At 45.5% G+C, this 52,276-nt stretch carries 52 protein-coding genes, 3 tRNA genes and 1 riboswitch; of the genes, 24 read left to right on the top strand and 31 right to left on the bottom strand.

Annotation, left to right across the window (positions count from 1 at the left end; translation table 11 throughout):
* Positions 1–364: dihydrodipicolinate synthase family protein (locus KIH43_RS00645; RefSeq protein ID WP_297716703.1), on the top strand; the 364-nt coding region annotated here is incomplete at its 5' end.
* Entirely contained in the window at positions 361–1,509 is a 1,149-nt protein-coding gene (gene bamC / locus KIH43_RS00640) for an outer membrane protein assembly factor BamC (RefSeq protein ID WP_296968991.1), read from the top strand. The genes KIH43_RS00645 and bamC, both read left to right, overlap by 4 nt.
* Positions 1,510–1,568: 59 nt before the next feature.
* On the opposite strand, the gene KIH43_RS00635 is transcribed toward bamC, so the two are convergent.
* A complete protein-coding gene (locus KIH43_RS00635) occupies positions 1,569–1,748 on the bottom strand; it encodes a hypothetical protein (protein ID WP_296968989.1) in 180 nt (59 codons plus the stop codon).
* 111 nt (positions 1,749–1,859) lie between these two features.
* The gene (locus KIH43_RS00630; protein WP_297716701.1) at positions 1,860–3,077 is read right to left on the bottom strand and encodes a cupin domain-containing protein; all 1,218 of its coding nucleotides are present in this window, start codon (positions 3,075–3,077) and stop codon (positions 1,860–1,862) included.
* 91 nt (positions 3,078–3,168) lie between these two features.
* On the opposite strand from KIH43_RS00630, the gene KIH43_RS00625 reads away from it, so the two are divergent.
* The gene (locus KIH43_RS00625) at positions 3,169–3,768 is read left to right on the top strand and encodes a peptidylprolyl isomerase (protein WP_297716699.1); all 600 of its coding nucleotides are present in this window, start codon (positions 3,169–3,171) and stop codon (positions 3,766–3,768) included.
* 8 nt (positions 3,769–3,776) lie between these two features.
* Here KIH43_RS00625 and cysE read toward each other — a convergent pair whose 3' ends face one another.
* Positions 3,777–4,532 carry a serine O-acetyltransferase gene (cysE, locus tag KIH43_RS00620; protein ID WP_297716697.1) on the bottom strand — a complete coding sequence of 252 codons (756 nt, stop codon included), beginning with the start codon at positions 4,530–4,532 and terminating at the stop codon, positions 3,777–3,779.
* A 23-nt stretch (positions 4,533–4,555) separates the two neighbouring features.
* Positions 4,556–5,302: an RNA methyltransferase gene (locus KIH43_RS00615; RefSeq protein ID WP_297716695.1), complete on the bottom strand. Its 747-nt coding sequence runs from the start codon at positions 5,300–5,302 to the stop codon at positions 4,556–4,558.
* A 135-nt stretch (positions 5,303–5,437) separates the two neighbouring features.
* Here KIH43_RS00615 and KIH43_RS00610 point away from each other — a divergent pair, with 135 nt between their 5' ends.
* Entirely contained in the window at positions 5,438–6,226 is a 789-nt protein-coding gene (locus tag KIH43_RS00610; RefSeq protein WP_296969036.1) for an inositol monophosphatase family protein, read from the top strand.
* Between the two features lie 15 nt (positions 6,227–6,241).
* Here KIH43_RS00610 and KIH43_RS00605 read toward each other — a convergent pair whose 3' ends face one another.
* The 3 genes from KIH43_RS00605 to KIH43_RS00595 are packed head-to-tail and all read right to left on the bottom strand — an operon-like array spanning position 6,242 to position 8,359.
* Complete coding sequence (locus KIH43_RS00605; protein ID WP_297716693.1) at positions 6,242–7,030, bottom strand: UDP-2,3-diacylglucosamine diphosphatase; 789 nt, start codon at positions 7,028–7,030, stop codon at positions 6,242–6,244.
* The gene (locus KIH43_RS00600; RefSeq protein WP_296968979.1) at positions 7,027–7,530 is read right to left on the bottom strand and encodes a peptidylprolyl isomerase; all 504 of its coding nucleotides are present in this window, start codon (positions 7,528–7,530) and stop codon (positions 7,027–7,029) included. Before KIH43_RS00600 ends, KIH43_RS00605 begins: the two co-directional genes overlap by 4 nt.
* A complete protein-coding gene (locus KIH43_RS00595; RefSeq protein WP_297716691.1) occupies positions 7,502–8,359 on the bottom strand; it encodes a tetratricopeptide repeat protein in 858 nt (285 codons plus the stop codon). Before KIH43_RS00595 ends, KIH43_RS00600 begins: the two co-directional genes overlap by 29 nt.
* Before the next feature lie 89 nt (positions 8,360–8,448).
* On the opposite strand from KIH43_RS00595, the gene cysS reads away from it, so the two are divergent.
* The 6 genes from cysS (at position 8,449) to KIH43_RS00565 (ending at position 14,277) form a co-directional block, all read left to right on the top strand.
* Positions 8,449–9,870: a cysteine--tRNA ligase gene (gene cysS / locus KIH43_RS00590; protein WP_297716689.1), complete on the top strand. Its 1,422-nt coding sequence runs from the start codon at positions 8,449–8,451 to the stop codon at positions 9,868–9,870.
* Entirely contained in the window at positions 9,867–10,526 is a 660-nt protein-coding gene (locus KIH43_RS00585) for a DNA-3-methyladenine glycosylase (protein ID WP_297716711.1), read from the top strand. The genes cysS and KIH43_RS00585 overlap by 4 nt, the downstream gene beginning before the upstream one ends.
* Before the next feature lie 9 nt (positions 10,527–10,535).
* Positions 10,536–11,507: an acetyl-CoA carboxylase carboxyltransferase subunit alpha gene (locus KIH43_RS00580; RefSeq protein ID WP_296968971.1), complete on the top strand. Its 972-nt coding sequence runs from the start codon at positions 10,536–10,538 to the stop codon at positions 11,505–11,507.
* Entirely contained in the window at positions 11,473–12,771 is a 1,299-nt protein-coding gene (gene tilS / locus KIH43_RS00575; RefSeq protein ID WP_297716687.1) for a tRNA lysidine(34) synthetase TilS, read from the top strand. The genes KIH43_RS00580 and tilS overlap by 35 nt, the downstream gene beginning before the upstream one ends.
* A 53-nt stretch (positions 12,772–12,824) precedes the next feature.
* Positions 12,825–14,075, top strand: a complete 1,251-nt coding sequence (locus tag KIH43_RS00570) for an aspartate kinase (RefSeq protein ID WP_296968967.1) — start codon at positions 12,825–12,827, stop codon at positions 14,073–14,075.
* Between the two features lie 107 nt (positions 14,076–14,182).
* Positions 14,183–14,277 (top strand) — tRNA-Ser (locus tag KIH43_RS00565).
* A gap of 28 nt (positions 14,278–14,305) precedes the next feature.
* Here KIH43_RS00565 and KIH43_RS00560 read toward each other — a convergent pair.
* Complete coding sequence (locus tag KIH43_RS00560; protein ID WP_297716685.1) at positions 14,306–14,497, bottom strand: hypothetical protein; 192 nt, start codon at positions 14,495–14,497, stop codon at positions 14,306–14,308.
* Here KIH43_RS00560 and KIH43_RS00555 point away from each other — a divergent pair.
* Complete coding sequence (locus KIH43_RS00555) at positions 14,489–15,061, top strand: phasin family protein (RefSeq protein ID WP_296968965.1); 573 nt, start codon at positions 14,489–14,491, stop codon at positions 15,059–15,061. The two genes, KIH43_RS00560 and KIH43_RS00555, sit on opposite strands and share 9 nt — an antisense overlap.
* Before the next feature lie 68 nt (positions 15,062–15,129).
* Here KIH43_RS00555 and KIH43_RS00550 read toward each other — a convergent pair whose 3' ends face one another.
* Positions 15,130–15,666 carry a hypothetical protein gene (locus KIH43_RS00550; RefSeq protein WP_297716683.1) on the bottom strand — a complete coding sequence of 179 codons (537 nt, stop codon included), beginning with the start codon at positions 15,664–15,666 and terminating at the stop codon, positions 15,130–15,132.
* Between the two features lie 379 nt (positions 15,667–16,045).
* On the opposite strand from KIH43_RS00550, the gene KIH43_RS00545 reads away from it, so the two are divergent.
* Genes KIH43_RS00545 through KIH43_RS00525 form a run of 5 tightly spaced genes read left to right on the top strand, consistent with a single transcriptional unit; the run spans position 16,046 to position 17,842 of the window.
* The gene (locus KIH43_RS00545) at positions 16,046–16,342 is read left to right on the top strand and encodes a hypothetical protein (protein WP_296968960.1); all 297 of its coding nucleotides are present in this window, start codon (positions 16,046–16,048) and stop codon (positions 16,340–16,342) included.
* Between the two features lie 15 nt (positions 16,343–16,357).
* Complete coding sequence (locus KIH43_RS00540) at positions 16,358–16,819, top strand: Smr/MutS family protein (protein WP_297716681.1); 462 nt, start codon at positions 16,358–16,360, stop codon at positions 16,817–16,819.
* Positions 16,820–16,843: 24 nt separating this feature from the next.
* Positions 16,844–17,185, top strand: a complete 342-nt coding sequence (locus tag KIH43_RS00535) for a DUF883 family protein (RefSeq protein ID WP_297716679.1) — start codon at positions 16,844–16,846, stop codon at positions 17,183–17,185.
* A 6-nt stretch (positions 17,186–17,191) separates the two neighbouring features.
* Positions 17,192–17,560: a phage holin family protein gene (locus KIH43_RS00530; protein WP_296968955.1), complete on the top strand. Its 369-nt coding sequence runs from the start codon at positions 17,192–17,194 to the stop codon at positions 17,558–17,560.
* Entirely contained in the window at positions 17,561–17,842 is a 282-nt protein-coding gene (locus tag KIH43_RS00525; RefSeq protein WP_297716677.1) for a YqjK-like family protein, read from the top strand.
* A 6-nt stretch (positions 17,843–17,848) separates the two neighbouring features.
* Here KIH43_RS00525 and KIH43_RS00520 read toward each other — a convergent pair whose 3' ends face one another.
* From KIH43_RS00520 to KIH43_RS00500, 5 genes are all read right to left on the bottom strand, one after another.
* A complete protein-coding gene (locus tag KIH43_RS00520; RefSeq protein WP_296968949.1) occupies positions 17,849–18,310 on the bottom strand; it encodes a DUF2147 domain-containing protein in 462 nt (153 codons plus the stop codon).
* A 32-nt stretch (positions 18,311–18,342) separates the two neighbouring features.
* The gene (locus tag KIH43_RS00515) at positions 18,343–19,539 is read right to left on the bottom strand and encodes an acetyl-CoA C-acyltransferase (RefSeq protein ID WP_297716675.1); all 1,197 of its coding nucleotides are present in this window, start codon (positions 19,537–19,539) and stop codon (positions 18,343–18,345) included.
* A 15-nt stretch (positions 19,540–19,554) separates the two neighbouring features.
* On the bottom strand, positions 19,555–21,996 hold the full coding sequence (locus KIH43_RS00510; RefSeq protein ID WP_297716673.1) for a 3-hydroxyacyl-CoA dehydrogenase/enoyl-CoA hydratase family protein: 2,442 nt from the start codon (positions 21,994–21,996) through the stop codon (positions 19,555–19,557).
* 10 nt (positions 21,997–22,006) lie between these two features.
* A complete protein-coding gene (locus KIH43_RS00505) occupies positions 22,007–23,794 on the bottom strand; it encodes an acyl-CoA dehydrogenase C-terminal domain-containing protein (protein WP_297716672.1) in 1,788 nt (595 codons plus the stop codon).
* An 87-nt stretch (positions 23,795–23,881) separates the two neighbouring features.
* Positions 23,882–24,520: a TetR/AcrR family transcriptional regulator gene (locus tag KIH43_RS00500; protein ID WP_296968943.1), complete on the bottom strand. Its 639-nt coding sequence runs from the start codon at positions 24,518–24,520 to the stop codon at positions 23,882–23,884.
* Between the two features lie 282 nt (positions 24,521–24,802).
* Between KIH43_RS00500 and KIH43_RS00495 the strand changes: the two genes are divergently transcribed.
* The 5 genes from KIH43_RS00495 to KIH43_RS00475 all read left to right on the top strand — a co-directional run bounded on the left by KIH43_RS00495 (position 24,803) and on the right by KIH43_RS00475 (position 30,756).
* On the top strand, positions 24,803–25,543 hold the full coding sequence (locus KIH43_RS00495) for an outer membrane beta-barrel protein (protein WP_296968942.1): 741 nt from the start codon (positions 24,803–24,805) through the stop codon (positions 25,541–25,543).
* A 161-nt stretch (positions 25,544–25,704) separates the two neighbouring features.
* Entirely contained in the window at positions 25,705–27,381 is a 1,677-nt protein-coding gene (locus tag KIH43_RS00490; protein WP_297716669.1) for a long-chain-fatty-acid--CoA ligase, read from the top strand.
* Positions 27,378–28,358 carry a nitronate monooxygenase family protein gene (locus KIH43_RS00485; RefSeq protein WP_297716668.1) on the top strand — a complete coding sequence of 327 codons (981 nt, stop codon included), beginning with the start codon at positions 27,378–27,380 and terminating at the stop codon, positions 28,356–28,358. The genes KIH43_RS00490 and KIH43_RS00485 overlap by 4 nt, the downstream gene beginning before the upstream one ends.
* 32 nt (positions 28,359–28,390) lie before the next feature.
* A complete protein-coding gene (locus KIH43_RS00480) occupies positions 28,391–29,128 on the top strand; it encodes a lysophospholipid acyltransferase family protein (protein ID WP_297716666.1) in 738 nt (245 codons plus the stop codon).
* A 26-nt stretch (positions 29,129–29,154) separates the two neighbouring features.
* Entirely contained in the window at positions 29,155–30,756 is a 1,602-nt protein-coding gene (locus tag KIH43_RS00475; protein ID WP_297716709.1) for a choline dehydrogenase, read from the top strand.
* 1 nt (position 30,757) lies between these two features.
* Here the strand turns inward: KIH43_RS00475 and KIH43_RS00470 are convergent, their stop codons facing one another.
* The 6 genes from KIH43_RS00470 to KIH43_RS00445 all read right to left on the bottom strand — a co-directional run bounded on the left by KIH43_RS00470 (position 30,758) and on the right by KIH43_RS00445 (position 36,039).
* On the bottom strand, positions 30,758–31,177 hold the full coding sequence (locus KIH43_RS00470; RefSeq protein WP_297716664.1) for a DUF4442 domain-containing protein: 420 nt from the start codon (positions 31,175–31,177) through the stop codon (positions 30,758–30,760).
* Between the two features lie 49 nt (positions 31,178–31,226).
* Complete coding sequence (locus KIH43_RS00465; protein WP_297716662.1) at positions 31,227–32,975, bottom strand: IlvD/Edd family dehydratase; 1,749 nt, start codon at positions 32,973–32,975, stop codon at positions 31,227–31,229.
* 55 nt (positions 32,976–33,030) lie between these two features.
* A complete protein-coding gene (locus KIH43_RS00460; RefSeq protein ID WP_297716660.1) occupies positions 33,031–33,939 on the bottom strand; it encodes a transporter in 909 nt (302 codons plus the stop codon).
* Positions 33,940–33,947: 8 nt separating this feature from the next.
* Positions 33,948–34,484, bottom strand: coding sequence for a hypothetical protein (locus KIH43_RS00455; protein WP_297716658.1), 537 nt, complete (start codon positions 34,482–34,484; stop codon positions 33,948–33,950).
* A 15-nt stretch (positions 34,485–34,499) separates the two neighbouring features.
* Positions 34,500–35,819, bottom strand: coding sequence for a U32 family peptidase (locus tag KIH43_RS00450; RefSeq protein ID WP_366069207.1), 1,320 nt, complete (start codon positions 35,817–35,819; stop codon positions 34,500–34,502).
* A gap of 144 nt (positions 35,820–35,963) precedes the next feature.
* Positions 35,964–36,039, bottom strand: a tRNA-Asn gene (locus KIH43_RS00445).
* A gap of 21 nt (positions 36,040–36,060) precedes the next feature.
* Here KIH43_RS00445 and thiD point away from each other — a divergent pair.
* Positions 36,061–36,945 (top strand): bifunctional hydroxymethylpyrimidine kinase/phosphomethylpyrimidine kinase, encoded by an 885-nt coding sequence (thiD, locus tag KIH43_RS00440; RefSeq protein WP_297716655.1) that lies wholly within the window; start codon positions 36,061–36,063, stop codon positions 36,943–36,945.
* A gap of 18 nt (positions 36,946–36,963) precedes the next feature.
* On the opposite strand, the gene thiE is transcribed toward thiD, so the two are convergent.
* From thiE to KIH43_RS00395, 9 genes are all read right to left on the bottom strand, one after another.
* Positions 36,964–37,890: a thiamine phosphate synthase gene (gene thiE, locus KIH43_RS00435; protein ID WP_297716653.1), complete on the bottom strand. Its 927-nt coding sequence runs from the start codon at positions 37,888–37,890 to the stop codon at positions 36,964–36,966.
* A gap of 10 nt (positions 37,891–37,900) precedes the next feature.
* Complete coding sequence (locus KIH43_RS00430) at positions 37,901–38,719, bottom strand: thiazole synthase (RefSeq protein WP_297716652.1); 819 nt, start codon at positions 38,717–38,719, stop codon at positions 37,901–37,903.
* Positions 38,720–38,734: 15 nt separating this feature from the next.
* The gene (thiS, locus tag KIH43_RS00425) at positions 38,735–38,932 is read right to left on the bottom strand and encodes a sulfur carrier protein ThiS (protein ID WP_297716650.1); all 198 of its coding nucleotides are present in this window, start codon (positions 38,930–38,932) and stop codon (positions 38,735–38,737) included.
* Positions 38,923–40,068, bottom strand: a complete 1,146-nt coding sequence (locus KIH43_RS00420) for an FAD-dependent oxidoreductase (protein ID WP_297716648.1) — start codon at positions 40,066–40,068, stop codon at positions 38,923–38,925. The genes thiS and KIH43_RS00420 overlap by 10 nt, the downstream gene beginning before the upstream one ends.
* A 5-nt stretch (positions 40,069–40,073) precedes the next feature.
* Positions 40,074–41,987, bottom strand: a complete 1,914-nt coding sequence (gene thiC / locus KIH43_RS00415) for a phosphomethylpyrimidine synthase ThiC (protein ID WP_297716646.1) — start codon at positions 41,985–41,987, stop codon at positions 40,074–40,076.
* Between the two features lie 37 nt (positions 41,988–42,024).
* Positions 42,025–42,130: riboswitch (TPP riboswitch) on the bottom strand.
* A 75-nt stretch (positions 42,131–42,205) separates the two neighbouring features.
* Positions 42,206–43,039 carry a DUF4743 domain-containing protein gene (locus tag KIH43_RS00410; protein WP_297716645.1) on the bottom strand — a complete coding sequence of 278 codons (834 nt, stop codon included), beginning with the start codon at positions 43,037–43,039 and terminating at the stop codon, positions 42,206–42,208.
* A 214-nt stretch (positions 43,040–43,253) separates the two neighbouring features.
* Positions 43,254–43,328, bottom strand: a tRNA-Arg gene (locus KIH43_RS00405).
* A 186-nt stretch (positions 43,329–43,514) separates the two neighbouring features.
* Entirely contained in the window at positions 43,515–44,714 is a 1,200-nt protein-coding gene (locus KIH43_RS00400; protein ID WP_297716707.1) for an MFS transporter, read from the bottom strand.
* 26 nt (positions 44,715–44,740) lie between these two features.
* Entirely contained in the window at positions 44,741–45,961 is a 1,221-nt protein-coding gene (locus KIH43_RS00395; protein ID WP_297716643.1) for a CaiB/BaiF CoA-transferase family protein, read from the bottom strand.
* Positions 45,962–46,040: 79 nt separating this feature from the next.
* Between KIH43_RS00395 and KIH43_RS00390 the strand changes: the two genes are divergently transcribed.
* Complete coding sequence (locus KIH43_RS00390; RefSeq protein ID WP_297716641.1) at positions 46,041–48,029, top strand: DNA topoisomerase IV subunit B; 1,989 nt, start codon at positions 46,041–46,043, stop codon at positions 48,027–48,029.
* A 167-nt stretch (positions 48,030–48,196) separates the two neighbouring features.
* Positions 48,197–50,491, top strand: coding sequence for a DNA topoisomerase IV subunit A (gene parC / locus KIH43_RS00385; protein WP_297716705.1), 2,295 nt, complete (start codon positions 48,197–48,199; stop codon positions 50,489–50,491).
* Between the two features lie 45 nt (positions 50,492–50,536).
* On the opposite strand, the gene KIH43_RS00380 is transcribed toward parC, so the two are convergent.
* Positions 50,537–50,992: a RidA family protein gene (locus KIH43_RS00380; protein WP_297716639.1), complete on the bottom strand. Its 456-nt coding sequence runs from the start codon at positions 50,990–50,992 to the stop codon at positions 50,537–50,539.
* Between the two features lie 52 nt (positions 50,993–51,044).
* The gene (locus KIH43_RS00375) at positions 51,045–52,220 is read right to left on the bottom strand and encodes a VWA domain-containing protein (protein WP_297716637.1); all 1,176 of its coding nucleotides are present in this window, start codon (positions 52,218–52,220) and stop codon (positions 51,045–51,047) included.
* Positions 52,221–52,276 lie beyond the last annotated feature (56 nt).

The following is a 52,276-nucleotide window of genomic DNA, read 5'->3' as shown; positions in this document are numbered from 1 at the left end:
TGATCTCAAGCGTGCAGGGCATTCTGAATTTGCTGTGTTTTCTGGTGATGATTTAACCGCGGCAATGTTAATGCTGATGGGTGGCAAGGGCAATATTTCTGTAACCGCCAATGTGGCGCCACGATTGATGCATGAACTGTGCGTTGCCGCAATGTCTGATGATGTGAAGCGCACAAGAGAAATTCAATATCAATTGATTGCTGTCCACAAAGCAATGTTCACTGAAGCCAATCCGATTCCTGTGAAGTGGGCTCTTCATGAGATGGGAAAGATTACTGCGGGTATTCGTCTACCGTTGACGCCTCTAAGCTCCGTTCTAAGAGAACCCTTGAAAGCGGCATTAAAACAGGCCAATTTATTATGATGAATGGAAATTCATTACTAGGTCGTTGCCTAGCTCTCGTTGCGCTCACGACTGCTTGTCTGGGCTTAATTTCATGTAAATCTGTGACCAGTAATGACACTGTCGATTACAAGCAATCTGGTGCAGTGCGTGGCCCGAATTTATCTTACCCACCCGATCTAATTACCGCTCAGGCCGATCGTCGCTATATCGTCCAGGATGGCACAGCAACAATGTCTGAGTACAACGCAGCCGTTAAAAAATCTGCCCAGTTGCGCAGCAATGTCATGACAGGTATTCCAGGAATGCGCATTGCAAAAGATGGCGAACGTAGATGGCTAGTTGTTGAAAAGCCTGCCTCTGAACTTTACCCTCAAGTAAAAGATTTTTGGCAAGAAAATGGCTTCCTTTTAGTGGTAGATTCACCCTCGACGGGCATCATGGAGACGGATTGGGCTGAGAATCGTGCCAAAATTGCTCAAGACTGGATTCGTAAAAACGTGCTTGGTGTTTTCTCTGACTCTATTTATGACACCGGCGAACGTGACAAATACAAAACACGTTTAGAGGTGGTTAAGCCAGGCGAGACCGAGATCTATATTACACAGCGTGGCGCCATTGAGAAGTGCGTCTCAGATAATACTGGCGCATGTATTTCGACAATTTGGACCCCTAGACCCAATGATCCAGAACTAGAAGCTGTTTTCTTGGCTCGCTTGATGGAGCGTCTAGGTATGACGCAAGAGCAGGCTAAAGCGATGGTTGCAACACCGCTTGGCCCAAAAACTCCAAAAGCTAAATTGGTTCAAGAGGGCAATAACAAGGGCTTTATCGAGCTTAGCTCTGGCTTTGATCGCTCTTGGCGTGACGTAGGTTTGGCGCTAGATCGTTCGAACTTTACAGTTGAAGATCGCAATAGATCGGAAGGCGTTTATTTCGTTCGCTATGTTAACGCGAAGGATGTAGGAGACTCTAAAGGATTCTTCTCAAATTTATTTGGCGGTAAAGATGATTCAAAAATGCAGGCCAAAAAGTATCGTGTAGTAGTCAAGACGGTTGGTGATAATTCTGTGAATGTCTTTGTTCAGGATGCAGAAGGTAAGCCAGAAAATACACCAGCAGGCATTCAGTTGTTAACGATACTGAATGATCAGCTCACTAAGTAGTGCTGCTTTGAGCCAATAAAAAAAGCCGCTTTTCAGCGGCTTTTTCTTTATAAGGAAAATTACTTCTTCGCGTCAGCAGCAGGAGCAGCAGGTGCAGCAGGAGCAGCGTCTTTAGCAGCATCTGCGGCTGGAGCAGCAGGAGCGGCAGCAGGAGCTTCAGCAGGTTTTGCTTCTTCTTTTTTGCCGCAAGCAGCTAAAGCGATTGCCAACATTGCAGCGAATACGAGTGACTTCTTCATTTGTAATTTCCTTTAAAAAAATGAAACACCAATTATTCAAAATGGTTTTAGGCAGAACCTAGGGTTAGCCCCTAAGTATTTACCTTTAATGATTATATCCATACCAAATGATCATTGCTCAAAACAAAGCCAGCCAGCCAGATAGGCATCATAGAGGCTTGATTTATCGACGCTTTTTAGTTTCTTTGGATTGAGTTGTTTTTTAGCGGCCAGCGCTTGCCATGCATCCTGAATAGCAGGATTTTGGTTTTTGCTGACATCTTCCCCATTGCAAAAAACGCGCTCTCCTAATTGCAGGATACGGGTTTGGGGATTGGGTAAGAGAATGGTTTTGGTCAACTTTTTCGCAAACGCACTTGCAGACAGTGGACATTGGGGGCCGATAAAGAATGCTTGCTGCTTTGGCTCAGAAAGATAGGCAGTAATCCCGGGTAAAAAATGATCGATCTTATTTAACTGAAGATGTTGTAGTTGGCTTTGAATTTGCTTTATCAATTCAGTCGGTATTTGCTCTGGCTGATGTGTTGCGTTTTGTTTAGGGTCCGCAAACTTTTGATCCAGCTGGGGTAAATCTTCCAGTGATTCGGCCAGACGCCATAGACCTTCTTGGAGTAATTCTTTAAAGCTGGGCGAGCGAAATCCAACAGACCATGTTTGACAGCCTGCATCTAAGGCTATGCCATCATGGGCTACGTGGGGAGGTAGATACAGCATGTCGCCAGGCTCCAAAATCCATTCCTCTTCGCAGACAAATTTTTTCAAAATTTTTAATGGCAGATCAGAACGCAAGCTTAAATCGGTTTGCCCAGAAATGCGCCATTGCCTTCTACCCGACATTTGAATAAGAAAGACATCATAAGAATCAAAGTGCGGTCCCACCCCTCCGCCAACCCCTGCAATGCTGATCATTAAATCATCTAACCTAGCATCTGGAATAAAGCGAAACCACGATAAAACGTTCGCTGCAGCAGGGTGGTGCGCCTCCATCCCTTGAAGCAATAAGGTCCAATCTGACTTTTGGATTTTTGGAATCGATTTTTTGGGAAATGGACCATGCATAAAACGCCAAGGTTTGGATTGGATGAGCCTGGATTCCACATTTTCTTGATTGGCTAAGTCAACCAATTGACTGTAAGAAATAGGGCTATCAAGCGACTCATTATTGTGGGCGCATAGAGCGAATGCTGGAATCGCGCCGCGCACTAAGAGTGGCTTCTTGTGCCAATAGCGCTTCATAAACTCAGTGGGACTCATCCCGCCAAATAGCGCCCAGGGACGCTCTAGTGGCAGTTTTTGGGGTGCCCGAGGTGGTTGATAGGGCTGGCTCAAGTAAAATTACTCCTAAATGAAATGATGAGCATCCATCAACACGAATGCTGCCTCAGTAAGCTATTTAAAACGAATGTACGACAAATTGCGCATGAAGATTGAAAAAAATACTATCGTATCTTTAAGATACAAGTTAACAGACGCTCAAAATAATATTATCGAGGAGCCTGATACGCCGATGGTATACCTGCATGGTGGTTATGAGGGCACTTTTCCAAAAATTGAGTCTTTGCTAGATGGTCAGGATGTTGGTTACGAGGCGACAATTCAGTTGGAACCAAACGAAGCCTTTGGCGAATATGATCCCGAGTTACTCAAGATTGAACCGCGTACCCGTTTTCCAGAACCATTAGAAGTTGGCATGCAGTTTGAAGGCGTGCCTGATGCCCAAGATGAATCTGAGCAACTTAGTGCTTCTGCAGATGATGAAGATGAGCCATTGATTTATACCGTCACTGATGTGGCAGACAACCAAGTTGTTCTGGACGGCAACCATCCGTTAGCCGGAATGGCATTGCGATTTTGGGTGCAGGTTGAAGACGTGAGGGCGGCGACAGACGAAGAAATCGAGAATCGTCACCCTGAGGGCGCTGAAAACTTCGCCTTTGGCATGCCTGATAGTGATGCCGACGAGGAAGACTTCCTTGAAAAGGCGCTTGGGGCAGCCCAAGCACCGCGCACTCTACATTAAGAACCTGATTACTCCTTAAGCCATTCCTTAATGGCGCCAAGATCGCGTTTGGTTTCACTCGTTACGGCATCTTGAGGGGTGTTGTTGAGTTTGGCGAGTGCTTTCTCTAATTGAGCAATTTTTGCTTCTTGCTCAATCGTTGCATCAATCAAACCTTTGAGCGCCATCGATACAGGATCATCAACGTTAGGCGTAACGCCATATGCAGAAAAATATTCTTTTGTTTTGCTGTCGGCGCTTTGCGGCAAGTCGGGATGCAAAATTCGTGCAGGTATGCCAACTGCAGTGGCACCCGGTGGAATTTCTTTTAGGACAACCGCATTAGATCCAACCCGCGCGCCATCGCCAACTGTAAATCCGCCGAGCACTTTGGCGCCAGCGCTGACAACAACACCTTTACCTAACGTTGGGTGGCGCTTAACACCCTTATAAAGAGAAGTGCCTCCCAAGGTTACACCTTGGTAGATGGTGCAATCGTCACCAATCTCCGTTGTTTCGCCAATCACAATACCAAGACCATGATCTAAAAATACTCTGCGGCCAATTTTTGCGCCAGGATGAATTTCAATTCCAGTGATAAAACGTGCAACCATCGACAGCAGGCGCGCTATCCACTTCAGTCCCAAATTCCACAAAAAATGGGAGATGCGATGCAACCATACTGCGTGCAAGCCTTGATAGCAGGTGATCACCTCGAGGCGATTTCTTGCGGCTGGGTCGCGCACAATGATGGAGTCAACTTGGTCAAATAGGGAATTAAACATAACTAGATTCTAACGGGGCTAGCTTATTTTCTCAGGATCATCTGTTTAGCAATACCCCTGAGTAGATCAATTTCCTCCTTGCGAAGGCGACTGCGAGTAAACAGCGCCTCTAGCCGTGGCATGAGTTTTTTAGGGTTGGCTGGGTCTAGGTAGCCAATGGCCTCAAGACCGTCCTTCCAGTGGGCCAGCATGGCGGCAACTGCTGCAGGGTCTGCGAGGGCAGATACATCAAGGGGATCGTCAAAATCTGGCGAAACACCCTCAAGCAGAGTTTCTCTGAGGGTAAAGGCACACACCATGATGGCTTGGGCAAGATTGATAGAGGGGTATTCTGGGTTGGCATCCAACCATACTCGATGGGTGCAAAGTGACAAATGCTGGTTCTCAAGACCGGTTCTCTCAGGCCCAAATACGAGTGCAACTTGTCCTTGATGCCCGATAGTGTTGGCAATGAGTTTGCGGGCATCTTGCCAGTCCATGGCAGGCGGACCAAACTCTCTATCGCGACTACTTAAACCCATTACAAGCGCGCAATCTTGTATCGTGGCTTGAAGAGAATCAGATTCGATAGAGGAATCCAAAACGTCAGAGGCGCCACTGGCAAGGGAGAGAGCCTCTGGCTGTTGTGCGATCCCATCAATTTTTGGACTTACCAAACGTAGGTCTTGAAAGCCCATCGTTTTTAGGGCTCGGGCTGCAGAACCCACATTACCGGGGTGGCTGGTCTCTACGAGAACCCAGCGCAATAAATGGGCATGGTCGATATTCATGAGGTTCTGATAGGCTGTTTGATGAGAATAGGCGCAAATCGTTTAGAATCAGTGTATTAGCTTGATATTGTCATGCAAATCATTGCGTTTGCACCATTTTCAGGTTTGTTCTTATTTAATTTGTCCATCAAAACTATGCATCCCATGTTAAATGTGGCCGTGAAGGCTGCCCGTCGTGCTGGAACGGTGATAAACCGCGCTTCTTTGAATTTGGAGCGTCTTCAGATAGATCGTAAACAGCACAATGATTTTGTGACAGAGGTGGACAAAGCCGCAGAAGCGGCCATTATTGAAACGCTTAGTGAAGCTTATCCTACACACGGATTTTTAGCTGAGGAAACTGGCGAACATAATTCCAATGCTGAAAATGTATGGATCATTGACCCGTTAGACGGCACCACCAACTTCATTCATGGATTTCCGCAGTATGCAGTTTCCATTGCATTATCTGTCAATGGAGTGACTCAACAGGCAGTAGTGTATGACCCAACGCGCGATGAATTATTTACAGCTACGCGTGGAGCGGGCGCATATTTAGATCGTCGGCGTTTACGCGTAGGCAATCAGGATCGTTTAGCAAATGCTTTGATAGGCACAGGTTTTCCATATCGTGAAGATCAAGATTTAGAAAAGTATCTCAAGATTTTTGCAGACATGTCGCGCCAGTGTGCTGGACTGCGTCGTCCTGGAGCGGCATCTTTAGATCTGGCCTATGTTGCAGCTGGGCGCTACGATGGATTTTTTGAAAGCGATTTAAAGCCCTGGGATATGGCTGCTGGAGCCTTACTCATCACTGAGGCGGGTGGTTTGATCGGTACCTATCGTGGCGAGGAAGGCTTCTTAAAAAGTGGTGAGGTAATGGCCGGTAATCCTCGCATCTATGCGCAGATGGTGCAGTGCCTTTCTAAGTACTCAGCAACGTAAACCTCTAAAAACTTCTCAAGTTTTCACAAGATTAAGCGCTTGTACTCCTTGATCGTTAATCAAGAGTGCATTTGCTCTTGGGTGGGATCCTGCCGGTCGATCTAAGTCCCAGTCAGATAAAACCCAACGTTGCCAAGATAGCGTATCCGATTTTTCATGGTGATGCCCAGGGAGATGGGTGTGACCATGAATGAGTCGATTGCATTCGTGTGTTCGGAGGATGGCAGCACATGCTTCTTGAGTGACATCTGTCTTGGATGGCTGCTGAGATGATAAGGTTCTTAAGTGACGCTCATATTGAGCATGGCTATTGCTGCGTAGATGATTGGCAATTAATCTGCGCCATGTCAATGGCAGGTTGAGAAAGAGTTTTTGTAACCACGATTTTCTTGTCCAGCGACGAAAAGCTTGATATCCCATATCGGCAGTACAAAGAGCATCGCCATGGGAGAGGAGATATTGCTGACCAGCGATATCCACCAAAGAAGGGTCAGATATCAGTGTTAAACCTGTCTTCTTGATAAAGCTCGGTCCAACCAAAAAATCACGATTGCCGTGCATGTAATAGGTTTTCGTCTTGGTGGATAAATTGGCAATTGCGTTTTTAACTTCCCTAAGGAATGGGGAGGATGAAGCGGCATCATCCCCAATCCAATACTCAAATAGATCCCCCAATATAAAGACCGCCTCAACTTGTGCGGCATCTTTTTCGCAGAAGTCAAAAAAACGCTGCGCCGTCAAAGGCATTGACGGCGTCAAATGTAAGTCTGAGATGAGCAGGGCGCTCTTGTGCTGAGGAATCATTCCTCTAGAACAGTGGCTTTCTCAATGACGACATCTTCCGTTGGAACATCCTGATGAAAACCAGCGTTACCAGTCTTCACTTTGCGAATTGCGTCAACCACGTCCATGCCATCAGTGACTTTGCCAAAAACAGCATAGCCCCAACCTTGCGCATTAGGTGCAGTGTGATTTAAAAAGTCATTGTCATTGACATTGATAAAAAATTGAGCGGTTGCGGAATGTGGGTCGCTAGTGCGTGCCATAGCAATCGTGCCGCGTTCATTTTTCAGTCCATTGTTCGCTTCATTTTCAATTTGCGCGCCCGTGGACTTTTGCTTCATCCCGGCAGTCATACCGCCACCTTGAATCATGAAGTTATCGATCACACGGTGAAAGATAGTGCCATCGTAATGTCCACTTTTTACATATTGCAAAAAGTTAGCCACACTCTTGGGTGCTTTTACAGCATCGAGAGTGAGGGTGATGTCGCCTTTATTGGTTTTTAATAGTACTTTGCTCATTGCTTTGTTTGCCTTCTAGTGGATTAGTTAAGTTGACAGGAGTTTCACTGTTGGTTGTGGGTTTGGATGGCGGCAACACCCTTTTTGGGGGTGGTTTAAGAACATCCAATAATGCCTTGGCTCTATTGGTATATTGGCGCTGATTTGTGAGAGCCCCTTTAGCGGCACTCTCATACGCCTGCGCTCCGAGGCGAATATAAATTTCCCCTAAATTGGCCGACGCAATGACATAGGTTGGGCGAAGTTTTAATGCGAGCTCTAAATAATCGCGAGCCTCAATCCAATTACCTTGATTTGCTGCGATAGCCGCTAAATTGTTGTACGGCTCAGGTAGCTCTGGAAATTGCTGAGTAATTTCAATCAAGGATTTTTTTGCCTCACCAAATTGGCGCATTTCGATTTCAAGGCGCGCTTTTACAAATCGAATTTGAACGTTTCTTGGGGTCGCCTTAATCTTAGTGTTAATTAAATTGACTGCATCTTGATATTGGCGCGCTTTAATTAACCTTTCTACATCCGTAGGCACTGCATTTTTAGCTATTGGATCAGGCTCGATGATCAAAAAGGAGAGAAAGGGAATGGCAACTGTGTCAGAGAGTTCAGGATTGAGTGGGTCATATCCACTATCTGCTGAGAGTCTAGGTGGCTCGCTTGGGCTGTATCCACCAAGATAGGGCTCCAATTTAGTATCTTGCTTATTTAATGCGGCCATTTCAGCCACAGTACGTTGCTGTGCGGAGCTGCTACAACCGCTCAGGAATCCCGCACCAGCTGCAATAACAAAGAGGCTGGCTAGTGAGGGCTTAAGTGCTTTTATGGACGCAAACATAAGGGTGGGGGTGAAAAACTGGCTCATTCGATATACTCATCGCTCAGTCTAACAAATTAGTGCTTCTTTCTTCGTATTTATATAGTCTCATGCTGCAAATCTATAACACTCTGAGCCGATCCAAGCAGGTTTTTAAGCCAATTGAGCCTGGCAAGGTCAAGATTTACGTCTGTGGCATGACAGTTTACGACTTTTGTCATATCGGCCACGCCCGGGTGATGATTGTATTTGACATGGTGGTGCGGTGGTTCAGGGCCATCGGCTATGAGGTTCTTTATGTGCGCAATATTACGGATATTGATGACAAAATCATTAACCGCGCACTGGAAAATGGTGAGTCTATCTCTGCTCTGACCAATCGATTTATTGATGCAATGCACGCTGACTCTGATGAGTTAGGTTTAATGCACCCTGATCAAGAACCGAGAGCGACGGATTTTATTGTGCAAATGCAAGGGATGATTGGTAACCTCATTGAGAATGGGTTGGCATATCAGGCGGATGATGGCGATGTCAATTTCGCGGTTCGTTTATTACCGCGCTATGGTCAACTTTCTGGCAAAACACTCGATGAGCTCAATGCTGGAGAACGCGTTGCGATCGGCAGTGGCAAACGTGATCCACTCGATTTTGTACTATGGAAAAGTGCCAAGCCAGAAGAGCCGGCAGACACTCGGTGGAATTCACCATGGGGTGAAGGTCGACCTGGTTGGCATATTGAGTGCTCTGCAATGTCTTGCGATCTCTTGGGTAAACACTTTGATATACATGGTGGGGGTGCGGATCTGCAATTTCCCCATCATGAGAATGAAATCGCGCAAAGTGAAGGCGCCTTATATGGTCAAGGTCGCAAAGATGATGATGCCCCGTTCGTCAACTACTGGATGCATAACGGACACATTCGCGTCAATGAAGAGAAGATGTCCAAATCCCTTGGAAATTTCTTTTTGATTCGGGATGTATTGCAACGCTTTGACCCTGAGGTTTTACGATTTTTCATGCTGAAGGCACACTATCGCAGCCCCATTAACTACAGTGATGCGCAGCTTGAAGAGGCGCGTGCTGGATTAGTAAGACTTTACACCGCACTATCACAAGCGCCTGGTGCGCCTACCGTATCTCTTGAATCAAAAAGCGAGTGGGTGAAACGCTTCACGGACGCGATGAATGATGATTTCAATACACCAGAAGCGATCGCGGTGCTTTTTGAGTTGGCTAGCGAGGTCAATCGCGCACAAGATGGGGAAAAAATCGCTTTAGCAGGCGCCCTGAAGTCATTAGCAAACTCTTTGAATTTTTTGGTGCGCGAGCCGATCGCGTTCTTACAATCCGGATCAAAAGATGAGGCCTCCTTGAGCGCTGCGGAGATTGAAGAGCAAATTGCTGCACGAAAAGCTGCAAAACAAGCAAAAGATTTTGTAAAGGCTGATGCCATTCGCCAAAATTTGCTTGATCAAGGTGTCGTCCTGGAGGACAAGTCGGGCGGCATTACAGAGTGGCGTAGAGCATAGTGCCGACGGTTCTAGAAAAAACTCTGCTTGTCGAGTCTGCGCCTATCTATTGGGAACAGGCATGCCGCGAACTGATGAAGCAAGATCGTATTTTAAAAAAACTGATACCAAAATATGGATCTGGTTTTTTAGTCACCCGTGGTGATGCATTCACAACTTTAGCCAGAGCAATTGTTGGTCAGCAAATTTCTGTTGCCGCAGCACAAGCGGTTTGGGATAGGGTTCTCATCGCCAGCAAGAAAAAGATCAATCCCAAAAACATATTGTCACTCTCAAGTGAAGAATTAAGGGGTGCTGGGTTATCGGGACGCAAAGTGGAATATATCCGTGATTTAGCGGATCACTTTCATTCAGGACGCTTACATGCCAATCAATGGCAAGACATGGATGACGAAAGCGTGATCCGGGAATTGAGCTCAATTCGAGGAATTGGGCGCTGGACGGCGGAAATGTTCCTTATATTTAACCTAGTTCGTCCGAATATCCTCCCCTTGGATGACGTAGGCCTTCTCAAGGCTATTTCCCTCAATTATTTCAGTGGAGAGCCGGTTAGCAGGCATGAAGCAAGGGAATTGGCAGCCAATTGGGCCCCATGGCGCACGGTTGCCACTTGGTATATGTGGAGAAGTATCGACCCTATCCCGGTTGAATATTAAAATCAGACTATGAAAACGACTTTCCTGGATTTTGAGCAACAGATCGCCGAATTAGAGTCAAAGATTGAAGAGTTGCGTTTTGTGCAAGACGAATCATCGGTAGATATCTCCGATGAGATCAAGACGCTTTCTGAAAAGAGTCTGCAGCTGACAAAAGATGTTTATGCTAATTTGACTCCATGGCAAGTATCTCAAGTTGCTCGTCACCCACAGCGTCCATACACATTAGATTATGTGAGTGCTTTATTTACAGACTTTCATGAGTTGCATGGCGATCGTTCGTTCGCTGATGATCAATCCATCATTGGTGGTCTAGCACGTTTTGATAATCAACCATGTATGGTCATTGGTCATCAAAAGGGTCGCGATACTAAGGAGCGAGCATTACGTAACTTTGGTATGAGTCGTCCGGAAGGGTATCGCAAAGCAATGCGTCTGATGCGCCTTGCAGAAAAGTTTGGATTACCAGTGTTTACTTTTGTGGATACTCCAGGTGCTTTTCCAGGAATTGATGCTGAAGAGAGAAACCAATCTGAAGCCATTGGTCGCAACCTTTACGTTCAAGCTGAGCTTGAAGTTCCCATCATCGCAACGATTATTGGAGAAGGTGGATCAGGCGGAGCGCTAGCTATCGCTATGGGTGACGTGGTCTTGATGCTGCAAAACTCCACCTATTCAGTGATTTCCCCTGAGGGTTGCGCATCTATTTTATGGAAAACTGCAGATAAGGCTCCAGAAGCTGCGGAACAATTGGGGCTAACAGCGCAACGTTTAAAAGCCTTGGGCTTAATTGACAAAATTGTTGCTGAGCCGATTGGTGGTGCGCACCGAGATTATGACGCCATGATGGTGAACATGCGTAAAGCGCTTGCTGAATCTCTTAAAACCTTTGATGGCATGAAAACTGAAGCTTTGCTTGAGCGTCGTCATGAACGTCTAATGAGTTATGGCAAGTTCAAGGAAATCTCAGCAAAGTCCTGATTTTAGAAAACGAATTGCAGTTGCCTTAAGTGGTGGCCTCGATTCGGTTGTTCTGCTCGATACTGTTTGTAAAGCGGTAAAACAACATTCTCAGTCCGAAGTTTTTGTTTTTCACATTCATCATGGTCTACAAAAGGCGGCAGATGAATGGCTTGTTTTTTGTGAGAAGCTTGCCAAACACTATCAAGTGCCATTTGATTTTCGTTTGCTGCATCTAGATCAAAGTCAGGGCAATATTGAAGCGAGAGCAAGAGCGGGGCGCTATGAGGCATTAGCAAATCTGTGCGAGGACTATGGCATAGAAGATTTGTTACTCGCACACCATCAAAACGATCAGGCGGAAACAGTTTTATTGCAATTGATGCGTGGCGCAGGTGTTGCTGGTCTTTCTGGGATGCCCGAACTTCGTTATATAGCTGGAAAGTCCAAGCCAATGACGATTTGGCGACCATTACTTCATCAAAGTAGGGCAGAGCTAGAGGCGTATGCCAAAGAGCATCGTCTTCAATGGATGGAAGATCCGAGTAATCGTAATCGAAAATATCGTCGCAATGCCATTCGTAAAGACATTATTCCGAAGCTGGAAAAAATTCAGCCGCAGGTAGTAGCAAATATTGCTCGCAGCGCAAGCTTATTAAGTGAGGCACAAGGATTGCTAGATCGTTTGGCGCTTGAGGATGGTAAAGATATTCTGCAGCAAGCCTCTTTAAAGGTGAAGCCATTGCTGGCTAAAGCAAAATCTGACATGCCGGCCGCAAATAATATTTTGCGATATTGGTTAAAGCAAAATCATTTAGCTATGCCATCGCAAGAGCGGCTGGAAGCTTGGTGGCGCGACCTTCATTCTGCTGGCGCGGATACTCAACTCCAGTGGGTCCATGACGAACAAGAAATTCGCATGTGGCGTGGTCAATTGCATATCATTCCAGAGGCCGCAGGTCGATGGGTTTTTAAAACCATTAAAGCAACTAGTAAGCAGCCGGGTTTGCCGACTGCCTGGGTGAAAGCGGCCGAACGTGATGGGGTCATAGAATTCAGGGCAAGATCTGGGTCAGAAAAATTGCAGATTAGGCCCAATACACCGCGTAAAACCCTTAAAAATCTCTTTCAAGAAGCGGATATCCCCCCATGGCAGAGAAATGCACCATTACTGTTTATTGAGAACCAACTCGTGGCAGTGGCTGGGATTGGCGTCAGTTACCCGCATCTCGTACAGCAGGGGGCCAGAGTCTGGCCTGAGTGGGTGCAAAACCCTGTAAAATAAGCCCTTTTTAGACCAATGGGTATAGCCCATTTAACGACTCATAGACAGTTTTCATGGCACTTATCGTTCATAAATATGGTGGCACCTCAATGGGCTCAGTTGAGCGCATTGCAAATGTTGCCAAACGCGTTGCCAAGTGGATGCGCGCCGGCCATCAGGTTGTCGTTGTTCCCTCGGCAATGTCTGGTGAAACCAATCGTTTGCTAGGATTGGCTAAAGAAATTAATCCAGATGCCCATCCACGCGAGTTGGATCAAATCGCATCTACTGGGGAGCAGGTCAGCTCAGGTTTGCTAGCATTGGCGCTCATGCGAGAAGGTATTGATGCAGTGAGTTACGCCGGTTGGCAAGTTACTGTCCATACTGATTCTTCATTTACGAAAGCTCGCATCAAGAGCATTGATGATCAAAAGATCTTGAATGATTTGAAGAATGGACGCGCTGTCGTAGTGACTGGTTTCCAGGGTGTTGATCCTGAGGGCAACATCACGACTTTAGGTCGCGGCGGTTCTGATACCTCTGCTGTAGCAATGGCTGCTGCCCTAAAAGCAGATGAGTGTTTGATCTATACCGATGTGGATGGTGTTTACACCACCGATCCGCGTGTGTGTGAAGATGCGCGTCGTTTAGACAAAATTACTTTTGAAGAGATGCTGGAAATGGCCAGCTTAGGCTCAAAAGTATTGCAGATCCGTTCTGTGGAATTTGCAGGTAAGTACAAAGTTAAAACCCGTGTTCTGTCATCACTGACAGATCCATTGATGCCCTTAGACCAAGAGATGAAGTCGGGCACCTTGATTACATTTGAAGAGGACAGCACTATGGAAGCCGCCGTTATTTCCGGTATCGCCTTTGCGCGCGATGAAGCGAAGATTACCGTACTCGGAGTTCCTGATCGCCCAGGTATTGCATATCAAATCCTAGGTCCAATCGCTGATGCGAATATTGATGTAGACATCATTATTCAGAATCAATCAGTAGAAGGTAAAACGGATTTCACATTTACTGTACCGCGCGCTGATTATCAAAAAGCTTTGGACATTCTTAAAGGCACTGTGCAAGCACATATCGAAGCGAAAGAAATCTCTGGTGATCCGAAGGTATCCAAAGTTTCTGTTGTCGGTGTTGGTATGCGTTCGCACGTTGGGATAGCTAGCAAGATGTTCCGCACACTTTCAGAAGAGGGCATTAACATCCTGATGATTTCCACTAGTGAAATTAAAATCTCAGTGGTCATTGATGAGAAATATATGGAGCTCGCAGTGAGGGCTCTTCACAAGGCTTTTGAGCTCGACCAAAAGTAAATAGAAAGCAGGGTAAAGCCCCTTAAAAACGGTTATCCGTTAAACTGATGGGCGTTATAGCGGTAAATATGCAGTTTTAGAGTAGTAAAAAGGGTAGCAAAAAGTACGGAGACGTGGCCGAGCTGGTCGAAGGCACTCCCCTGCTAAGGGAGCATCGGGGCTAAAACTCTGATCGGAGGTTCGAATCCTCTCGTCTCCGCCAGTACTTTTTTCCATTTAAACCCAGCTTTTTAATAAAAAGCTGGGTTTTTTATTGCCTCTTCATAAATATAACCCATTGAATTTAAACAATAAATTTCATTTATTTGCATATTTTGTTGCTTAGCAGCAAATAATTGTTGCAATACAGCAAAATCTTTGTAACAATGGTGCATCGCAACAAAAAACGTTAACCAATTTTTAAAGGAATCATCATGTTTCAAACTCAATTAAACGATCAAATCGCTCAAGCTCAAGCTAAAGCTGTTGAGAATGCAAAACATTTGGCACAAGTAGCAGTTGAAAGTGCTCAAGAGTTGGCAGAAATCAACCAAGCTGCTGCTAAAGATGCATTGGCTGCTGCACAAGACGCTAGCTCACAATTGTTGGCAATCAAGGATCCACAACAATTGGCTAAATTGGCACAACCAGAAGCTGCTCAAGAAGCTGCTAAGTATGCTGCTGCTTACCAAGCTAAAGTAAACAAAGTTGTTCGTAACGGCAATAAAGAAGTTGCTCAAGTAGTTGACGCTTCTATCGATGATGCACGTGACGACTTAGTTAAGTTTGTTAAAGAAGCTACTAAGACTGCTCCTGCTGGTTCTGAGGCATTTGTATCTGCATTCAAAACTGCATTCGAAGCTTCTTTGCAACAATTTGACCAAGTTCGCGCAACTGCTACTGACGCATTCGCAACTTTTGAAAAGAATGTTGACGCTGCATTGGCAAACATTCAAGGTCAATACGCTGTAGCTAAGCCAGCTGCTAAAAGCCGTAAAGCTGCTTAATTAGTTCTTTTGAATCATAAAAAAACCGCCTCCGGGCGGTTTTTTTATTGCTTTGCCATTTATAAATATTAGTAGCTCGTACCATCAACGGCCATGAGATACCCTTTGATATATTGTGGTGGCACAAAGACAATGGTGCTAATGCCAGCTTTGGAAGAGAGGGTCAATTGGAAACCTTCCTTCATACTTTTCTTTAGGAATGCATCACTTAATTTAATAGATAGCAACTCCTTAAAAACGCATCCTCTTGCTTCGCATAGTCCCGCCTCCTTTGAGAGGACTTTGAATGACGCTACAGGTCCATTGAGTAGCGATGCAGAATCGTAATTGCGTACTTGCTTAAAGTAGGTCAGGTGGATTTGCAACTCATAAGACTTTTCACCTTGAGCGGTTTGCTCGCTTCGAAGATTAAACATTTCATAGGTATTGTCTTCATCCATTGAATTAATGGAGGGCCCCAGATAAGACTTTGCGCCAGATGATGTCGCAGTAACGATGGTGGAGTGGTATACATCATTCACCTCCCACGAGCTTATTTTTTTGTCGTTATTAGCGCATCCAATTAGCGCCAAAGATACTGCAATACATAGGGTAAGACGATGCATAAGAGACTCCTTTAATTGATCAAATCATACTATCTCCGAGAAATAACGCCATCTTTATCTGGAGCTTAGACTCCAATTCGAATCCTTCCTAGCGCATTGAATCGTGATCAAACCTAGGGTTTGTCATAGTATAAATACTATACTTCACAACTTCACAAGTTGTGAAGTTGTGATATAGTGTTGCTACTGGGAGATGAAATGAAAAGACAAGTACCGAAAACACATCAAGCTTTGGAGTGGATAGGAAAGGGCATGAGTGCAGCTCAGGCCGCTAGAAAGATGGAGATTTCAGAATCCAGTGTGTATGCCGCCCTTAGAAAAACAAGGGCTCGGGATATGGGTTGCTGTCCAACATGTGGTCATAAGATAAGGAACTAAGATGAAAAAGACTCTATTAGCAGTAGCAACTATCGGTGTCGCAGCATTTGCCTACGCAAATTCCAATACAGATTCATCAGCGTTAGTTAGTCAGCAGTGCAAGATCACTGCAGAGGCAGTTTCTACATTAAAGTCCTTGCAATATGGCAACACGTCGATTCGTAAAGATGTTGCTGGCTTAATTGACCGACATTTAAAAACCCCTGAGAACCGTGAGCTTGCCCACAAAAAGTTAAACCTCATGGTTGACGATAAATCCATTGATGCAGGGACTTTAGAAGTGAAGTATTGTTCTTGAGTCAAGACAGGGCACATGAATAGAATCGCGTTGTGCCCTGAGTGTGGCAATGCCAGGGGCATGTTGGATGCATGCCCTCACTGCGGCACAGCAACGCTGCCGCATTTAACGGTTGACACCGTTGAGCTCAATATAAAAGTAGGGAATCCTTCTGTTGAAGATGCGCTTGATCAATTGGCGCGAAAAATTAGGCTGCTTCAGGAAATGGGTGCTCGGGCTGTGGTCCTTATCCATGGCTATGGCTCTTCAGGAGAAGGAGGGCTCATCAAAAGAGGTGTTCATGAAGCACTTGAAAGTAATCGTTATGCTGATCGAGTAGATGATTATTATTTTGGAGAGCAAGTAGCCTATGGCAGTCCAACATGCAATACTTTGCTTAAACAAAGGCCTGGATTAAAGGCATATTTGAGACACTTTAAGACTGGAAATGCAGGTATGACAGTCCTAATATTGGGGTCTGAATCGAGAAGTGCTTAGAATAGCCAAGAAAAGGGAATTCTTATGACGACTAAAAAACCAGATCACCTGACAAGCAAAGAGCATATTGCCTCTAGTGCAGACCAATTAATTGGTGAATTTAGGGCGCTCATGGCAGACGCCGAAGCCCTCATTAAGGCAACAGAGGATCATCCCAGTGAAACCATTGGTTCAATCAGAAATAAGGCGCTTGAGACCCTTTCTGGTGCCAAGGAAAGCATTTCGAAGCTCGATGGTAATTTGACTGAAAAAGCAAAAGTTGTTGCAGAAGGAGCTGATGACTTTGTGCACCGTAATCCTTGGGAGGCAGTGGGCGTTGCCGCAGGATTGGGCATTCTCATTGGACTATTGATTCGCCGACGCTAGGTACTTATGTCTCAAGAAAATCTGCTTGCTTCTATTAAAGGCCTTGCCAGTACAGGCGTATCTATTGCTCAAACACGCTTAGAGCTTCTATCGGTTGATGCGCAAATCGCCAGAAATAAACTCATTAGTTTGCTGGTATTAATTATTAGCGCATTATTTTTTCTTTTCTTTGGCTTGGTAATGCTGGCCCTACTCATTGTCATATATAGCTGGGAATCTGACCGATTATTCGCTTTGAGTCTGTTAACGGCTGCATTTATAGGAATTGGTCTTGTGTTGGCATTGATCATCAGGCAGTCTATTCGTACTATGCCAAGATTGTTTGAGGCTTCTATCGCTGAGTTAGCAAAAGATAAAGAAGAGTTGTCCCGCTAAATGAATAATTCATTGCAAGCGTTGGAAAAAAGACGCCATATTCTTCAAGAAAGATGTAGTCATGAGCGTCGCGAGCTCGCAGTGCACATGGAACCTTGGGAAAAACCATTATCTTGGGCAGATAAAGGTATTGATGCTTTTCACTTCATCAAGGATAACCCTCTGCTGTGGACTAGCGCATTTGCAGCGCTAGCACATTACAAACCTAAGTTAGCAAGCAAGATTCTCGCTATGGGTTGGGGTGGTGTTAAGGTGCTTAAGAATATAAAGAAATTAGTGTAGAAAGGTTTATTGCTCAGCCTTATACCAAACTTGTGTTCTTCCGAGCATTGGCACCCCAATATAACCCCTGACATCCATCTTCTTGCCATCTTCAGTGCTGAGTTTGACTTTGTAATATTCACCTTCTTTAGGGTCTAAGATTTTCCCGCCAGCCCAGTAGCCTGGCTTTTCTTGTTTTAGGCCGCTCATAATTTTGAGGCCAATAATGGGCTTGTCTTTTAGATCGTCCTTACAGAGATTGCAGTTCACTAAAGGTGTTTCATTAGGCCGTGGAAAAGTTTTGATGATGATGCCTTCTAAATTTCCATTGACTTCTTCAATCTTGATGAGGGAAGCAGGTTGGTTAGTTTTATCATCAATCGTCTTCCAAATACCTATAGCTGGATCAATGTTTTGTGCGTATGCATTGACTCCAAATGCAAAGGCTAGGGTGCAACCTAGGGTGAGGTGTATTAAGCGTTTATTCATAGTGATCTCCAACATTGAGTGACATGAGTCGGTTAGCAAGCAGCAAAAATTCCAGCTGCACCCATACCAGTGCCAACGCACATAGTGACCATAGCGTGCTTTAAATTTCTTCTCTTTAACGCATGAATCGCGGTAGCTGCACGGATTGCTCCTGTTGCGCCTAAGGGATGCCCCAAGGCAATTGCACTACCTAACGGATTGACTTTGCTTGGGTCTAAATTTAAATCCCGTATTACTGCAAGCGATTGAGCGGCAAATGCTTCATTAAGCTCAATCCAATCAATGGCGTCTTGCGATAAGCCAGCAAGCTTAAGCGCTGCGGGGATGGCTTCTTTTGGTCCAATTCCCATGATTTCAGGGGGAACGCCTTTCACTGCGAAACTTACAAAGCGTGCTAGTGGCGTGAGTCCAAAGGTTTTGATAGCTTTTTCACTTGCTAGTATGAGCGCGCCCACACCATCTGATGTTTGCGAGCTATTACCAGCGGTTACCGTTCCTTTTACAGCAAAAGGAGATTTGAGTTTTGCTAAGCTTTCTAAAGAAGTATCCATTCTTGGACCCTCATCTTGATTGAAGGTATTCCACGCAATCTCTACTTTACCTTTTGCAATATCCATCTGGCGCTTGGCAATGTTCACAGGAAATATTTCTGAATTAAATTCACCGGCAGCCTGAGCTGCAATTGCTTTTTGATGAGATGCCAATGCAAATGCATCCTGATCTTCACGAGAAATTTTCCATTGCTGAGCAACTTTTTCTGCGGTAAGACCCATGCCATAGGCTATACCGATATTCTCATCGCCTACAAAGATCTCGGGAGATAGAGAAGGTGTATTACCACCCATCGGAACCATACTCATTGATTCAACGCCACCAGCAATCATGACATCTGCTTCGCCGACTCGAATGCGATCGGCGGCCATGGCAATCGCATTCAGACCAGATGAGCAAAAGCGATTAATGGTTACGCCGCCAACGGTGTTGGGTAAGCCACCTAAAAGAAGGCCTATACGAGCGATATTGAGTCCTTGCTGCGCTTCAGGCATTGCGCAACCAATGATGGCATCCTCAATTGCTGCTGGATCAAGCGTCGGAACTTGTTTGAGTGCATGCTGTAAAGCATTGCCCAATAGATCATCCGGTCTAGTATTTTTTAAGGATCCGCGCCCAGCCTTACCAACTGCGCTACGAGTGGCGGCTACGATATATGCGTCTTGTATTGGTTTCATTTGTCGTTCTTTCTATTAATTGCGAACAGGCTTGCCGTTCTGTAGGAGGCCCATGATGCGCTCCATGGTTTTGGGGTGCGCTATCAGCTCAACAAAAGCTTGACGTTCTAATTTCAATAGCCATTCTTCGGTAACCAGTGTGCCGGCATCTACATCGCCACCAGAAATAATCTCAATAATTTTTTGGGCAATATGTGCATCATGTTCTGAAATAAATCCACCATCGCGAAGATTGATAACTTGCCCCATTACAGTAGAGGCTACTGAGCGACCACCCACGGGAATCAGGCTCGGAATAGGGGGTTTATATCCGGAGTACCGCATTGCTTTGACTTCATTTTGTGCCAATGCAAGAAGTTCATAGACGTTGGGAACGATAATGTCGCCCTTTTGGAGATAAGCCATCTTCATGGCTTCTTGCGCCGATGATGAGACTTTTGCCATTGCTGCGTTTTCAAAAGAGGCCTTGGTGAAATCGAGATAATTTGTGCTTCCCGCGAGGCTGACACCTTGTGCGGCGCGAATAGCGGCTTCTTTTAATCCTCCGCCTGCAGGCAACAAGCCTACACCTACCTCTACTAAACCAATGTAACTCTCAATGGCAGCTACCCGACGAGCGGATTGCATTACGAGTTCACAGCCCCCACCAAGAGCGATGCCAGATACAGCGCTCACTACGGGTACTTGTGAGTATTTCACGCGCATCATAGTGTCTTGAAATAACTTGACGAATGGCTCTACACCAGCTGGTCCACCTTTCATCACCATTGGTAAAGCTGCCTCTAAATTAGCGCCTGCAGAAAATGGCCCACCTGGCGTACCCAGCTTTAAAGAGGATGGCTGCCAAATGACTAAACCAGCATAGCTTGCTTCAGCAAGTTCTACAGCTTTTTGAATACCGTTTAAAACATCAGGACTGATGGTATTCATTTTGGATTTAAATGAGGCAATTAATACATTCGGTTCATCCGGGGATACCCAGGCGCGCAGGTCTGGATTCTCGTAAATGGTGCTGCCCACGGTTTTTGGATCGGGTGATCCATCTCCAAATAACGGCGCTCTGAAACGTTGACGCTCATATACAGGTAGGGAGGAACGAGGAACGTAACGCATTTCAGATGCAGACCAGGAGCCCTTGGGAGTATGAAAGGCCTGGCTTTGCGCAACAGGCCCCTGAAAAAGCCAATCAGGTAAAGGAGTGTTGCTTAATGCTTTGCCCTGAGCAATATCCTCGTTGATCCAATTGGCTACTTGAGAAATTCCTGCTGCTTGCCAATCCTCAAAAGGGCCTTTATCCCAGCCATAACCCCAACGCATTGCAAAATCAATTTCTCTTGCAGATTGCGCTATATTTTCCAACTGAATTGCGCAGTAATGAAAAATGTCCCGATATATAGCCCATAAGAATTGGGCTTGGGGATCATCTGTTTCGCGTAGCAAGCTGAGTCGTTCGGCAATCGGTTTTTTGAGAATGCGCTCAACTAAAGGGTTGATGCTAGCTGTAGAAGGTTTGTACTCTCCTGATTGGGCATCAAGAACGAGCACATTTTTACCTTCCTTGCGATAAAAACCTGCTTTTGTCTTTTGACCTAAGGCGCCTTTCGATATGAGCTGCTTAACAACTTCTGGTACCTTAAAGAGTGTGGTGAATGGATCAGACTGCAGTGAGTCTTCCATTGTTTTAATGACATGCGCCATCGTATCAAGGCCAACAACATCACTTGTTCTAAACGTAGCGGATTTTGCGCGCCCTAATTTGCTGCCGGTGATGGCATCGACCGCATCAAATCCAAGACCAAATTTTTTCGCCTCCTGAAATACAGCCAGTATGGAAAAAACGCCCACCCGATTGCCAATAAAGTTCGGCGTATCTTTTGCTCTCACCACACCTTTGCCCATGGAAGTGGTCATAAAAGTCTCTAGAGCATCTAATACCTCGGGGGAAGTATTTTCTGTAGGAATTAATTCAAGTAAATGCATGTAACGAGGTGGATTAAAAAAATGCACTCCGCAGAATCGTTGCTTCAAGTCTCCAGAAAATCCTTTGCTTAACTCGCCAATCGAGAGGCCAGAGGTGTTGGTGGCAAAAATGGCGTGTGCAGGTATAAACGGCGCTACTTTTTCATAAAGAGCATGCTTCCAGTCCATGCGCTCAGCAATCGCTTCAATGATCAGATCGCAATCACCTAGTAGTGGGAGGTGGTCTTCATAGTTAGCCGCAGTAATCAGGTCCGCGCTGCTTGGCAAGCCGAGGGGAGAGGGCTTTAACTTCTTGAGATTTTCAATTGCCTTGAGTGCAATGGCATTCTTGTTGACAGTTTTACCATCATTGCTGGTAGTGGGTAGATCAAATAAGACCACTGGTATTCCCACGTTGACACAGTGCGCCGCAATTTGCGCACCCATCACGCCTGCACCTAGAACGGCGATTTTTTTGATATTTTTATTGGCAATCATTTTTATTCCTTTAAAACAATTCGACAGGCATTGTCATGAGGGGTTTGGATCCAGCACGAGCTTGCCTAATTAAGGTCGCTGTTTCCGGCAGTAACTTCGCAAAGTAAAAGCGTGCTGTAGCCAATTTGGCAGTGTAGAAGGAGTCACCAGACGCTTCCTTATCCAACGCTATCTTCGCCATGCGAGCAAATAAATAGGCATAAATGAGGTGTCCAACTACTCGCAAATAAGGAACAGCAGCAGCACCAACTTCTTCGGTATCAAGCATGGCTTTCATGCCAATTTCTTTTGTGAGTTTTTCTACTTTGCTGGCAATATCAGCCAAAGGGTCGATGAATTCCTGCATGTTTTTGCGCACGCCTTCATCTTCAATAAATTGCTCAATTATCTTGCCAAACTTAGTGAGCTTTTTACCCATATCACCAAGCACTTTACGTCCCAATAAATCGAGAGATTGAATCGTATTGGTTCCTTCATAAATCATATTGATTCGAGCATCTCGCACAAATTGTTCCATGCCCCATTCGGCAATGTAGCCGTGACCACCAAAGACTTGTAAGCCCTCATTGGTTGCGTTAAATGCGTTATCCGTCAGAAAGGCTTTCACGATGGGGGTTAACAAGGAAACCATTTCATTGGTTTCGGTGCGGACGGACTCGTCTGGGTGAGATAACTCTGTATCAATCATCAAGGCAACCCAATAAGCAAATGCGCGTGCGCCCTCTGCATAAGCCCGTTGTGTTAATAGCATGCGCCGCACATCAGGATGAACAATGATGGGATCGGCAACTTTTTCTGGTTCGGTGGCGCCTTTTAGGCTGCGCATTTGTAAGCGCTCTTTGGCATAAATGACGGAGTTTTGATAGGCAACTTCAGTTAAACCTAAGCTTTGCAAGCCTACGCCAAGACGTGCAGCATTCATCATGACGAACATCGCGTTAAGACCTTTATTAGGTTCTCCCACTAACGTGCCTATAGCTCCATCAAAGTTCATCACACAAGTGGCATTGCCGTGTATGCCCATTTTGTGTTCCAGCGAGCCACATGTAACAGCATTACGACTGCCGATAGAACCATCGGCTTGAATATTCCATTTAGGCACTGCAAATAGTGATATTCCTTTGGTTCCCTTTGGTGCATCAGGTAGTCGCGCTAGAACGAGATGGACGATGTTTTGCGCTAAATCGTGTTCTCCACTAGAAATAAAAATTTTTGTGCCAGTGATCGCATAAGTTCCATCAGGCTGTGGTTCCGCTTTCGTTTTTAAGATTCCTAAATCAGTGCCACACTGTGGCTCTGTAAGGCACATAGTGCCAGTCCATTGTCCAGAAACTAATTTATCCAGATAGATTTTCTTTTGTTCATCAGTGCCGTGTGCATGCAAGCACTCGTAAGCCCCATGAGAAAGTCCGGGATACATTGTCCATGCCTGATTTGCAGAATTCAGGGTTTCATATAGAGCGGTATTGATTAACTGAGGTAGACCCTGTCCACCATATTGTGGATCGCACGAAAGGGCTGGCCATCCGCCATCAATATATTGTTGATAAGCTGATTTAAAGCCCTCTGGAGTAGTGACAGATCCATCATCAAGTCGTTTACAACCCTGACGATCACCAATTTGGTTCAAAGGAAAAACAACCTCGCTTGCAAATTTACCGGCTTCTTCAATGATCTGATTGATAGTTCCTTGGTCGATTTCTTTGTGTGCAGGTAACTGGGCATAAGTCTTGTCTGCAGTAAGCAATTCATGAATGACAAATTGCATATCTCGAAGAGGGGGTGTGTATGTTGGCATATCAGTTCCGATAACTAAATGAAATGGTGATGTTGATGTATGGGTTGTGAATAGTTTTGCAAGAAAAAATAAGCAATAAATAACGTCTCAATGAGTTGCCTTATAGGTGCTCAATATTTGTTTAATTAATTTATTAGCAGTTGACAGGCTTTTGGGGTTGTCCAGGAAGCGCGAATCGTGATGGGCTCCTAGAACGATGCTATAGATTTGAAATAAGAGTGCATTCGCATCCACATTTTTTTGTAAATGACCAATGGCGATGGATTCTTGAATGGCGCGAAGTAGGGCAGAGCGCCACTGCTGGACACTTTTAATGAGTTCGTCTCGCACAATTCCGGGGCGATCATCAAATTCTGCAGCGCCTGCTATGAAGAAACAGCTAGAAGTATTTTCTCCAACACTCATCCGCAACCAGGAGTTAATCATGTGGTTTAGACGTGGCAAACCCTTTGGCTTTAATAGTGCCGATTGAAAAACCAACTCTTGAAAGGAGCGGTGATAGGCGCGCACCACCTCAACTTGTAATTCTTCGCGTGAGCCAAAGTGTGCAAAGACACCACTTTTACTCATATTTACCTTATCGGCCAAAGCTCCAATGGTGATTCCTTCTAAACCAGATTTGTTGGCAATATCTAATGCAGCATCAAGAATGAGTGTTTTGGTAAGAGATCCTTTTTTGGGAGATTGACCCTCAGCACTCTCTAAATTAACCCTAACTTGAATCATGTTTTTGTCTTTGTATGAACCAATGTTGTAAAAATAATACGATCGTTCGTTTATATTACCGTAAACCTAACTGAAGTAAATACGTCATGAATGACCCTATAGACCAAGGGATTTATGCTCTTTTATGGGTTGAGACAGCGCTAACTAGATGGTTAGGCAATATTTGGTGCAGCACAGCAATGTATTTGGGGAAAACCCGAGCATCACATTTTTATGAATTTCATTACATTGGCATTCAAGGTATTTAATCTACCTGACCACAATTAACTAAAAGGAAGAGACATGAAGCAATTCAAATTGACCGCAGTTGCACTCGCACTAACCGCTACTGCAGCAGGTTCTGCAATGGCCCAATCCGCTAAAGCAAATGCATGGGAAGGTGCGTATGGACAGGTTGGCGTTGGATTTGGCGTATTTAGCCCATCCATTAGTAACGGCACCCCAACTTATCCTAGGCCTTATTCAGCAATTCCTGCTGCAATGTCTACTTCTAGTATTAACAATGTCAACACTGGTCTAGTGAATTTAGGCGCCGGTTATAACTGGGGTATCAACGATAAATTTGTGCTTGGTATTGGTGCAACTTACTACCCAGGTGCAAGCTCTTCTGCAACCGGTACTCTGAGCGTACGTCAAACTACCGGCATTAGTGCCTACAACGCTCTTAACAGCTCTACCCAGGCTACCTATAACGTGAAGAACCTTTACAGCATTGTCTTAACACCGGGCTATGTGATTGATAAAGATAGATTGGCCTACGCTAAGGTTGGCTATACAGGCGCTACCATTGGTTTGTCATCCTCAGTATTGCCTTACCAAGAGACCAATCTTTCTGGCGTATCTCTTGGCTTAGGCTACAAGCAAATGGTGACATCTTCATGGTACGCATTCGGTGAGGTGAACTATGCTTCTTACGGCAAGACAACCACATCAACCACATCAACCAATGGCGTTCGTTTCAACAACGTTGGCATTGGTGGCACTGGTACCGACATCTTGGTGGGTGTTGGATATCGTTTCTAATTTGCATTGATTGCAAGCAAAAGCCCTCTCTCATGAGGGCTTTTTTATTGGACTAGTGTATTTTTAATATTCAAAATGATTAGAATGATTTCGTAGGGCGATACTGCATTTAGTGCATTCATAATAAATTTATATAAATATTTCGAGACAAGGTATCTAACATGGCCAATCCCTCAAAACCTTGGTTAAAAAACTATCCTGATGGCGTGCCGCCAGAAGTGGATTATTCGGGATACACCTCTCTCTTAGAGATGTTTGAGGAGGCCTTTACCCAATATCCTGAGCGTGATGCTTGCGAGTTTTTGGGTAAGCGCATGAACTATCGACAGCTAGATAGTCACTCAAAGCATTTTGCATCTTACCTTCAGTCGCTGGGACTTGAATCGGGTGCAAGAGTGGCCATTATGTTGCCCAATGTATTGCAATTTCAGATTGCGATGCTGGGGGTATTAAGAGCTGGATTTGTTGTGGTGAATGTCAATCCACTTTACACGGCAAGAGAGCTTGAATATCAGTTGAAGGACAGTGGTGCAAGCGCTTTAGTCATTTTGGAAAACTTTGCTCATGTTTATCAAGATGTGATGAAAAGTGCGCCCATCAAGCATGTAGTAGTGACATCTATTGGGGAAATGATTGGTTTAAAGGGCGCTATTGTTAATTTTGTCGTACGTAATATTAAAAAAGCTGTTCCCAAGTGGGATGTCCCGCAACATATAAGCTTTACCAGTGCCTTGGATGCTGGCGCGCGTCATCATTGGACTAAGCCAAATAAAACGCAAGATGATATTGCTTTTCTGCAATACACCGGTGGTACCACTGGAGTATCTAAGGGGGCGATATTGTTGCATCGGAACATTTTGGCGAATGTGCTGCAAACAGAGTTGTGGTTAGAGCCTGCGTTAAAGCGCAAGCCTGTTGGTCAGTTGGTGTTCTTGTGCGCATTGCCTCTGTATCATATTTTTGCATTGACTGCATGCTCAGTTCTGGGGATGCGCAAGGGCGGTTTGCTCGTACTTGTACCAAATCCTCGTGATTTCGATAGCTTTATTAAGCTTTTAAAGAAGCATCCAGATATCAATATTTTTCCGGGTGTAAATACCTTGTTCAATGCCTTATTGCATAAACCAGAATTTGCGTCTGTAAAGTTGCCTAACTTACTTGCAACAATTGGTGGTGGTATGGCGATGCAAAAAGTAGTGGCCGATCACTGGCAAGAGGTCACAGGAGCTCCTATCGCTGAAGGTTACGGTCTATCAGAAACTTCACCAGTAGCGTGTGTGAATTCTCCACTGATTGAGCGATTTACTGGTTATATTGGTTTACCTGTTCCGAGCACCGAAGTAGTGATTCTGAATGATGATGGAGTTGAGGTGCCTTTTGGTACACCAGGGGAGATATGTATCAGGGGTCCTCAAGTAATGGCGGGATATTGGAACAAGCCAGAAGAAACAAAGAATGTCATGACGGCGGATGGTTTTTTTAAGTCCGGTGATATTGGCATCATGAACGAAGATGGTTTTACCAAAATCGTTGATCGCAAAAAGGACATGATTTTAGTATCCGGTTTTAACGTCTATCCAAATGAGGTTGAAGAGGTTATTGCTTTAGTGCCGGGAGTGTTGGAGTGCGCAGTGATTGGTGTGCCCGATGATGATTCTGGAGAGGCTGTAAAAGCCTTTATCGTCAAAGCAGATGATGCTTTGACAGCAGAGGCAGTTCTCGAGTTTTGCAAAGAGCAGTTGACTAATTACAAGCGACCCAAACATATTGTGTTTCGCAAAGATTTACCTAAGACCAACGTTGGGAAGATTTTGCGTAGAGAGTTACGCAATCTATGAGGAGTAAGCATCTTCCTCAAGTGCTGCAGGGGTTGCGCATGCCCGTTATTGCCGCACCCATGTTCACAGTAAGTTATCCAGAATTGGTGAAAGCGCAATGTCGGGCGGGTATTGTTGGCTCCTTTCCTGCGTTAAATGCTCGCCCTGCGGAGCTCTTAGATGAATGGTTAACGCAAATTCAGGAGGAATTACAAGCTTATCAAGCCAAGTATCCAGAACGCAAAGTCGGGCCCATAGCGGTAAATCAGATTGTGCATGTTTCCAATACCCGCCTTGAGCGCGATATGCAAATCTGCGTGAAACATCGAATACCGATCTATATCACTAGTCTTAGAGCGCCTATTAAGGAGATGATTGATGCTGTACATAGCTACGGAGGCATCGTACTGCATGATGTGATTAGTTTGCGTCATGCAGAAAAAGCGCTTGAAGCTGGTGTTGATGGTTTGATTCTTGTAGCCGCAGGTGCTGGTGGACATGCGGGTGGCCTATCTCCTTTTGCTTTGGTTGGTGAAGTGCGAAAAATATTTTCTGGCCCAATTGTGTTGTCGGGCTCTATTAGCAACGGATCTGCCGTACTTGCTGCTAATGCTATGGGTGCAGATTTTGCTTATATGGGAACCCGGTTCATTGCTAGCCAAGAGGCCCATGCCACCGAGGCCTACAAGCGGGCTATTGTGGAAGCAAATGCATCGGACATTGTCTATACGGATTATTTCACTGGCATATTAGGCAATTACATTAAAAAAAGCATTGAGAATGCGGGTTTAGACCCAAATCATTTACCGGCTGGTGATCCAGGGGCGTTTGCCAAGCTTTCGCAAGAAAATAAAGATGGTGGTGCCAGCAAAGCATGGAAAGATATCTGGGGTGCCGGTCAGGGTGTTGGGCTCATAGATAATGTACCCACCGTAGCCCAAATCGTAGATACCTTAGAGCAAGAATATAGAGATGCTAAAAAGAGTCTACTGAGTTAGCAACCCTATTAAACACTCTAAAGGAAAATGTGATGTTGTGGATTGGCGCATTCCTGTTCTATTTGTACGGCGTGATTACTGTCATTGTCTTTGCGTCGGCGATTTTGCTGCTCATCCCCTTTACAAAATCTAATACGCGCTATCAAGTAGGGGTCATTTGGTGCAAGTTGGCCCTATGGGTACTATCAAAACTGTGTGGAGTACGGTATCGAGTGGAAGGTTTGGAAAATATCCCAAATCATGCGCATACACCATTAATTGTTTTAGGTAAGCACCAATCCGCATGGGAAACGATTGCATACCCAGCAATTTTGCCTAATGAGCTTTGTTTTGTATTTAAACGTGAATTATTGCTGTTGCCATTCTTTGGTTGGGCATTAGGCTCGCTAGGAATGATTCACATCAATCGAGGTGATCGCGAAAAAGCGCGCGAAGCTGTTGCAAAACAAGGTAAACAGTGCTTGGCAGAGGGTAAGTGGATCACTATTTTCCCTGAAGGTACAAGGACTCCAAGAGGTTCCGTAAAGCCTTATCGTCGTGGTGGCGTGCGTTTAGCGATGAGCACTGCAACGAATATATTACCTATCGCTCAAAACTCCGGCCTTCTGTGGCCACGAAATACGTTTGTAAAGCTACCAGGATTAATTACCGTATCGATTGGTCCCGTTATCACAGTGGCTGGAAAAACAGAGGATCAGATTCAGCTAGAGGTTGAAAGCTGGATTGAAGGAGAGATGCGCCGCTTGGATCCCACAGCCTATGAGCGGTAGTTTTAGCCAATAAAATTTGTATGCACATTGCAAACGAATTTGATTACATTGTGATTGGCGGAGGTTCAGCTGGATCGGTAGTCGCTTCGCGATTAAGTGAATCAGGCCAGGATTCTGTTGCTTTATTTGAAGCGGGCGGAAAAGGGAATAGTGTTATTGTGAGGACACCCCTAGCTGCCGTAGCAATGTTGCCAACGAAGTTGAACAACTATGCTTTTGAGACTGTTCCTCAGTCAGGTTTAAATGGACGTAAAGGATATCAGCCTCGAGGCAGGTGTTTAGGTGGATCATCGGCAATTAATGCCATGATCTATACCCGAGGCCATGCCTCAGACTATGACCACTGGGCGCAGCTTGGTAATGCCGGATGGTCTTATAAAGACATGCTCCCATATTTCATCAAGAGCGAGAGGAATGCGAACCTAAAAGACTCTTATCACGGCACTGATGGCCCATTGCAAGTGTCACATTTACGCTCTGATCATCCCTATCAAAATATATTTCTCACTGCGGCACAGCAAGTAGGTTTTCCTCTTTGTAATGACTTCAATGGTTCAGAGCAAGAAGGGTTGGGGATATACCAAGTCACGCATGTGGATGGTGAACGATGTAGCGCTGCAAGAGCGTATTTATTTCCCTATCTTGGAAAACGTCGCAACTTGTACATCCATACGAATGTATTAGTAGAGAAAATCGTCGTTGAATCTGGTCGCGCTATTGGCATCATCTATCAACAAAATGGCGTTCAACAAACTGTACGGGCTCGCAAGGAAGTCATCCTGTGTGCCGGGGCAATACAGTCGCCACAACTGCTTATGCTTTCTGGTATTGGGCCTAAGGAGCATTTACAGGAGTTGAATATCCCCGTAGTGATGGACCTGCCAGGGGTAGGTCAGAATCTGCAAGATCATCCAGACTTTATTTTTGGATATGAAGCAAAAGATATAAGTTTGGTTGGTATTTCCGCTGCAGGCACCTTGAAGTTGGCAAAAGAATTTTTGCGGTATTTAAAACTTCGTAGAGGTATGTTTGCCAGTAATTTTGCTGAAGCGGGAGGATTCTTAAAAACCGATCCCAGTTTAGTTGCGCCAGATATACAGTTGCATTTTGTAGTTGCTTTGGTGGATGATCATGCTCGAAAAATGCGCATGGGACACGGCTATTCATGTCATGTTTGTGTATTAAGACCATACAGCAGGGGGCGGATTAGATTAGCAAGTCGTGATCCTAGTGCGTCGCCATTCATCGACCCGGGATTCCTGTCAGATGAACGCGATATGGATACGATGGTCCAGGGATTTAAGCTCACTCGCCAATTAATGGACGCACCAGTGTTTCAGAAAATTCGCAGCCGTGAAGTATTCACATCACGTGCACAAACAGATCAGGATATTCGAGATCTGATTCGTCAAAGGGCAGATACCGTGTATCACCCGGTTGGAACTTGCAAAATGGGCAATGATTCAATGGCTGTAGTTGACTCCCGGCTTTGCGTAAAAGGTATAAAGGGCCTCAGAGTTGTGGATGCATCGATCATGCCCACATTAATCGGTGGCAATACCAATGCACCAGTAATAGCCATTGCTGAGAAGGCGGCCGATATGATTACTGCGGATCAAAAAGGCTGATTTAGGATATTTTTTTACGTATATAAAGCGTTTTAGTCACACGTGCAATGACTTCGCCAGTTGTGCTGAGAATATCTACTGAATAATCCTTCAATATTTTCTCTCCTGATTGTGCTTCATTGCGAATTTCATCAATTTGCTCTTGGGTAATATGAAATCGCGCGCTCACATTCGTCCTACCGGGCTTTAAGAATTCAATTTTTGCAGCTCTATCCCAAATGATGTATTCCTTGCCAAGATTCTGAGAAAACATCATCATAAAAAATGGATCGGTCATGGCAAAGAGGCTGCCACCAAAATGAACGCCAACAATATTGCGGGTTAATAATCGGTACTTCAGGGTTACTTTAGCGCTACGAAAATCATTGCTGATTTCATCAACATGAATACCTGCGCCCCAAAAAGGGGGCCACAGATTCATGCCATGTTTTAGTAAGCTTGCATTCACTGTTTCAGATCTCTGTATTTATTTATTTCTTGCCAGGAACTTTTCCGATGATGTTGGGCGCTCTTAAAAAATCAAAATCGACCCCTTGATCTGCCTGTGTGACGGTATCTAAGAAGAGTTTTTTGTAGCCGCGCTCAGCACTAGGCACTACAACTGGATTTTCTTTTGCTCGTTTTGCCAATTCTTCATCAGAAATTAATAAACTGATTTCACGTTCTTTAACGCTTAAACGAATGCGATCACCACTTTGGACATATGCTAATGGTCCGCCTACTGCAGACTCTGGAGTCACATGCAGCACAATGGTGCCATAGGCGGTACCACTCATACGACCATCAGAGATGCGAACCATATCTTTCACGCCAGCGCGAGCTAACTTCATGGGGATGGGAATATAGCCTGCTTCAGGCATGCCTGGAGCGCCTTTTGGGCCAATATTCTTGAGCACCAAAATATCCTCTGCTGTGACATCTAAATCAGGGCTATCAATACGATTGGCTAAATCTTCGGCATTCTCAAATACGACTGCACGGCCCACATGCTCCATGAGTTTTTCATTGGCAGCCGATTGCTTAATGATGGCGCCACCCGGTGCAAGGTTGCCATGCAATACCGCAATACTGCCGCGCGGATAGATGGGTTTATCAAAGGGGCGAACCACATCTTGTTTAAAGCTAGGAGGCGCTGCATCAATTTCTTCACCCAGGGTTCTGCCAGTGACAGTCATTGCGTTCAGTTTTAACAAAGGCTTGAGCTCACGAAGAAGGGTGGTCATACCTCCCGCATCATGAAAGTTTTCCATATAGTGATCGCCCGATGGCTTCAGATCGAGCAATACTGGGGTTTCATTGCCCATATGATCTAAGGCGTTTAGATCAATTTCTAAGCCCATGCGCCCAGCAATCGCTGCTAAATGCACTATGCCGTTGGTTGACCCGCCAATAGCCAATAACACTCTCATGGCATTCTCAAAAGCATCGGCTGTCAGAATCTTGTCAATGGTTAAGCCATCTTTGGCCATTTGAACAGCTCGAGTCCCTGTCTCCTCTGCAATGCGAATGCGATCGGCAGTCACTGCGGGTGGTGAAGCGCCGCCTGGAACAGTCATTCCCAAAGCTTCTGCAATGCAAGCCATGGTGCTGGCTGTTCCCATCACAGAGCATGTGCCAACACTAGCCACTAACTTTTCATTGACTTCATCTTTTTCGATAGCATCAATCTCGCCAGCACGAAATTTTCCCCAATATCTACGACAGTCAGTGCAAGCGCCAACACGTTCAGAATGATGTGACCCGGTAAGCATTGATCCAGTAATGAGTTGTATAGCAGGCAAACCAGCAGAAGCGGCTCCCATTAATTGCGCTGGCACCGTTTTATCGCATCCACCAATCATGACCACTGCATCCATCGGTTGAGCACGGAGCATCTCTTCTGTATCCATCGACATGAGGTTACGCAAATACATACTGGTTGGAGAGGCAAAGCTCTCATGTATTGAGATAGTGGGAAAGTCCATAGGTAAGCCGCCGGCAAGCATCACTCCGCGTTTGACCGCCTCTATGAGTTGCGGCATATTGCCGTGACAAGGGTTATACGAACTGCCTGTATTAATAATGCCAATGACGGGGCGATCTAATGCACTATTGGTGTAACCTGCGCCTTTGATAAATGCTTTGCGTAAAAAAAGAGAAAAATCTTTATCGCCATAACTTGTTAAGCCTTTGCGAAGACCCTGTTCGGTAGGGCTCTTATCTTTTGGTGTCTTAGTCATGGTTGTCTCTTATAGTCTTTGTATTAAGCTGATTGTATTGGCGTGTATCGTACACTTAAGGAGTGCCACCCCAACGATATTGCCATGAAACCGCTATCGCGTTATAGCTAGTATCTGTTTTTGAGTAGACCCCTTTCCCGCCAGTAATGCGGATGGAGTTTTGTCTATCAATGGGGTATGAGAAGGTGCCACCAAAGCGCCAATTTTCTTGAATGCCGTTAACAGCTAGCCCGTTCACATAAGTTTGACCGCCAGTGAAGTAAGTAAGGTCAGCAGAAATCCAGGCAGTATTAGGGAAGTAGTAGATTGCATGCGTCTCGCCCGAATAGATTGGATTTTGAGATAGGGTATTGTTGCCCATGAAATTATTATTGCTCGTATAGATCGTCGCCATACCAGCCAATTCCAATCGCCATGGTCCAAGTGCTTGTGAAAAACCCATAGCAGGCTGAATAAGGGAACGATTTGCCCCTACATTAATCATTTGGCTACTGTTGTACTGTCCCCAAGGTATGGTTGCTGCTACACTCGCACCGATAATTAAGTCCTGCTGATAATTTTTGAATTCACTATTGTTGAGTGCAGGCGCCCCATAAAGATTGAATGAGGCCTTGATCATTGGATCAGAAAGGCCTTCGGCTGAAGCATTAATCGTTTGTCCACCTAGCTGACCCGTACCGGTGAGCTCAGAGTAGGGTAGTAGGAGTGTGATGCGACTAGATTGCCCGCCGACATCAAGGACGTGCGTCAAGCTCAGTGCTTGAGTATTTAGTGTATAGGTTCCGCTCTTGGCTTGCGCAAGTCCGCCGGTGACAAAGTTCATGCCAATTGGCGCATTAGAATAAGCGCGCGCTTCAATTTCTTGACTATAGGCATTCCCACATATGACTGAAATGACGAACGCCATGAGCAAAGGTGGCATGCGAACCAGCATACTTAGCGCGCGGAATAAAGACGGATCCATCACCAAGTCTATTGATCGGCAATGTTTTTATTGCCAAATAACAAGGCGATGAAATTGTCTTTGCCCATTAAGATTAAAGCGCCAGTAAACACGAGGTAGGGAACGACGATTAGCCAATATAGGATCGACATAGCTAGGATTTTTAATGGATCGGATTGACCAAAAGCGGCCAAGGATTCAATAAAGTTCCTACCATGGATAACGCCATCAATTCCTGCTTCAAGATAGTTGAGGGCTAAAACTATCATCAGATAGATTAATGATTCTATAAGCAGTGATCTCACAATGCCATGATGTTTGGTCACTTTAATGGGAAAAATGGCTTGTCCAACAAGCATAAATTTTGCAGTGATTGCAGCCTTGACGATCGCAAAGCCAAATATCGATAATGGAATAGGGCGTTCCTCAAGTGCCGTTACTGCTAAAAATGCAAGAGCGCAAAACCACAATCCAAAATAGATTGATAAAGCAAATGCTTTTTTTGCTTCCTCTATAAGTGCTTCTTTGATATTGCGTTTTGAAGAGGGTATTGGAGGCGCGGTCATTTCAAGCGGCAAAGCTTATGCATTGCAACAGGATTCACCGCTTGAGCAAGATGCAGTGCTTTCCATAGGGGCAGCATCTTGAGTGTAGCGAGCAATGTACGCTTTTTTACTTTTCAGATTGAGCTGAATCCAAACAAAGTGCCCAGATCCTGGTGCAACACTAATAGGCTCACCTTGCATATTCCACATGGACTCTAAGGTGATGTCTTGGTTGCCACTTGGCTCAATCACTTCAAGTTTGTCACCCACTGAGAAACGATTCTTCACGTCGATCTTTACTCGGCCAGTATTTTGATCAACTTCTAAAGTTTCGCCAACATAAAGACTTCTGCCTGAGAGAGAATGGCCGCGCATATAGAGTTGATACTCTTTATCGTGGTGGCGCTCATAAAAACCATCGGTATAGCCACGATTTGCCAATCCCTCTAGATTGCCTAGCAAGGCGGTATTAAATGGTTTACCAGCTACTGCATCATTCATTGCAGCGCGATAAGCTTGACAGGTGCGCGCTACGTAGTAAGGGGATTTAGTGCGACCTTCAATCTTGAATGAGTCAACTCCCATTTTTGTTAATCGCTCAATATGCTCGATTGCGCGTAAATCTTTGGAGTTCATGATGTAGGTGCCATGCTCATCCTCTTCCATGGGCATCAAGTCATCAGGACGGCGAGACTCTTGCAGCAATACCACATCACCGCTTTGGTTTTGTTGGCCTGGTTTGACTTTATAGTCCCAGCGGCAAGCATTAGTGCAGGCTCCTTGATTAGAGTCGCGATGAGACATATATCCCGAGAGGAGACAGCGTCCGGAGTAGGCAATACATAAGGCACCATGGACAAAAACTTCTAATTCCATCTCTGGACAATCCTGTCGCACTTCCTCAATCTCATCAAAAGAAAGTTCACGGGAGAGAATGACCCGACTGATACCAACAGAGCGCCAGAATTTAGCAGATGCACCGTTTACTGTATTGGCCTGAACGGAGAGGTGAATCGGCATATCTGGCCATGCTTCTCTAGCCATCATGATGAGCCCTGGATCTGACATGATGAGCGCATCGGGTTTTAATGCCACTACTGGAGACATATCCCGAATATAGGTGCGGGTCTTAGCGCCATGCGGAAGTAAGTTGGATACCAGATAAAACTTTTTGCCTAAATCATGGGCAGTATCGATACCTTGCTTGAGAACCTCAATTTTTCCAAAGTCATTATTTCGGACTCTTAATGAATAGCGAGGTTGACCAGCATAAATTGCATCCGCTCCGAAATCGAAAGCGGTTTCGAGCATCTGTAAGCTGCCAGCAGGAGCAAGGAGTTCCGGTGTTTTCATGATTGAAGCATTTTAATGCTGGCCGAGGTATTTTGCCCGTCTCATCCAGGATTACTGGTGTATTTGAGGCTAATTGTGATGTAAGGCGAATGAAAGCTGTTCCGCCATGAAAAAAGGGCCTAGATTGCTCTAGACCCTTATCGCATTTGGCTCCTCGACCTGGGCTCGAACCAGGGACCTACGGATTAACAGTCCGGCGCTCTACCGACTGAGCTATCGAGGAATAAGCCGATATTATAGCAAGATGCAATCACTACTTCCTACTTCTGTGCAGATCCCTAAAGTACTGACCATTGCTGGTTCGGACAGCGGTGGCGGGGCCGGTATTCAGGCCGACCTGAAAGTCATCACTGCTTTGGGTGGCTATGGGATGACGGTGATTACCGCCATTACTGCCCAAAACACCCTGGGCGTGTCTCGCATTCAAGATATAGATCTTGATGTAGTGGAGGCTCAATTGGATGCCGTGATGACAGACATTGGCGCTGATATTGTCAAAATCGGCATGTTAGCAAGTCCCGAAATTGTTCAGGTAGTAGCGCAAGGGTTACGTAAACATGGCATCAAAAGAGTGGTCTTAGATCCTGTATTGCGGGCCACTTCGGGTGCAAGTTTGGGGGGTGATGATACTGCGCAAGCAATGATCAATGAGTTGTTTCCTTTGGCTACACTCATTACACCAAATTTAGATGAAGCTTCTTTATTATTAGGTCGCGATATTCATGGTCCTAATGATTTCGCTTTGGCCGCTCAAGAATTACTTGACTTAGGTCCGCAGGCTGTTTTGATAAAAGGCGGTCATCTCGATGCCAGTCATACACAAATCACAGATTTCTTAACATGGCGTTCCGTTGAAGATCATCTAGAAGTTGTGCAATCAAAAGTGTTTAAACACTATCGCGTCAATACTACTAATACTCATGGAACAGGTTGTTCTTTGGCAGCTGCCATTGCCACTTATTTAGCGGGCGGGCATGATTTAGAGCATGCTGTTGCAAAGGCGATAGCCTTTGTTGAAGCAGGATTAGAGGCGGGTAAATTCCTTAGCATTGGCGAGGGTCCTGGGCCCTTATGGCATATGCATGATTTCTTTCCAACCGCATTGCGCAATGAAAAAGATATTCTCTAATCAATAACTAGACCAGATCTAAGCCTGCATCAATTCCTGTAAGTGCTTAACGGCAGCTTTTGGATCCTTTGCTTGTGTAATTGCTCTCACTACAGCAACAGAACCAACACCACTCTTGGCAACAGCATGAATGCTGTCTTGATCTATGCCGCCAATTGCCACTAATGGATAGTGACTCATGAGCTTGGCATATTGATATAGTCTGCCTAATCCTTGCGGGGCTGTTGGCATCTTTTTAAGGTTAGTCGCAAAAACAGCGCCCATAGCAATATAGCTAGGGCAAAACCGATCTGCATGAGCGAGCTCAGCGTAACCATGCGTACTGATTCCCAATCTTAATCCTGCAGCACGAATTTCTTCTAGATTGGCTGTTTCAAGATCTTCTTGTCCTAAATGCACGCCATAAGCCTCTGCATCAACGGCTTCTTCCCAATAGTCATTAATAAATAGCAGAGTTTTGCTGCCCTCAGTAGCCTTAACAGCCTCTTTAATTTGTTTGCGTATTTTGAAACGATCTTCTGATTTGTAACGTAACTGTACGGTAGGGATTTCGGCTTCAACCATGCGCTTTACCCAATCCGCGTCGGGCATCACGCCATATAGTCCTAGACGCTTTGGACATTCCTTAAAGGCATTTGGATTCATATTGCGCGTCCATGGCAGTAAATCAAAATGCTCAGGTCTACTTGGCCATTTGAATGGATTAAATCCTCCATCTTGCAATGTCATGCGCGACCATGCCCGACCTAAAACTTTGGCGTCTTCCTCAATAAATCCCATTTCAACAGCTGCAAGTGCACCAGCGAGCTCGTAATGATCGACCGCAGCTTCATTATCAATGCGCGGAGGGGGTGAGCCAATAGAAAATTTCGGAATAGGAATACATAAGTCATCTTGACGATGAGCCTGAATAATTTGATCAGCGAGGTCGCGAATGAGGCTCATATTTTTATCCTCACGCTTGATGCCAGAAAGGGGTGCCAACCAAAGGCGTGCTGGCCTGTGCAGATTCTTGTGGCTTCATTGCGCCAGAAAGATAGGCAGTGCGCCCCGCGGTTACTGCTGTTGAAAATGCCTCAGCCATTGCAATGGGATCATTAGATAGCGCAACTGCTGTATTTAACAGGACTGCGTCAAATCCCCATTCCATAACAGTGCAAGCATGTGAGGGTAGTCCAAGACCAGCATCCACAATCAGCGGAACTTGAATGCGATCTCGTAGTAATTTCATGGCGTAGGGATTCAGTGGTCCTTGCCCTGTACCAATTGGCGCAGCCCATGGCATTATTGCTTGGCAGCCAGCGTCCACTAAACGCTGACAGACAATTAAATCTTCGGTGCAGTAGGGGAGCACTTTAAATCCATCTTTAATGAGGGTTTGTGCAGATTCCACAAGACGTAAAGTATCTGGCTGAAGAGTGTAATCATCGCCAATCAGTTCCAGTTTGATCCAATCTGTCTCAAAAACTTCTCGGGCCATTTGCGCAGTAGCAATTACTTCTTGTGGGCTATGACAACCAGCGGTATTGGGTAACACGGGCACTGCCATTTTCTTCAGTAAGTCCCAAAAGCCGCTATGCGCATCTGTGGTACTGGTACCTTGTCGACGAAGACTCACTGTAATCATGGCAGGATGCGAGGCGCGGACCGCATCTTCGAGGACTTGTGGCGATGGGTAGCGCGAAGTGCCTAGTAATAAGCGACTTGAAAAGCTCTCGCCGTACAACACGAGCGCATCAGCACTATTAAGATTATTGGGTAAAGGAGCTGTCATAAATATTTCAAACACTTAGCCGCCGGTCACGGGGGCGATCACCTCAATTTGATCATTTTCATTCAATGCAAATTGCTGATATTGCGTCTTCGGTACAAAATTTAAATTCACGGCAACCGCAAACGGTGGTTTGGCATCAATTAAAGAGAGCGCATCAGCAATGACGCTCTGATTGGGCATTTCATACTCTACTTGATTAACAATTACGCGCATAGACTGGACTCATGGGTGCTGATATTGCTCGTAATGGATAACCCAAGATCTAAGGCTGTATTGCTTTGGCCTTGCTCTAAAACTTCGAGGGCACAATCCATTACGGCAGGAGAAATCATAAATCCATGACGATATAGGCCATTGATCATGATCAAATCTGCCAATCCTTTTTCTTTTAGAACCCGGATTTCTGGAAGATTGTTTTTTAAAGTGGGGCGACACTGCGTGGTCATTTCCAAAATACGAGCCTCTGCAAAACCACTATGTACGGTGTAAACAGCGCTGAGTAATTCCATCGCAGAGCGAACGCTCATATCAGATAGATCCTCAGACTCAATTTCTGTGGCGCCCACTACATAGATGTCATTTTCTTTGGGCGCAATATAGATGGGATAGCGAGGATGAATTAAGCGAGTGGGACGACGCAATTTCACTTCGGGGGCGTATAGTCGGACGACTTCACCTCGGACCCCGCGTAAGCTATTAAGGGAGCTGGCCCAAGCATCCTTGGCGCCATTTCCACGGCAATCGATGACGCAGTCATACCTATTTTCAGTGCGCAACTGATGTGGATCAACCGCAGCATTCCAGTGGCAATTGACTTTAAGTAGCTGTAATTCTTTGAGCAAACTCTCTAAGAGCTGTCGATTGTCTAGCTGACCCTCATCAGGAAGAAACAGCCCTTGCATAAAACGCTCAGCAACCCCTGGTTCAATCTGGCGTATTTCGCTGTTCGTTAGCTTTTGAGGAAAGGGTAATTGCGAGTTATGGCGACAATTTTTTTCAAGATGATTTGTAAAGCGTTCTGCTTCGCTTACATCTTGACTGTGCCAAACGATGAGGGTGCCTTCTTGCTGAAAAAATACGGGATGAGAGAGCTGTCCAATGCATTCTTTCCAGCGAGGCAAGCTATACATTCCCATGCGTACTACTGAGTCTTCAGTAATCGCCGATTCTGCTAAGGGAGCTAACATGGCGGCAGCAATACGTGCTGCCGCGCCACCGCCATCGGCTCTTGCTTTATCAAATAGGTCAACCTGAGCTCCTCGCTGTGCAAGCGTGCATGCTAAAAGTCGGCCCATTAGGCCGGCTCCCACGATAGCAAACTTGCGAAGGCGAAGATTTGATTGAGTCATCGGGTTTATTGATAAATCTCGCTGCCGCGCTTGCGAAATTCAGCAGACATTTCTTGCATGCCTTTTACAGCGTCACTCTCTTGCGCAATCGGGATCACTTTGGCATCCAAGCTGGCCGCATAATCGCGGACTTCTTGAGTGATTTTCATTGAGCAGAATTTTGGTCCACACATAGAGCAGAAGTGAGCAATTTTTGCGCCCTCTGCTGGTAAGGTGGCGTCGTGATATTCGCGGGCTCGTTCTGGATCTAAGCCAAGATTAAATTGATCTTCCCAGCGGAACTCAAAGCGAGCCTTAGAAAGCGCATTGTCCCGCACCTGAGCACCTGGCAAACCTTTGGCAAGATCAGCACCATGGGCAGCAATCTTGTATGTGATGATGCCTTCTCGTACATCTTCTTTATCTGGTAAGCCCAAGTGCTCTTTAGGTGTGACGTAGCACAGCATGGCGGTACCATACCAACCGATTTGTGCTGCACCAATACCGCTAGTGATATGGTCGTAACCTGGTGCAATATCGGTGATCAAGGGTCCCAGGGTGTAGAAGGGCGCTTCCAAGCAATGCTTGAGCTCTTCTGTCATATTTTCTTCAATGCGTTGCATGGGAACGTGACCAGGACCCTCAATCATGACCTGCACATCGTGCTTCCATGCCTTGGCAGTTAATTCTCCAAGTGTATGCAGTTCGCCAAATTGGGCTGCATCATTGGAGTCAGCAATACAACCAGGTCGCAAGCCATCTCCCAAGCTAAAGGAGACGTCGTAGGCTTTCATGATTTCACAAATCTCATCAAACTTGGTATACAAAAAGTTTTCTTTGTGATGCGCTAGGCACCACTTGGCCATAATCGAGCCACCTCGAGAGACGATGCCAGTAATACGGTCTGCAGTCAGTGGAACGTAACGTAGAAGAACCCCAGCATGGATAGTGAAATAATCCACGCCCTGTTCAGCTTGCTCGATGAGCGTATCTCGGAACATTTCCCATGTCAGATCCTCGGCAATGCCGCCAGTTTTGTCTAGCGCTTGGTAAATTGGCACAGTGCCGATGGGAACTGGTGAGTTACGAATAATCCACTCACGGGTTTCATGAATATGTTTACCAGTCGACAAATCCATAATGGTGTCTGCGCCCCAGCGTATAGACCAAACCATTTTTTCCACTTCCTCGTTAATCGATGAAGTCACAGCAGAGTTCCCTAAGTTGCCATTAATCTTGACCCGAAAGTTGCGGCCAATAATCATTGGCTCAAGCTCTGGGTGGTTAATATTCGCGGGGATGATCGCGCGACCTGCGGCAATCTCAGAACGTACAAATTCTCCTGTGATGATCTCTGGCAGGTTGGCTCCATAGCCTTTCCCAGGATGTTGCTTTAGTAGTTGTTTGTAAGCAGGGTCTTTGCGCAGTTGCTCGAGACCCATGGATTCACGTAAGGCGACATATTCCATCTCAGGGGTAACAATGCCTTTGCGAGCGTAATGCATTTGACTCACATTCTGTCCCGCCTTTGCAACCCGTGGGGCACTGATGTGGGCAAATCGTAAATTCTTAGTCGCCTCATCATTAGCTCGTGCCACGCCATATTCTGAGCTGGGTCCAGCAAGCTGTTCTGTGTCATTGCGCTCGTAAATCCAAGCATCACGTAAGCGTGGCAATCCTTTTTCGAGGTTAATCACTACATCAGGATCGCTATAGGGGCCAGAAGTGTCATAAACCGGTATGGGGGGATTGGAAACCACTTCTTCACCAATACGAGTTGGTAACTGCTCAATCATACGAATCGGTGCTTTGATATCTGCGCGCGATCCCTGGAGATAAGTTTTTGTAGATGCAGGGTATGCAAATTTTTGACCGAAGTCACGCTCCAAGCTTTTTAGGCTGGGGATCTCATGTTTGGTTTTTGGGTTGCTTGTACTCATGTCCATCTCCTGATAATTTTGGATGGACGAAACCGGGTGCCGGTCTGATGTAACTCCCCACGCCAGCATTATCTGGATCGGGTAATAGGGTCTTTCTCAGCGCCTTTTGCTCAAACAGCAAAAGGGCACCCCTGTTTCATCCTTAGGGAGAATTTAACCACGAAATAGGTTTTGAATGTAAGACGCCTATCAGGGGCGCTTCGCTAGACGTCAAAAGCCTACTTATTGCGGCGCAAAATGAAATCTGCCGTTACAAAAGCGGCATCAATAGTGAATTCATCAGCCAAGATGCGGGCGGCTGCCTCAGCATAGGAAACTTCGATAAATCCACTCACTTCACCATCATGATTGGTCGGAATAAAGTTAGTAGTGAGCTCTAAGTCATAAATAAAAAGCTGCTCATCATGAAAACCTCGCGATGGAATGGGGCGACGCATATGAATGCAGCCGACAGGCTCAATATTTTCAGCAATTTGCGAAGGAATACCAGCTTCCTCCCAAAGTTCTCTGCGCGCACTCATCCAAGGTGTTTCATCGGCTGTAATACCACCAGCAGCGATGTTATCCAGCAAGCCTGGATCCGTCGGTTTGTTTTCACTGCGTCTACCAAGCCAAAGGGTATTGTTATTGGTGTAACCGTTAATGTGCGTTGCCATGCTGCGAAATCCAAAGGTACGAAAAGCAGCACGCTCTAAACGAAAGAATTTGTGTCCGCTTTGATCGATCCATGCAAAATCTTCATTGCGCCAGCTGGGTATAAAGCCACTTAAACGCAAGCTATTTGCAATCAGGCCTAAGCTCTCTGATAAGTCTTTAGGTTTGCCTTGATAAAGTCTGAGGCCGTCATTTTCAAGCGCGATGAGTGGCACCGAATTACTGTTTAGGAATTCTTGCAGATGGGGTAGGAAATCTGGGTTGAGGTGACCAATGGTTTGTTGCACTCCATCTTTGCGTAAAAAATAGATCGGCATGAAGTCTGCAGGAGCAGGCCTAGCGGTATTGAGAAGCATTTCCTCAAGGGCTGCGAGCGTACTGGTGGACAAAGAGGTCATGGATTGAAGTGTAAGGGAACTTCTTTCATGCCCTTTAAAAAATGAAAGCTACCTACCATAAATCTCCTGCAACAAGCCATCTCAAGCTTATAGAGGCAGTGTTTCGGACTATGCTGATAATTTAAGCAAGCCAGGTCACACTATAAAAATCCTCGACTTACAGAAACTTTTATCAATTTATCCACATGTCCTGTGGATAACTTTGTAGGGATGATGGTCCCGCCGACAGGAATCGAACCTGTATCCCACGCTTAGGAGGCATGTGCACTATCCATTGTGCTACGGCGAGATTTTGTATATCAAAAATTCTGTGATAAGGAGCAAAGCGATCATCCATTACCAACCACAGAGTGCCCATAGTTGATTGGTGAGAGCCATCATCATTTCAGGTGCATAGTATGCAGAAAAAACAAACAGCAATAAAAAACACGCAAAACCATAGCCGATGATTTTCCAGATCGATAGCAAATTTGATTTATGCATTGACTGTTCGTGTAATTGCACGTTCTTTTACAGGTAGGTTTACCAAGAAGGCGAAAACACCTAATGCAATGGCAATTTGCCAAACGAGAAGGTAAGACCCAGTGCGATCAAATAGATATCCGCCCAAAAACGCGCCACAGAAACTTCCAAGCTGATGCGAAAAGAATACAAGCCCAGAGAGCATGGTTAAGTACTTTACGCCAAATATTTGCGCAACAATCCCATTTGTTAATGGAATAGTAGATAGCCAGAGAAAGCCCATAATGGCAGAAAATATATAAGTACTCATTGGGCTTGGTTCAATCCATATAAAAGCGGTGATGGCAAAAGCTCGACCTAAGTAAATGCCAGAGAGCAAGAACCTTTTGGGAAAACGTTGAGCAAGATAGCCTGAGCTGTATGTGCCGAAGATATTGAATAAACCTATTAAGGCTAGAGCGGTTGTAGCAACGGCAGGCGCGCCAACAGCCGGATATGTGGTAGATAGATCTTTAAGATAGGGTGCAAGATGAACGGCAATAAAGACAACTTGAAAGCCGCAGACAAAATATCCCAATGTTAGCAATCGAAAACTGGGGTTTCTTATTGCTTCGCTAAGTGCTTGCATGATGGTCTGATCGCCATGCGCATGCTGATGATGAAAATTTTTCTCACGCAGCATAAATGCGGTCGGAATCATGAGGCTTGCCATCAAAGCCAACATCAATAGTGCATCTTGTGTGCCAAAAGCACTCAACAAACCTTGCTCTGCGGGAATCATTAAAAATTGCCCAAATGATCCTGCGGCAGCAGTAATGCCCATTGCCCAAACGCGTTTTTCTGCAGGAACGTTGCGCCCTAAGATGCCATAAACCACGCTATACGTTGTTGCGGTTTGCGCTAGACCAATCATGAGTCCACCTGCAATGGTGAAATTGAGGGCGTCGGATGAAAGCGCCATGCCTGCAAGTCCTAGCGCGTATAGCGCGCCGCCTGCAATCATGATTTTGAAAGCACCATAGCGATCAGCTAAGGCGCCGGTGACTGGTTGCACTGCACCCCAGATGAGATTTTGGAGTGCAATGGTTAATGCAAATGTCTCACGCCCCCAACCATTTGCCATGGTGATGGGAAGATTAAACAAGCCAAAGCCGTGGCGAATACCCATCGACATGGTCACCATAAAGCCACCATAAATCAGTACTTGTCTCATGGTGAGGGAGGTTTTGAGTGAGGTCACTAAATAACCCCTTTTTCTTGGAGTTTGGCGATTTTTTGTGTATCAAAGTGCAAATCTTCTTGCAAAACCTGAGTTGTATGTTGACCTAAAGTGGGCGGCGCCATACGAACTTCGGTAGGGGTTTTAGACAACCGCATGGGACTTGCTACGAGTTTCATGGTGCCCACGGTTGGATGCGGAACATTAATCTGAACTTGCCTTGCAATGACTTGTTCATTTTCAAAGACTTCTTTGAAGTTATTGATTGGACCGCAGGGAACATTCGCGTGCTCCAAGAGTGCTATCCACTCACCTTTCGATTTTTTACGAGTCATTGCTTCAAGTAGGGGAACTAACTGTTTGCGATGTTTTACGCGATCAGGGTTGGTTAAAAAGAGAGGGTCGTCAGCTAATTGGGGTTCACCACCAGCGGTGACAAAGTGACGAAATTGACTATCGTTACCAGATGCCACGATCATCCAACCATCTGAGGTTGGGAAGGTTTGATACGGAACAATAATGGGTGAGGCATTCCCCCAGCGACGCGGAATTTCACCGGAGCATAAATAGGCACTAGATACATTAGCCATCACTGCAATTTGCGTGTCCAGCAAAGACATATCGATGTATTGACCTTCGCCCGTATGATCGCGATGAATGACGGCAGCCAGAATGGCGGTAGAGGCATACATCCCAGTAAAGATATCGGCGATAGCTACCCCAGATTTTTGTGGACTGGCACCTTCAACATCTTCAGCCTCTCCCGTGACACTCATAAATCCACCCATTCCCTGGATGATGAAATCGTAACCGGGTCGATGAGCATAAGGGCCGTTTTGTCCAAAGCCTGTGATTGAGCAGTAAATCAAATCAGACTTGATTTTTTTTAAGCTCTCATAGTCAAGACCATATTTAGCAAGGTCTCCCACTTTGTAGTTTTCAATAATGACATCGGATTGGGCTGCCAATTGACGAATAATCTCTTGGCCTTCAGGCTGACTGATATCTACCGTAATCGATCTTTTATTGCGGTTGATGCAAATAAAATAGGCAGTTTCTGCAGTTTCATTCCCTTTTTCATCTTTTGCAAAGGGCGGGCCCCAGTGGCGAGTGTCGTCTCCAGCGCCTGGACGTTCTACTTTGATGACGTCAGCCCCTAAATCCGCTAGATTTTGTGCGCACCATGGCCCAGCCAGCACACGGCTGAGGTCTAAAACACGAATATGACTTAAAGCTCCCATGGCTCAATTTTGGCATGGATGGCAGGGGATTTCTTGAAAACTTCTGGCTGATCCCAAGACATGGCTACAATTTTGGCGCATGGCTACCAGTAAAACTTCTGAATACAGTGAATCGTCGATACAAGTCCTTAAGGGGCTAGAACCCGTCCGTCAACGGCCTGGGATGTATACCCGGACCGACAATCCCTTACATATCATCCAAGAGGTTCTGGACAATGCTTCAGATGAAGCACTTGGGGGATTTGGTAAGCACATTATTGTGACCTTGCACACTGATGGCAGTGTCAGCGTGGAAGATGATGGTCGCGGTATTCCCGTCGGAATACATCCCTCTGAAAAGTTACCAGTAGTTGAAATTGTATTTACTCAATTACATGCAGGTGGCAAATTCGAAAAGGGCACTGGTGGTGCTTATGCATTCTCAGGTGGTTTACACGGTGTCGGCGTTTCAGTAACGAATGCACTTTCCAAGCGCTTGGAGGTGACGGTCTGGCGCGATGGTCAAGTGTCAACGTTGACTTTTGCCGATGGCAAGGTCATCGAAAAATTAAAATCGAAACCATCATCCAAAGATGATAAATCCCACGGCACTCGCGTTCGCGCATGGCCTGATGGCAAGTATTTTGATAGCTCTGCCATTCCAATGGCGGAACTGATTCGTTTACTTCGATCCAAGGCGGTGCTATTGCCTGGCGTCAAAGTGACACTCATTCAAGAGAAGAGTGGCGATACTCAAACATGGCAGTACGCACAAGGTCTGCGTGGCTATTTAAATGAAGCTATTGCGCAAGCAGGTCATGGTGCAGAGGTGATCCCGCCATTTGAGGGTGAGCAATATGCCACAGGTACAAGTGATGATGATGCCTTTGCTGAAGGTGAGGGTGCAGCATGGGTGGTCAGTTGGACGGAAGATGGCATGCCAGTGCGCGAAAGCTATGTAAATCTCATTCCAACACCTGCTGGCGGAACTCATGAAAGCGGTTTGCGTGAGGGACTTTTTAATGCGGTAAAGGGCTTTATTGAGATGCATGCATTGCAACCTAAAGGTGTGAAGTTGATGCCTGAAGACGTTTTTGCGCGCGCATCTTTTATTTTGTCTGCCAAAGTGTTGGATCCGCAGTTCCAAGGACAAATTAAAGAACGCTTGAATTCAAGAGATGCAGTGCGTTTGGTTTCTGGGTATGTGAAATCTGCTTTGGAGCTATGGCTCAACCAGCACGTTGATTATGGTCGCAAACTTGCTGATTTGGTTATTAAGCAAGCCCAAGCGAGAACACGTGCAGGCCAAAAAGTGGAGAAGAAAAAATCCTCAGGAGTTGCCGTTCTTCCAGGAAAGCTGACTGACTGTGAAAGTGAAGATATCTCTCAAAATGAAATCTTTCTGGTTGAGGGTGATTCGGCAGGTGGATCAGCAAAAATGGGTCGCAATAAGGAATATCAAGCGATATTACCTTTGCGTGGCAAAGTATTGAATACGTGGGAAGCGGAACGCGATCGTTTATTTGCCAATAATGAAGTGCACGATATTGCTGTAGCAATTGGTGTGGACCCGCATGGCCCCAATGACGATCCTGATCTGTCGAATCTTCGTTACGGCAAGGTGTGCATCCTTTCAGATGCGGACGTTGATGGCGCCCACATCCAGGTACTGCTGCTCACATTGTTTTATAAGCACTTTCCTAAGCTTATCGAGTTGGGTCACGTGCATATTTCAAGGCCACCTTTATTCCGCGTTGATGCGCCAGCGCGTGGCAAAAAACCAGCACAAAAAATTTATGCCCTGGATGCAAACGAGCTCCAGGCAATAGAAGACAAGCTGCGTAAAGATGGTTTAAAAGAATCGGCATGGCAAATTTCACGCTTTAAGGGTTTAGGTGAAATGAGTGCGGAGCAATTATGGGATACCACTCTTAATCCTGATACTCGTCGTTTATTACCCGTTACCTTGGGCTCTTGGACAGAAGATGAAACCTTTAAAACAATGGATATGCTGATGGGTAAGTCTGAATCAGGTGCGCGCCGCGACTGGTTGGAAGAGCGCGGTAACGAAGTAGAGGCAGATATTTAATGGCAACCAAAAAATCATCAAGTAAAAAACCAGCTGAGCAACAGGCAGATTTATTTTCATCGTCTGTAGAAGAGATGGATATTGTTGAAGTTTCTGAAAAGCCCATAAGTACTGCTAGTGGAAAATCAGGTTCTAAGGGGCCAAATGATCCTCATGATCCTAAAACGATGGATTTAAATGAAGATAACAAGGACAGTTTGACGCTGGCCGTCTATGCCGAACGTGCTTACTTGGATTACGCCATTAGCGTGGTGAAAGGTCGCGCACTTCCTGAGGTTGCTGACGGTCAAAAGCCAGTACAACGCCGTATTTTGTTCTCGATGAATGAAATGGGTTTACGTGCAGACGCTAAACCTGTAAAAAGTGCCCGTGTTGTCGGTGACGTATTGGGTAAGTTTCATCCGCATGGTGATCAATCTGCCTATGATGCCCTGGTCCGTTTAGCGCAGAGCTTTTCTCTACGCTATCCCTTAATTGATGGACAAGGCAATTTTGGTTCTCGAGATGGGGACGGTGCAGCTGCAATGCGTTATACAGAAGCGCGCTTAACCAAAATAGCAGGCTTATTGCTCAGCGAGATTGATGAGGGTACGGTTGATTTCGCTCCGAACTATGACGGTTCATTTCAGGAGCCAAAGTTATTGCCGGCACGATTACCATTTGTTTTGCTCAATGGTGCTTCTGGTATTGCAGTGGGTATGGCAACCGAAATACCATCGCATAATTTACGCGAAGTAGGAAACGCTGCAATAGCATTAATGAAGTCACCCAAATTATCCACGGCTGATCTTCTAAAAATCATGCCAGGCCCAGACTATCCTGGTGGCGGTCAGATTATTTCTTCAGCTACAGAGATTGCGCAAATTTACGAAACAGGTAGGGGCAGCGTTAAAGTGCGTGCTCGCTGGTCAATCGAGGAGCTGGCTCGCGGCCAATGGCAAGTCGTTGTCAATGAGTTGCCGCCATCTGCCTCATCTCAGCGAGTGCTGCAAGAGATTGAAGAGCTTACCAATCCCAAGGTAAAGGTTGGCAAGAAAACCCTTACGCCCGAACAAAATAATCTTAAATCCACCATCTTGAATGTACTTGATGGGGTGCGTGACGAGTCTAGTAAAGATGCGCCAGTTCGATTGGTATTTGAGCCTAAGAGCAAAAATATCGATGTCAATGAGTTCGTCAATCTTTTATTGGCCCATACTTCGCTTGAATCTAATGCACCAATGAACTTGGTCATGATTGGTAACGATGGTCGTCCTCGTCAAAAAGGCCTCAAAGAGATTATTGCTGAGTGGATTGAGTTTCGAGTCAATACGGTCACGCGTCGTACCCAGTTCCGTCTAGGTAAGGTCAAAGATCGCATGCATATCTTGGAAGGGCGCTTAACTGTTCTTCTGAATATTGATAAAGTGATCAAGATCATTCGAAATAGCGATGAACCTAAAGCAGATTTGATAAAGGAATTTAAGCTTACGGATCGTCAAGCTGAGGATATTTTAGATATACGCTTGCGCCAATTGGCTCGATTGGAGGGCATCAAGATCGAACAAGAGCTTAAGGAGCTTAAATCGCAACGCGATGATCTAGAGGGTTTATTGCAAAGTGATGCCACATTGCGTAAGCGCATCATGAAGGAGATTGAAGCCGACATCAAAGATTTTGGTGATGATCGCCGTACGCTAATTCAGGAAGATAAACGTGCTATTGCAGAAACGAAAGTCATCGATGAACCTGTAACGGTTATTGTTTCTCAAAAGGGTTGGGTGCGTGTGCGTCAGGGTCATGAGCATGATCCAACGCAATTTGGCTTTAAGGCAGGCGATTCACTTTATGCAACGTTTGAGGTTCGAACTGTTGATGTGATTCAAGGGTTTGGTAGTGATGGACGCGTATATACCGTTCCCGTAAGCGAATTACCTGGTGCAAGAGGTGATGGATCACCCTTAACCAGCTTTGTGAACTTAGCGGCCGGCTCGCAAATGGTGGCTTACTATGCAGGCCAACCTGATGATTTAGTTCTACTCTCCACGAAGGCTGGATACGGCTTCTTGGCGAATGTTTCAGATATGAGTACGCGCAATAAGGCAGGAAAATCCTTTATCACGATTGACGCTAAAGTCGTGGGCGATGCACCGTTGGGGGCGACCAAAGTCGAGGTTGGCATGAAGCAAGTTGCCTGTCTATCGCAAGCCTCTAAATTACTGGTTTTCCCATTAGATGAGCTCAAGCGCTTACCTACAGGCGGTAAAGGTGTCATATTGATGGGCTTAGACGACAAGGAGTTTATGGCTTCAGCGATTGCAGTGGGGCCTAATGGCGCCACCTATTCTGGTGCTGGGCGTGCGGGTAAGCCTACCGAACTTAATCTGGATGCAAAAACCTTGAAGTCATTTGCCGGCAATCGAGCTCGCAAAGGTCATTTTGTTGAACCAAGACTCAAGGACGCAAAGCTCAAGGCAAACTAAGTACAACGTATGAATGTTTGCTGAGATGGTTGAATTGCCGGGATCTTAGATCTCGGCAATTAATTCAATTTCAACGCATGCGCCTAACGGAATTTGCGCAACCCCAAAGGCACTTCGCGCATGCTTGCCAGCATCACCAAAGACTTCAAATAGCAACTCTGAGCAACCATTAATCACCAGATGTTGCTCGGTGTATTCGCTGGTAGAGTTCACAAGACCCATGACTTTCACAATGCGCTTCACTTTTTCAAGTGATCCAAGGTGATTTTGTAAGGTCGCAATTAAATCAATTGCAATAGAGCGGGCTGCTGCTTTACCTGTTTCAGTGTCCATATCGAGACCCAATTTTCCAGTCCATGGCTTGCCATCCCGTTTAGCAATGTGGCCCGATACAAACACGGTATTGCCGCTTGTGGCAGCCATCACGTAGGCAGCTGCTGGTGGTCCTGGTGGAGGTAAGTCAATTCCTAATGTTTTCAGTCGATCGTGAATAGTGCTCATATTGTTTTTGTGTCTAGGTATTTGTAGCTAATTAAAGAATATTACTAGTAATTTATTTGGATAATTGCCGCATGGCATTTTCAAGGCCATTCAGTGTGACAGGATACATTCGATCTTCAAGCAGATTTTTCATAATATCAATGGACTGCCGATATTGCCAAATCGATTCCGGTTCAGGATTCAGCCAGGCAAAACTTGGAAAATGATCAAGTAGGCGGTTAATCCATACTGCGCCCGCTTCTTGGTTGTTGTATTCAACAGAGCCATTGGGGCTCAGAATTTCATAAGGCGACATCGTCGCATCACCAACAAAAATCAACTTATAGTCTGGACCATACTTGTTAATGATTTCTTGAGTGGGGATAACTTGATCTCTGCGACGACGATTATTTTGCCAAACATTTTCATATACACAGTTATGAAAGTAGTAATACTCAAGATGTTTAAATTCTGCTTTGGCTGCAGAAAAGAGCTCGCCAATTTGCTTAATGTGATCATCCATGGAGCCGCCAACATCCATGAGGAGAAGGACTTTAACTTGGTTATGGCGCTCAGGTCGCATCCGAATATCTAACATGCCAGCATTGGCGGCAGTTGATTGAATGGTTTTATCTAGGTCTAGCTCAAGGGCGGACCCTTCGCGCGCAAAGCGACGCAAACGGCGCAAGGCAACTTTGATATTGCGTGTGCCTAATGCCAGATTGCTGTCGTAATCCTTAAATTCACGGGCTTCCCATACCTTAATCGCGGTGCGATTGCCTGCGCTTTCGCCGCCAATACGTATCCCTTCGGGATGGTAGCCGCTATGACCAAAAGGTGATGAGCCGCCAGCCCCGATCCATTTATTGCCACCACCATGCCATTCTTTTTGTTCTTTCAAGAGCTCTTCTAGACGTTTTCTTAGCGCTTCTGGTCCGCCTAGTTTTTGAAGCGCTGCTTTTTCCTCATCACTTAATACGCGTTGCAATTTTTTTTCGAGCCACTCACTTGGAATGTCGGGAGAGAGGGCAATGGTTTGCTCTACGCCTTTAAAATAGGAGCCAAAGACCTGATCAAATCGATCAAAATGCTGCTCATCCTTTACTAAGGTCATGCGAGAGAGTTGATAAAACTCATCAATTGAAGGATCGATAACGCCTGACTTTAATGCTTCTAATAGAGTCAAAAATTCTCTTACCGAAACGGGGACTTTGGCCTCTTTCAATCTGAGAAAGAAATGAATCAGCATCGCTCAAATCCCACGAAAAATTCAGAGTGATTTAACGCTGTCTCTTATACACATCT

It is taken from the genome of Polynucleobacter sp., assembly GCF_018500155.2.
Lineage (GTDB): Bacteria > Pseudomonadota > Gammaproteobacteria > Burkholderiales > Burkholderiaceae > Polynucleobacter.
Note: the sequence above shows the minus strand (reverse complement) of the source record. Positions and strands in the feature narration are given on the sequence as shown.

Coding starts and splice junctions, on each gene's coding strand:
- bamC (WP_296968991.1), top strand. CDS start 361: ATGATGAATGGAAATTCATTACTAGGTCGTTGCCTAGCTCTCGTTGCG.
- KIH43_RS00635 (WP_296968989.1), bottom strand. CDS start 1,748: ATGAAGAAGTCACTCGTATTCGCTGCAATGTTGGCAATCGCTTTAGCT.
- KIH43_RS00625 (WP_297716699.1), top strand. CDS start 3,169: ATGAAGATTGAAAAAAATACTATCGTATCTTTAAGATACAAGTTAACA.
- cysE (WP_297716697.1), bottom strand. CDS start 4,532: ATGTTTAATTCCCTATTTGACCAAGTTGACTCCATCATTGTGCGCGAC.
- KIH43_RS00615 (WP_297716695.1), bottom strand. CDS start 5,302: ATGAATATCGACCATGCCCATTTATTGCGCTGGGTTCTCGTAGAGACC.
- KIH43_RS00610 (WP_296969036.1), top strand. CDS start 5,438: ATGCATCCCATGTTAAATGTGGCCGTGAAGGCTGCCCGTCGTGCTGGA.
- KIH43_RS00605 (WP_297716693.1), bottom strand. CDS start 7,030: ATGATTCCTCAGCACAAGAGCGCCCTGCTCATCTCAGACTTACATTTG.
- KIH43_RS00600 (WP_296968979.1), bottom strand. CDS start 7,530: ATGAGCAAAGTACTATTAAAAACCAATAAAGGCGACATCACCCTCACT.
- KIH43_RS00595 (WP_297716691.1), bottom strand. CDS start 8,359: ATGTTTGCGTCCATAAAAGCACTTAAGCCCTCACTAGCCAGCCTCTTT.
- cysS (WP_297716689.1), top strand. CDS start 8,449: ATGCTGCAAATCTATAACACTCTGAGCCGATCCAAGCAGGTTTTTAAG.
- KIH43_RS00580 (WP_296968971.1), top strand. CDS start 10,536: ATGAAAACGACTTTCCTGGATTTTGAGCAACAGATCGCCGAATTAGAG.
- tilS (WP_297716687.1), top strand. CDS start 11,473: ATGGCAAGTTCAAGGAAATCTCAGCAAAGTCCTGATTTTAGAAAACGA.
- KIH43_RS00570 (WP_296968967.1), top strand. CDS start 12,825: ATGGCACTTATCGTTCATAAATATGGTGGCACCTCAATGGGCTCAGTT.
- KIH43_RS00555 (WP_296968965.1), top strand. CDS start 14,489: ATGTTTCAAACTCAATTAAACGATCAAATCGCTCAAGCTCAAGCTAAA.
- KIH43_RS00550 (WP_297716683.1), bottom strand. CDS start 15,666: ATGCATCGTCTTACCCTATGTATTGCAGTATCTTTGGCGCTAATTGGA.
- KIH43_RS00545 (WP_296968960.1), top strand. CDS start 16,046: ATGAAAAAGACTCTATTAGCAGTAGCAACTATCGGTGTCGCAGCATTT.
- KIH43_RS00540 (WP_297716681.1), top strand. CDS start 16,358: ATGAATAGAATCGCGTTGTGCCCTGAGTGTGGCAATGCCAGGGGCATG.
- KIH43_RS00535 (WP_297716679.1), top strand. CDS start 16,844: ATGACGACTAAAAAACCAGATCACCTGACAAGCAAAGAGCATATTGCC.
- KIH43_RS00530 (WP_296968955.1), top strand. CDS start 17,192: ATGTCTCAAGAAAATCTGCTTGCTTCTATTAAAGGCCTTGCCAGTACA.
- KIH43_RS00525 (WP_297716677.1), top strand. CDS start 17,561: ATGAATAATTCATTGCAAGCGTTGGAAAAAAGACGCCATATTCTTCAA.
- KIH43_RS00520 (WP_296968949.1), bottom strand. CDS start 18,310: ATGAATAAACGCTTAATACACCTCACCCTAGGTTGCACCCTAGCCTTT.
- KIH43_RS00515 (WP_297716675.1), bottom strand. CDS start 19,539: ATGAAACCAATACAAGACGCATATATCGTAGCCGCCACTCGTAGCGCA.
- KIH43_RS00510 (WP_297716673.1), bottom strand. CDS start 21,996: ATGATTGCCAATAAAAATATCAAAAAAATCGCCGTTCTAGGTGCAGGC.
- KIH43_RS00505 (WP_297716672.1), bottom strand. CDS start 23,794: ATGCCAACATACACACCCCCTCTTCGAGATATGCAATTTGTCATTCAT.
- KIH43_RS00500 (WP_296968943.1), bottom strand. CDS start 24,520: ATGATTCAAGTTAGGGTTAATTTAGAGAGTGCTGAGGGTCAATCTCCC.
- KIH43_RS00495 (WP_296968942.1), top strand. CDS start 24,803: ATGAAGCAATTCAAATTGACCGCAGTTGCACTCGCACTAACCGCTACT.
- KIH43_RS00490 (WP_297716669.1), top strand. CDS start 25,705: ATGGCCAATCCCTCAAAACCTTGGTTAAAAAACTATCCTGATGGCGTG.
- KIH43_RS00485 (WP_297716668.1), top strand. CDS start 27,378: ATGAGGAGTAAGCATCTTCCTCAAGTGCTGCAGGGGTTGCGCATGCCC.
- KIH43_RS00480 (WP_297716666.1), top strand. CDS start 28,391: ATGTTGTGGATTGGCGCATTCCTGTTCTATTTGTACGGCGTGATTACT.
- KIH43_RS00470 (WP_297716664.1), bottom strand. CDS start 31,177: ATGAATCTGTGGCCCCCTTTTTGGGGCGCAGGTATTCATGTTGATGAA.
- KIH43_RS00465 (WP_297716662.1), bottom strand. CDS start 32,975: ATGACTAAGACACCAAAAGATAAGAGCCCTACCGAACAGGGTCTTCGC.
- KIH43_RS00460 (WP_297716660.1), bottom strand. CDS start 33,939: ATGGATCCGTCTTTATTCCGCGCGCTAAGTATGCTGGTTCGCATGCCA.
- KIH43_RS00455 (WP_297716658.1), bottom strand. CDS start 34,484: ATGACCGCGCCTCCAATACCCTCTTCAAAACGCAATATCAAAGAAGCA.
- thiD (WP_297716655.1), top strand. CDS start 36,061: ATGCAATCACTACTTCCTACTTCTGTGCAGATCCCTAAAGTACTGACC.
- thiE (WP_297716653.1), bottom strand. CDS start 37,890: ATGAGCCTCATTCGCGACCTCGCTGATCAAATTATTCAGGCTCATCGT.
- KIH43_RS00430 (WP_297716652.1), bottom strand. CDS start 38,719: ATGACAGCTCCTTTACCCAATAATCTTAATAGTGCTGATGCGCTCGTG.
- thiS (WP_297716650.1), bottom strand. CDS start 38,932: ATGCGCGTAATTGTTAATCAAGTAGAGTATGAAATGCCCAATCAGAGC.
- KIH43_RS00420 (WP_297716648.1), bottom strand. CDS start 40,068: ATGACTCAATCAAATCTTCGCCTTCGCAAGTTTGCTATCGTGGGAGCC.
- thiC (WP_297716646.1), bottom strand. CDS start 41,987: ATGAGTACAAGCAACCCAAAAACCAAACATGAGATCCCCAGCCTAAAA.
- KIH43_RS00410 (WP_297716645.1), bottom strand. CDS start 43,039: ATGACCTCTTTGTCCACCAGTACGCTCGCAGCCCTTGAGGAAATGCTT.
- KIH43_RS00400 (WP_297716707.1), bottom strand. CDS start 44,714: ATGAGACAAGTACTGATTTATGGTGGCTTTATGGTGACCATGTCGATG.
- KIH43_RS00395 (WP_297716643.1), bottom strand. CDS start 45,961: ATGGGAGCTTTAAGTCATATTCGTGTTTTAGACCTCAGCCGTGTGCTG.
- KIH43_RS00390 (WP_297716641.1), top strand. CDS start 46,041: ATGGCTACCAGTAAAACTTCTGAATACAGTGAATCGTCGATACAAGTC.
- parC (WP_297716705.1), top strand. CDS start 48,197: ATGGATTTAAATGAAGATAACAAGGACAGTTTGACGCTGGCCGTCTAT.
- KIH43_RS00380 (WP_297716639.1), bottom strand. CDS start 50,992: ATGAGCACTATTCACGATCGACTGAAAACATTAGGAATTGACTTACCT.
- KIH43_RS00375 (WP_297716637.1), bottom strand. CDS start 52,220: ATGCTGATTCATTTCTTTCTCAGATTGAAAGAGGCCAAAGTCCCCGTT.